The following is a 57,671-nucleotide window of genomic DNA, read 5'->3' as shown; positions in this document are numbered from 1 at the left end:
AATCCGCTGTCGTGGATGAACGACGACCTGCCGTCGCTGGGCGGCGAAACGCCGCTCGACCTCGCACTCACGGAGGGCCGCGAAATCGGCTATCAGGGGTTCGAGCTCGGCAACAAGTTTCCGCGCGAGCCCGAAGCGCTGAAGGCCTTGTTCAAACAGTACGACCTGTCGCTCGTATCGGGGTGGTATTCGGGACGGCTGGCGGATTTCAGTCGCAGCATCGAGGACGAGTGCAAGGCTGCCGATGCACATCTGGAGTTGCTCGCGAAAAATGGCGCGACGGTGATGGTGTATGGCGAAGTGCACAACACGATCCAGGGCTCGCCGAAGCCGCTCTACCAGCGCCCGCGTTTTTTCACCGACGAGCAATGGAACACGTACGCACAGCGCCTGAATGAGTTCGCACGCTACACGTTGAGCAAGGGCGTGCGGGTTGCGTATCACCACCATATGGGCGCGTATGTCGAAACACCGGCCGATGTCGATCGCCTGATGTCGATAACGAGCGACGACGTCGGCCTGCTGTTCGACGCGGGCCACATCACGTTCGCGGGCGGCGACGCGCTCAGTGTGTTGAACCGCCATATCGGCCGCGTGTGTCATGTGCATTGTAAGGACGTGCGCCCTGCCGTGATGAAGCTTGCGCGCAATCGCAACTGGAGTTTTCTTGATGCCGTGATTGCGGGCGCATTCACGGTGCCGGGCGACGGCTCGATCGATTTCGCCGCTATCATCGATACGCTCAAGCGTCACGGCTATCGCGGCTGGCTGGTGGTCGAAGCGGAGCAGGATCCTGCAGTCGCACCGTCGTATGCTTATGCGCAGAAGGGTTATCGGACGTTGCGCACGCTGGTCGATGCGCCGCTCGATGTCGCACAGGAGGCAGCATGAGTTTGCTTGTGAAAGCACAGCGTGAAGGCCAGACCATTGCGCGTGTGACGCCTGAATCGGCGGGCTGGCGGTATGTTGGCTTTGCTGCATACAGGATGGAGCCGAACGAGGTCGTGCATGTGCTGGAAGCGTCGCGCGAGGTGTGTATTGTCGTGATGGCGGGTGCCGTCGATATCGAGACCGATGCCCAGACGTGGTCGGGTCTCGGCTCGCGCGACAGTGTGTTCGAGGATAGCGCGCCTGTTGCTGTGTATTTGCCGCCTGGCACGCGGGCGACTGTGCGGGCGAACCGGTTTGCCGAGGTTGGTGTGGCGAGTGCGCCTGCCAAAGGCGAGCTTCCTGCGCGCTTGATCGAGCCTTCGCAGATGAAGCGCTCTGTGCGCGGCAAGGGCGCAAATACGCGGTACGTGTGCGATATTCTTCCTCAGACCGAGGCGGCTGAGTCGTTGCTCGTTGTCGAGGTACGGACGCCGAGTGGGCATTCTTCCAGCTATCCACCGCATAAGCATGACACTGACAATGTTCCTGCCGAGAGCTTTCTCGAAGAGACTTATTATCATCGGCTGAATCCGCCGCAAGGGTTTGCGTTTCAGCGCGTGTATACCGATACGCGGGATATCGATGAGTCTCTCGCTGTGGAGGATCACGATGTCGTGATGGTACCGCGTGGGTATCATCCTGTTGTTGTGCCCTATGGGTATGACTCTTATTACCTCAATGTTATGGCTGGGCCTACCAGGACGTGGCATTTCAAGAATGATCCTAAGCATGAGTGGATCGTTGAGAGGGACTCAAAGGGTTGAGAGTTTGGTTTGGTTTGGTTTGGTTTGGTTTGGTTTGGTTTGTCTTGCGACGCTGGGGTGGTTTGCTTTTGTTGTCGCTGGCATCCGCGATGTGACTTACCACTTCAAGCGTCGCCCCTGTGCGGGGCGGCACCTACTTTTCTTTGCCGCGGCAAAGAAAAGTAGGCAAAAGAAAGCCGCTCAACACCGCCAGTTCTTGTTCCCGCCTGAGGGTCCCCAACAGTTCCTCCGCTTCAGACGGCGTTCTCCCATTCAATGCCCGTTGCCAGCGCTTCGGCTAAGCGCCTCACCCGCTCCACACTCCCACGTCGCCACATGCATGATCAATTTGCCCACGTTCTATAGCGGCAAACTGTGTGTCGGCTGTCGCGGCCTATACACTCCACTCCAGACTGAAAACCAGGGTCGCGGCTCGAAAGCACGATCGGTGTCGTAGAAGCGCCGACGTGTGGAGCACTACGACCGACACACAGTTTGCCACCTGGGCGGCCGTAATCATTCGCTGCCGCTGGCTGCGCTACGGGTGATTGAAGTGGGTGAGGCGTCGATTCGAAGCGCCGGCAACGGGCGAGGACTGAGAAGTTGCCGTTTGAAGTGGAGGAACTGTTGGGGGCCCTCAGGCGGTGGTCAAGAACGGGCGGTGTTAGCCCGCTTTCTTTGCTTACTTTCTTTGCGGCGGCAAAGAAAGTAAGTGCCGCCCCGCACAGGGGCAACGCTTGAACCAGGCAAAACATCACGCGGATGCCAGCGAAAACAAAAGCAAACCAAACAACCCGTCGCAAGACAAACCAAATCCACTACCGCTTTGCGACATCAACCACCAACCCTCCATCCTCCCCCATCATCACTTTCCCTTTAGCCACATCACGCCGATAGGCATAAAGATCAAACCTCATCGACGCCGCGCCGACAACACCAGAATCGCGAATCAAAGTCCGGCCATTCACGACCAGTGAATCAAACATCTTCACATCGCCGGATTCGATCCAGACAAAGCTCGTCCCAGCCCCAGCCGGCGGCCGCGCCACAGGCATCGACGCATCGCGTTTAAACCTCAACACAAGGCCCTCATCAGTCACATCTGCACTCGCAAGCCGCCCCTGCAAAACCGGCGGTGGAAACACCGTGTACTGATCGAACACCAGCTCATTCCCCTGCAACGCAACGCCTTTGCGCACAAACGGTGTCAACGACGCGAGCGGCACATCGAGCGCCTTCAACATCCCCGCCTGCGGCACACCCAGCACTTTCACCGAATCAGGCCTATAAACAAGGTGCCGTTCATCACGCACATCAATCGATCCGCGCATCGTCGTCGGCAGCCACACGCCCGGAAAGCGATTCCACAACTTGATGCCGCCCGTCACCTGCAACGCGCCATCGACAGGCTTCAGTTGCATATCGTTCAGCGACCTCGGCGCATAGTCGAGCAGGTAATCGTTGAAGAGCGCCGCCATCGCGGGCCATGGTTCAACCACCTCGCCGCCGATAATGTGAATGTCGTATTGCGTCGGATCATCGAGATCGACAGGCTGACCAGCTCCGGCACCACGCGCATATTGCGCAACGGCGAGCCCTGATACTGAAACAGATAGCGGTCGAAAATCGCCGTGAGCTTGGCGCTGTCGAGCGTCACGTCGCCGCGATGCACGTTGATCGTCACACTATTCGGATCGTCGAATACGACAGGGTCACCCGCACGCGCGGGCGCCAGCGACGCCGCCATCGCGTGGATCTGAAAACCGATCTCGCCCGTCACACGAAAATCGACGTCGCGCGCGAACATCATCGAGCCGTCGATGCCCGAATCGCGCAAGGTCAACGCACGCACGCGCCTCATCTTCATGTCGCTCGCAGACGGCAGGCGATTCGCTACGGCCTGTTCGTTCGATAACTGCTTCTGCTTTGCCGTTTCGATCGAAGGCACGCCTGATGATGCAATCGTATCTGACGCTTCGTGCGCTTGAGGCGCAGCAGAATTGGCATCCGCACACGCCGATACGATCAGTGAGACGTACAGCATCGCCGCAGCCGCGACGAAGCGCGCGATATCCGTTCGCCACGAAACGCCACGCACGCGTATCCCGTCGTTCATGTCCCCTCCTCTTGCCGGCGCGTTCGATCACGCGCGCGGTCCGGCCATGCGCCTTCGATGATTGTCTTTGTTTGTCCGCGCGCTGCCGACAAGATTTCTGGAGGACGCTCACCAAACGCGGGAGCGTTCGAACCGCTTCAAATGATGCGCCGCAAACGCCCGTCGCAAGCCGCCCAGCGCAATCGCGTCGATTCGAGTCAAACGGTAAAGCGTCGTAGTGCGCCGCGCAATCAGCCGACGCCGAGCCATTCGCGCGTCACGTCAGGCCGTGCGCGGAACGATTCCAGCGAGCCATCGAAGACGATTTCGCCATGTCCCATCACGGCGATACGGCTCGCAATGCGGTCCGCGATCACGAGCCGCTGTTCGATCAGCAGCATCGCGACGCCACGCTCACGCAACAGTTGCAATGCCGCAGCAAGCTGCGTGACGACCTGCCCCGCGAGTCCTTCCGTCGGTTCGTCGATCACGACGAGATCGGGGTCGCCAAGCAGCGCACGCGCCACCGACAGCATCTGCTGCTCGCCGCCCGATAACGCGCCCGCCTTCGTGCGCGCGCGTTCGCGCAGCACGGGAAAAAGCGTGTGCGCGTCGTCGAGCGTGAAGCGCGCAGCCTGTTTGCCGGGACGCGGTTTGACGCCGAGAAGCAGGTTCTCGCGCACGCTGAGCGTCGGAAACACGTCGCGCTGCTCGGGCACATAACCAATGCCGAGCCGCGCAATTTCGAACGCACGCAGACCTTCGAGCGCTTGTCCCGCGAGAGCGATCTCGCCTTGCGTGCGCACGAAGCCCATGATCGCCTTCGCGAGCGTCGAACGGCCCGAACCATTGCGGCCCGCCAGCGCGACGGCTTCGCCCGCTTCGATCCGCAAGCTCACACCATGCAGCACCTGACTCGCGCCGTACCACGCGCGCAGGTCGCGAATCTCCAGCAACGCGTTCATCGCGCGGCTCCCTCTGCCGCGTTGCCGGGATCGCCCAGATAGGCCGCGCGCACGGCGGGATCGGCGCGGATTGCATCGGGCGTGCCCGTCGCGATCACCTCGCCCTGCACCAGCACGCTGATGCGATCCGCCAGACCGAATACGACGTCCATATCGTGTTCGACCATCAGCAGCGTGCGTCCCGCCGTTGCCGTGCGGATCAGTTCGACGGCACGCGCGGCTTCAGCGCGATTCATGCCCGCCGTCGGCTCGTCGAGCAGCAGCGTATGGGCGCCGCTTGCGAGCGCCAAACCGAGATCGAGCGCACGCTGATCGGCGTAACTCAGCGTGCCCGCAATCGCATCGCGCCGGTCGTTCAGGCCGACTGCGTCGAGCACGTCTTCTGCCTGCGCGTCGGCTTCACGCGTCTGCGAATAGCGCTGCCACCAGCGCATGCGATCGCGGTTCGCCATCTGCGCGGCGCAGCGCAGATTGTCGAATACGCTGAGCTTCGCGAACACGCTCGTCGTCTGGAAACTGCGCGCCAGTCCGCGCCTGCAGATCGCGGCCGGCGCGAGTCGCGTGATATCGGCGCCATACAGTTCGATGCGGCCCGCGCTCGGTCGTGCGGCACCGGCAATCAGATTGAAGAGCGTCGATTTGCCCGCGCCGTTCGGACCGATCAGCGCGTGACGTTCGTGCGGCTCGACCAGCAGATCGACGCCGCGCAGGATACGCGTCGCGCCGAAGCGCTTGTCGAGGCGCCGCACGGCAATAGCGGGGATCATTCGCGCGCCTCCGCATGTTGCTGAACGGCGAGCTTTCCATCGATACGCGCAGCCGCACGCATCGCCTGCCAGCCGGTTGCGGCGAGGCACAGCACGGCAGCCGTCAGCCATCGCGGATCGATCGACGTAAACAAGCTCGCGCGCTCTTCCGTGCCGAAGCGCTGCGCGTACGCCCACTGCACGCATAGCACGATGGCGAGCGACCACGCGCATGCACTCGCCGCGCGACAGGCAAGCCACGGCAGACAGACGCGCCAGCCATCGCGTGCAATGCGCGCCGTCTGACGCTGCATCCATCCCGCGATGCCATCGGGCGCGTACATGACGACCGCGACGAAAAACAGGCCGAGATACAGCAACCACGCGCGCGTCGCGCCCGCCACGACGACGCTGAAAAACGTCAGCACGACGGCGCCTGCAACCGGGCCGAAAAACACGCCCGTTCCGCCGATCACCGTCGCGATCAGCACCGAGCCCGAGCGCAGCATGCCGACGCTTTCCGTCGACACCAGTTCGACATTGATCAACCCGAGCGTGCCCGCGATACCCGCGAAGAACGACGACCACACGACGACCTCATAGCGCACGCGACGCGGAAAGCAGCCGATAGCGGCTGCGCGCGTGGGGTTGTCGCGCACGGCATGCGCGAGCCGCATGAACGGTGTGCGCGAGAGCAGATACATTGCGAGCACGGCGAGCGCGCACCACAGCGCGATCAATGCATACGCTTCGCGCGCCGGGCCGAACGTGAAGCCCGGGATCGCCGTGCCCGCCGTGCGGTCGATCGCGACACCCGCTTCGCCGCCGAACCAGTCGGGCAAAGTCCATGCAGCAGCCGCGACGAGTTCGCCGATGCCGAGTGTGATCATCGCGAACGCGGTGCCCGAGCGGCGTGTCGCGACGAGGCCATACAGCGCACCGAACAGCGCGCCGCCGATGCCGCCCAGCAACGGCAACAGCGGCAACGGCACGCCGACGTGATTGAACAGATGCGCGGCGATCAGCGCGCCGATGCCGGATGAAGCCGCATGCCCGAACGACAGCAGTCCCGCGCCACCGAGCAGCAGGTTGTACGACAGCGCGAACACGATCATCGCGGCCGTCTGCGCAAGCCACGCGACCAGCCAGCTTTGCGTCGATACGCATGGCGGCACGATCAGCAGCGCCGCGAGCGCGGCCCATGGCAGCATCGCGCGCCAGGGTGACGACGCACGCGACGCATCGTGTGCTTTGCCTGTGTCACGCATCGTCGTCGCGTTGTCCGAAGAAACCGCGCGAGCGCACCGCGAGCATCGCGACCAGCAGCACGTATGGCACGAGCGGCGCGAGTTGCGCGAGCGTCAACGCGCTCCACGCAGCAGGCAGTGCATTGTCGACATCGCCGAACAGTTCGCCGAGCGGAAGGTCGCTGGCGACCGCGAAGGTCTGCGCGCAGCCAATCACGAGCGATGCCACGAGCGCGCCGCCCAGCGACCCCAGTCCGCCGATCACGACCACCACGAACACGATCGATCCGACCGACTCGGCCATCGCCGGTTCGAGCACGAAAAGCGGCGCGCCGATCACACCCGCGAGCGCGGCGAGCGCCGTGCCCGCCGCGAACACGCCCGTGAACACGCGCGGCACGTTATGACCCAACGCTTCGACAGCTTGTGGATGCGTGAGCGCTGCGCGCACGATGAGCCCTGCTTTCGATATGCGCAGCACCGCGTGCAGCACGGCGAGCATCGCAATCGCAACGGCCATCATGAACGCGCGATAGCGCGGAAACGCAACGCCGTACACGTCGAGCAAAGGACCATCGAGCGCTTTGGGCACAGCGGCGCTCAGCGCCTGCAAGCCCCACACGAGCTTCACGCCTTCGCCGATCAGATAAGCCGCGCCGAAGGTCAGCAGCAGTTCAGCGAGATGCCCATGCGGCCGCACGCGCCGCAGCAGCCATCGTTCGAGCGCCGCGCCCATGGCTCCGACGGCGAGCGGCGCGATCACGAGCGCCCACCAGAAGCCCATGCGCGACGCGACGGAAAACCCGACATAAGCGCCGAGCATGTAAAAGCTCGCGTGTGCAAAGTTCAGCACGCCGAGCATGCTGAAAATCAGCGTCAAACCCGCCGACAGCATGAACAGCAGCAAGCCGTAGCTCACGCCGTTCAATACATCGATGACGAACGACTGCACGCGTCAGCCTGCCTGCGAATCTTGCGCGTCTTGCACGACGACAAGCGGCTCGAGCGCGGCGCGCAGATCGTCGGGCAGCGCAACGGGACGGCGCGTGTCGCGATCCACGTACACGTGCACGAAATGCCCTTGCGCGGCGGGCTCGGCATCACCCTCGCGGAACAACCCCACTTCGTAGCGCACGCTCGACGTACCCAGCCGCACGACACGCAAGCCCGCATCGATACGATCCGGAAACACGATCGGCGCGAAGTAGTTGCATTGCGTTTCGACGACGAGGCCGATCGTCGAACTGTGTTCGATGTGGAGCACGCCCGCGCGGATCAGATACTCGTTCACGACGGTATCGAAGTAGCTGTAATAGACGACGTTGTTCACGTGGCCGTAGACATCGTTGTCCATCCAGCGCGTGCCGATGGCGAGAAAATGCGGGTAAGCCGAGCGCGGCGCGGGAGCGGGTTTGTTCATGGCGTGTCCGGTTGGATGAGCAGGCGGCTTACATCGACTCGATCAGCATCCGACGGTAGTCGTCTGCCGTCGCCTCGCGCGGATTCGTCTTGTGGCAGTGATCGGCCAGCGCGCCTTTGATGACCTTGTCGAACGCGCTTTCGTCGACGCCCATCTGGCGCAGGCCCGTAGGCAATCCGAGACGCGCGGTCATGTCGTGCAGCGCCTCGGCGAGATCGGCATGGTCGGGCAGATTCATCACGCGGCGCATGCGCGCGTAGCGGCGATTCGCGACCACTGTCTCCGCGCTTTCGTTGAAGCGCAGCACGGCGGGCAGCACGACGGCGTTCAGCGTGCCGTGATGCAGCGACGTGCGTCCGTTCACCTTCACGCCGCCAAGCGGATGCGACAGCGAATGCACGCAGCCGAGCCCTTTCTGGAACGCCATCGCGCCTTGCATCGATGCGCTCATCATGTGCAGGCGCGCATCGCGGTTCTGGCCGTCGCGCGTCGCGAGTTCGATGTTCGCCCACGCGCGCTCGAGGCCGTCGAGCGCAATGCCGTCGGCGGGCGGATTGAACGACGGCGCGAGAAACGTTTCGATGCAGTGCGCAATCGCGTCCATGCCGGTGGCGGCCGTCAGCATCGAAGGTAATCCCAGCGTGAGGCCGGGATCGCAGATCGCCGCTTTCGGCAGCAGATGCCACGAATGGAAACCGACCTTGCGTCCGTCGTTCAGGATCACGATCGCGCCGCGCGCCACTTCGCTGCCCGTGCCCGCTGTGGTCGGCACGGCGATCAGCGGCGCGGCGCTGGCAGTAATCCTGTTGCTGCCGCCCTCTATCGTCGCGTACTCCGTCATCGTGCCCGGATGCGTCGCCATGATCGCGACACCCTTGGCCAGATCGATCGACGAACCGCCGCCTATCGCGATCAGGCCGTCGCAGCCTTCCTCCCGATAACGCTGCGCAGCGGCCAGCACCATGGCTTCCGTCGGGTTCGACGGCGTGTCGTCGAAGATCGGCACGCCGGGCAGCTTCAACGCGTCGACGGCCTGCTGCGCGACGCCCGCCGCCATCACACCCTTGTCCGTCACCACGAGCGGCCGTTTGATGCACGAGCGCTCGCACTCCGCAGGCAGTTGCGCGAGCGCGTCGTAACCGAGATGAATGTGCGTCAGATAGTAGATGTAGGCCATGTCGATGCGTCTCCGTTGTTATCCAGCGTTTTTATGCAACGTTGTTATCGAGGATAGCGCTCACGCAGTGGGAACCGGCGCAAGCGCCTGACTATGACATCACAGCGACGGGTTGCGCGTTGCCGCGCTCACTGCCCCGGCCGCTCGACGAACTCGAACGGCAAGCCGCGGCGGCGCATCCAGTCTCCGAGCGCGAAGCCGGTGCCCGCGCGCCACGGACGCAGCTTCGCGGGCTCGACCAGCCGGTATTCGAGCAGTTCCGGCGACAGCGCGATCTCGCCACGCGCCCGCACGTGATACGCGATGATCAGCTCGTTCTTGCGGATGAACTCGTACACGCCGACCAGTTCGACGGCATCGGCGACGAGCGACGTCTCTTCCTTCACTTCGCGCGCGATGCCCGCTTCCGGCGTCTCGCCATTCTCCAGAAAGCCGGTGATCAGCGCGAACATGCCTTCGGGCCACGCGGCATTGCGCGCGAGCAGGATCTTGCCTTCGTACTCGACGATCGCGGCGACGACGGGCAGCGGGTTGTTCCAGTGCACGTAGCCGCATGCGTCGTCGGGACAGCTCTGACGCACGCGGCCGCCTTCATGCGCGGGATCGGCGCGCTCGACGAGCGGCGTCGCGCAGCGCGGGCAGAATCGGTAGTCGGTCATGGTTTCTGGATGGCTTGTGCGCGTGGTTAAAGGCTCACGCAGCGCACAGTTCGCGGACTTCGGCGACGAAGCGCTCGACCGTTTCGGGTTGCGTGTCCCACGCGCACATCAGCCGGCAGCCGCCCGCGCCGATGAACTCGTAGAACTTCCAGCCGCGCGTGCGCATCGCCTTGGCCGCGTGCGGCGGCAATTGCGCGAACACCGCGTTCGATTCCGTCGGGAACATGATGCTCACGCCCGGAATCTCCGCGAGACGAGATTCCATCAGCTTCGCCATCGCGTTCGCGTGGCGCGCGTTGCGCAGCCACACGTCGTTGTCGAGCAGGCCGAGCCACGGCGCGGAGATGAAGCGCATCTTCGACGCGAGCTGGCCCGCCTGCTTCAGGCGATACGCGAAATCGTCGGCCAGCGCGCGGTCGAAGAACACCACCGCTTCGCCGACCGGCAAGCCGTTTTTTGTGCCGCCGAAGCACAGCACGTCGACGCCCGCGCGCCACGTGATTTCCGACGGATGCACGTCGAGCGCGGCGACGGCGTTCGCAAAGCGCGCGCCGTCCATATGCACCTTCAGATGACGGCGCTTCGCTATTGCCGCAATCGCGCGGATTTCCTCGACGCTGTACACCGTGCCGACTTCCGTCGACTGCGTGAGCGTGACGACCTTGGGCTTCGGATAGTGGATATCGGCGCGGCGCGTGACGACCGCTTCGATCGCGTCCGGCGTAAGTTTGCCGCCGACGCCGGGCGCCGTCAGCAGCTTCGAGCCGTTCGAGAAGAACTCGGGGCCGCCGCATTCATCCGTTTCGATATGCGCGAGTTCGTGACAGATCACCGAGTGATAGGACTGGCACAGCGACGCCAGCGCCAGCGAGTTCGCCGCCGTGCCGTTGAAGACGAAGAACACTTCGCAGTCGGTCTGGAACAGGTCGCGCAGACGGTCGCAGACTTGCTGCGTCCATGAGTCGTCGCCGTAGGCTGGTTCGTGGCCGCTGTTATTGGCGGCGATCAGCGCTTCGAGCGCCTCGGGGCAGATACCGGCGTAGTTGTCCGACGCAAAATGTTGCATGGCGGGCGGCGCGCCCGGCGATGGGCGCGCGAAGATGACGGGAAAGCGGACATTTTAGTGCGGCGGGTGCTGAATTTGTTTTTGCGCGTTCAATCCAGCGTGCCGTGCCGTTTCTCGCTTTTCCTCTGTCCTGCTTTCCCGCCTAGACGCGATGCGCCGGGCGCAGCATCGCCACCGCGATCAAACCCACGGCGCCAGCAATCAACGTGAGCGCCGCCAGCCACAGCGCCAGCGTGAACGAGCCGGTGTGCGCCGCGATCGGCGCGGCGACGAGCGGCCCGACGATCTGTCCGAGACCGTACGCCGCCGTCGCATAGCCCATCAGGCCCGCCGCATTGTCGCCGTGCAGACGGCGCGCTTCGCGCATCGCAAACAGCGTGATCGCCGTGAACGGCAAGCCGATCAACGCGCTGCCGAGCGAAAGACCGCCCGCCGTGGGCGATACGATGCCCGCGATGATGCCGAGCGCCTGTAGCACGTAGCAGCCGGCCAGCAGCGTGCGATTGTCCCAGTGCGACGGCAGACGCGCGCCCGCCAACGCGCCGACGACGAGTGCGGCGCCGAACATCGGCCAGAACAGGTCGGGCCATGGTGAGTCGGCGGGCAACGCGGCGCGCGCGATCACGGGCAGGAAGGTCGCGGTGATGATGTAGCCGAAGCCGGGCACGCCATACAGGACGGTCAGCCAGAAGGCGTCTGCGCGATGCAGGTGTGCATGACGCCGTTGCGCGTCGGTTTGCAGTTCGGCGGGTTTGCCGGGTGAAGCCTTCGCGCCGACGTTCGCCTTCGATACGGGTTCGAACGTGCGCCACACGAGCACCGTCAGCACGGCCGACACCAGCCCGAACCCGATCCAGCCCGCCGACGCGCCATATCCGCCCGCGGCGCTGACCAGCAGCCCCGTCGCAGCGATGCCGATGCCCGGGCCGGTGTAGATCACGCCGCCCCACTCGTTCGCGCCGAGTTCAGCGAGCCGGCGCAGACCCCACTGCGATGCAAACACGAAGGTCCACGCGCTGACCGCACCCGCGACGAATCGCACCGCGGCCCAGACCCAGAACTGATGCGTGACGCCCATCGCGAGCACGAGCAGCACCGTCGTCGCAAGACCGGCTTTCACCACGCGGGCCGCGTCGATGCGCAGTGCCACGCAGGTGATCGCGCCGAGGAAATAGCCCGCGTAGTTGAGCGACGCGAGCCAGCCGCCGTGCCTGATGTCGAGTTCGCCGCCATGAAGCATCAGCGGCAACAACGGCGTAAAGGCGAAGCGCCCGACGCCGAGCGCGACGGCCAGCGCCGCCATGCAGGCGAGCGCGGTGCGGCGGGCGGCATCGGGAGATTGGCGCGGGAAAGTGCGGGAGGCGAGATCGTTCATCGATGACATGGCGGAGGCTGGCCACGCCGATATGGGGCGGCACGGCAATCTGTGTTTTCGATTGCATCGTAGCTTGACCCTTCAATCTCTTAAAATGAATAATACGGATAGATTGAATCTCCCGGAGAGATTGATGGATCTTGCCGCTCTCACCATCTTCCGCGCGGTCGTGCGGGAAAACGGCGTCACGCGCGCCGCCGCGAAGCTCAACCGCGTGCAATCGAATGTGACCACGCGTATCAGGCAGCTCGAAGAGCAACTGGGCACGGAGCTGTTTATCCGCGATGGACGTCGGCTCGTGCTGACACCTGCCGGCGAAACGCTGCTGCCTTACGCCGAACGGCTACTGGCACTCGCCGACGAAGCACGCCATGCGGTCAAGGACGCGCGTCCGAGCGGCCGCCTGCGGCTCGGCACGATGGAAAGCGTCGCCGCGACGCGGCTACCCGGATTGCTCGCCGAGTATCACCAGACATGGCCCGACGTCGCGCTCGAACTGGAGACAGGGACGACGGGCAAGCTGATCGACCGCGTGCGCGAATTCGAGGTCGACGCGGCGATCGTCGCGACGCCGCTCGATCCCGGCTGGATCGGCGATCTGTTCGAGGCCGTGCCCGTGTTCCGGGAGGAACTGGTGATGGTGACGCCGCGCGGCCATCCGCCCATCCGTCACGCGGGCGACATCTCGCTGTCGACGCTGATCGCATTCGAGGCGGGCTGCGCGTATCGCGTGTATGTGGAGAAGTGGTACATGGAGCGTGGCATCCGGCCGGCGCGGGTGCTGGAGCTGGGCTCCTATCACGCGATCGTCGCGTGCGTGGCGGCGGGCGCGGGCGTGGCTGTCGCGCCGCGCTCGGTGCTGGCGCTGCTGCCCGAATCGAACGATATCGCCGTTCATTCGCTCGCCGAACTCGGCACCATCGACACGCTGCTGGTCTGGCGCCGCGGCCATTTCTCGTCGGCTCTGAATGCGTTGCGCGGGATGCTGGTTGCGAGCGGAAATGTGCAGGAAGCCGTTGCCGAAGCGCACGCCGCGTGAACGATCGCAGCGAATAAAAAAGCCGCGAGTCTCATCGACTCGCGGCTTTTTGTTGATACGAAACGTACGCGCTTGGCGCGCGGCGCGGCTGCTTAGAGCTGCGCTTCGACCCAGCCCTTCACGCCTGCCAGCGCGGCCGGCAGATTAGCCGGCTCGGTGCCGCCTGCCTGCGCCATGTCCGGACGGCCACCACCCTTGCCGCCGACCTGCTGCGCAACGAAGTTCACCAGTTCGCCCGCCTTGACCTTCTTGCTGGCATCGGCCGTGACACCCGCGATCAGGCTGACCTTGCCGCCTTCGACGGAGGCCAGCACGATGGCCGCGCTCTTGAGCTTGTCCTTGAGCTTGTCGACGGTTTCGCGCAGCGTCTTGACGTCCGCGCCTTCCAGCGTCGCCGCCAGCACCTGCACGCCGGCGACTTCGATAGCCTGACCGGCCAGTTCGTCGCCCTGGCTCGCTGCGAGCTTCGACTTCAGCGCGCCCAGTTCCTTTTCCAGCGACTTCACCTGGTCCTGAACCAGCGAGATGCGTTGCGTCAGTTCCGACGGCTGCGCCTTGAGCGCCGCGGCTGCCGCGTTGATGCGCGCATCGAGTTCCTGCACATAGCGCACCGCGTTGTCGCCCGTGATCGCTTCGACGCGACGGATGCCCGCCGCAACGCCGCCTTCCATCACGATCTTGAAGAAGCCGATGTCACCCGTGCGATTCACGTGCGTGCCGCCGCACAGCTCACGCGAGAAGCCCAGATCGAGCACGCGCACTTCGTCGCCGTACTTTTCGCCGAACAGCGCCATCGCGCCGCCCTTCACCGCTTCGTCGTACGGCATCACCTGCACGATGCCCGGCGCGTTGGCCAGCACTTCCGCGTTGACGATTTCTTCGACGCGGCGGATCTGGTCGTCCGTCATCGGTGCGTTGTGCGCGAAGTCAAAGCGGGTCTTGTCCGCGTCGACGAGCGAGCCCTTCTGCTGCACGTGGCCGCCGAGCACTTCGCGCAGCGCCCTGTGCATCAGGTGGGTGGCCGAGTGGTTGCGGGCCGTGCGCGCGCGACGGATCGCGTCGATTTCCGCCTTCACGACGTCGCCGACCTTCAGCGAGCCTTGTTCCAGCGTGCCGTGGTGACCCACGACGTCCGCCTGCACCTTCAGCGTATCCGCGACGGCAAAGCGCACGCTCGCATTCGCCAGCACGCCCTGATCGCCAACCTGGCCGCCCGACTCCGCGTAGAACGGCGTGTGATCGAGCACGACGACGGCCTGCTGGCCCTTCGTGACTTCGTTGACGGACGCGCCGTCGACATACAGCGCCGTCACCTTCGCGTCGTCGAAGACGATTTCTTCGTAGCCGTGGAACGTGGTCTTCGCGCCCGAGTATTCGAGGCCCTGCGCCATCTTGAACTTGCCGGCCGCGCGAGCCTGTTCGCGCTGACGGGCCATTGCTTCGTCGAATGCCGGTTCGTCGACGGTCACTTCACGCTCGCGGCAGACGTCTGCCGTGAGGTCGAGCGGGAAGCCGTACGTGTCGTGCAGCTTGAACGCGACTTCGCCGTCGAGCGTCTTGCCGCCCTTCGCTTCCAGATCGGCCAGCGCGCTTTCGAGGATCGACATGCCGTGCTCGATCGTTTCGAAGAAGCGCTCTTCCTCCTGGCGCAGCACGTCCGTGACGCGCTGCTCGGCGTCCTTCAGTTCCGGATACGCGTCGCCCATCTGCGCGACGAGGTCCGCGACCAGCTTGTGGAAGAACGAACCCTTGCGGCCCAGCTTGTAGCCGTGGCGGATCGCGCGGCGCACGATACGGCGCAGCACGTAGCCGCGGCCTTCGTTGCCGGGAATCACGCCGTCGACGATCAGGAACGAGCACGCGCGGATGTGATCGGCGATCACCTTCAGCGAGTTGTTCGACAGGTCTTCGATGCCCGTTTCGCGGCCAGCGGCCTTGATCAGCGCCTGGAACAGATCGATTTCGTAGTTGCTGTGCACGTGCTGGAGCACGGCAGCGATACGCTCGAGGCCCATGCCCGTGTCCACGCACTGCTTGGGCAGCGGCGTCATGTTGCCCTGCGCGTCGCGGCTGAACTGCATGAACACGAGATTCCAGATTTCGATGTAGCGGTCGCCATCTTCTTCAGGCGATCCCGGCGGGCCGCCCCATACTTCCGGACCGTGGTCGTAGAAGATTTCCGAGCACGGACCGCAGGGGCCGACGTCGGCCATCTGCCAGAAGTTGTCCGACGCGTAGCGCGCGCCCTTGTTGTCGCCGATGCGGATGATCCGCTCGGCCGGCACGCCGACTTCCTTTTCCCAGATGCCGAAGGCTTCGTCGTCTTCCTGATAGACGGTGACCCAGAGCTTGTCCTTCGGCAAACCGTACACGCCCGTCAGCAGTTCCCACGCGTAGTGGATCGCGTCGCGCTTGAAATAGTCGCCGAACGAGAAGTTGCCCAGCATTTCGAAGAACGTGTGGTGACGCGCGGTGTAGCCGACGTTTTCCAGGTCGTTGTGCTTGCCGCCCGCGCGCACGCTGCGCTGCGCCGTCGTGGCCCGCGAGTACGGACGCGATTCGGCGCCGAGAAACACATCTTTGAACTGCACCATGCCCGAATTGGTGAAGAGCAGCGTCGGGTCGTTGCCGGGCACGAGGCTCGACGAACGGACGATCGTATGGCCCTTCGATTCGAAGAACTTGAGGAATTTCTCGCGGATTTCGGCGGCTTTCATAGCGTGCTTTGGGGACGGTCCTGGCTTGAGCCGACGGACGCGGAACACTGACCGGCCGTCGCAATAGATTGTTTCCTGAACGGTCGATTATACGGGATCAGCGCTGTCACGCGGCGCCGTGGCGCGGGCGTTGCGGCGCGCTGGCCAATCGGCCAGGTGCACGCCCGTTTTTCGTCCCGAAAATGGCCACGGGCCCTGCACGTCATCCGTCCTATGCCGCCGGGCTGGATAGGCCCGCCCCGGACGATCGCTTAAGATGCACCACATCGATCGAAAAGGCAGCGCCCGCATGGCGCGCCTCATCACATGGGAGACGTAGACAGAACATGGGTGCACTCAGCCATATCCGCGTACTGGACCTGACCCGCGTGCTTGCCGGTCCGTGGTGCGCACAGACGCTCTCCGACTTCGGCGCCGACGTGATCAAGGTCGAGCGGCCGGGCGCCGGCGACGACACGCGCCACTGGGGGCCGCCGTACCTGAAAACACCGGACGGCGCGGATACCCGCGAAGCCGCCTATTACCTCGCGGCGAACCGCAACAAGCGCTCCGTGACGGTCGATATCGCCACGCCCGAAGGGCAGCAGATCGTGCGCGAACTGGCAGCGCAGAGCGACGTCGTGCTGGAAAACTATAAGGTCGGGCAGTTGAAGAAGTACGGGCTCGACTATGAGTCGCTGAAGGCTGTGAAACCGGACATCGTCTACTGCTCGGTGACGGGCTTCGGGCAGACGGGGCCGTACGCGCAGCGCGCGGGCTACGACTTCATCGTGCAGGGTATCGGCGGTTTCATGAGCATCACGGGCGAGCGGGACGGCCAGCCGGGCGGCGGCCCGCAAAAGGCGGGCGTCGCGATCGCCGATCTGATGACGGGCATGTACTCCACCGTCGCCGTGCTGACGGCGCTTGCGCACCGCGATCGCACGGGCGAAGGCCAGTACATCGATATGGCGCTGCTCGACGTGCAGGTCGCGATGCTTGCCAACATGAACTCGAATTTCCTCGCGAGCGGCAAGGCGCCTGCGCGCTGGGGCAATGCGCATCCGAACATCGTCCCGTATCAGACCTTCCAGACGAGCGATAGCTGGATCATCGTCGCAGTGGGCAACGACGGCCAGTTCCGCAAGTTCGTCGAAGCGGGCAACCGCCCGGAGCTCGCCGACGACGACCGTTTCGCGACCAACCCCGCGCGGGTGCGCAACCGCGAGATCCTCGTGCCGATCCTGGCTGAGATGGTGCGTACGCGCAGCAAGCATGCCTGGATCGATGCGCTCGAAGCGGCAGGTGTGCCGTGCGGGCCGATCAACGATCTGGAAGAAGTGTTCGAGAACGAACAGGTGGTTGCCCGCGGCTTGCAGGTGCAGTTGCCGCATCCGTCGGGCGGCACGGTAAAGCTGGTGCGCAATCCCATCCGCATGAGCGCGACGCCGCCGCAGGCGCAGGCGCATCCGCCGACGCTCGGCGAGCATACCGAGGCGATCCTGCGCGACGTGCTGGGTTACGACGATGCGCAGATCGATGCGTTGCGTGGCCGTTCGGTGATCTGACGGGCAGCTGCGCGCGGTGCGCTGCCGTTATGCGTTCAGGCGCATGGCGGCGCATCGCGCGATTAAACCGTCAACGCGGACTGGCGGGCGTCGTCGAATTTACCCACCCGACGCCCCGCGAGTCACGCCATCGATGCCAGCCAGCCCTGCCCTTCGTCCCAGTCGGCAAGACCGCTGTCCGCGTTGATATGGCCGCGCGGACCGATGCTCTCCCAGCGGCTGCCCCAGGCCGCCGCGCAAGCTTGCGAGAACGGCACGCCGCCGTACGGATCATCGGTGCTCGCGACGACGATCGACGGGAAAGGCAGCTTCTCCATCGGCACGGCATCGAAGCCTTGTGCATCACGTGGAAATTCAGGCCCGGCGGGATCAGGCACCGCGACGAGCAGCGCACCCTTCACTTTCGCGAGCGTGTCCTTCGATGCATGCCGCGCCGCCCAGAAGGCTACCGTCAGGCAGCCAAGACTATGCGCGGCAAGCAGAACGGGCGCATCTGAAGCGGCAATCGTCGCGTCGAGCGTGTCGCACCACCCGGTACACACGGGATGATCCCAGTCGCGCATCGACACACGTGAGAAGGCCGGATAACGCGCTTCCCAGCGCGTCTGCCAGTGCCCTTCGCCGGAATTCATATAACCCGGCAACACGATCACGCCTTGCTGCTCCAACGCCATGTTTCTACCCCGTCCGTTATCAGTTATCGAAGAAATGCGGCGCGCGCGCCGCCAGCGCTATTGAATCACACGCCCCACGCCTACGCCGCGCGGGTCTGCAGCCGGTTGTGGCGTCGTGCCGTCGACGCGGATCATCTGCACGTCGCCGTTGAATGTCTGGCCCTGCAGTTCATAGCCGCGCGTCTTCAGCTGCTCGGCCAGCTCGCCGTCGATCGGATGGTACGGCTCGAAGTAAATCGTCTTCTGCGGCAGCAACTGATGGTGAAAGCGCATCGCGGCGAGCGCATCGGCGGGCGGCATGTTGAAGTCGTACAGGTTCGTCATCACCTGGAAAATCGAGGTGAAGATGCGCGAGCCGCCCGGCGTGCCGATCACGAGCGACACCTTGCCGTCCTTCGTCAGAATGGTCGGCGTCATGGAGGACAACGGCCGGCGGCCCGGTGCAATCGTGTTCACATCGCCGCTCGTCACGCCAAACTGGTTCGGCACGCCCGCCTTGATCTCGAAGTCGTCCATCTCGTCGTTCAGCACGAAGCCGGCACCGTCGACCACCACGCCCGAACCGAACGGCCCGTTCAGCGTATAGGTGTTCGACACCGCGTTGCCCCACTTGTCGACCACCGAGAAATGCGTGGTCTGCGCCTTTTCCGGCATCGAATCGCCGAGGCCCGGCTTCACGGGCGAAGCGCCCGGCACTTCGTCCGGCGTGATGTCCTCGACGCGCTTGCCAAGATAGGCGTCGTCGATCAGCTTGTCGACGGGCACACGATACGAGTCGGGGTCGCCCATGTACTGCTGGCGGTCTGCGAAAACGCGGTCCTCGATCTGCGCGACCAGATGGATGTACGGCTCGGAATTGAGCGCGACACCGTCGAATTGCGGCTTCAGGTCGGCCTTCATCTTCAGCATCTGGATCAGCCCGACGCCGCCCGAGCTAGGCGGCGGTGCAGTGATGATCTGATAGCCGTTCCAGTTCGCCGTCACGGGCTGGCGCCACACGGCCTTGTACTGCAGCAGGTCGGTTTTCGTCAGCAGGCCGTGGCCGTACATCTGCCGGGCGATCAGATCGGCCGTCTGGCCTTCGTAGAACTCGCGGCCGCCATCGGACGCGATCCGCGTCAAGGTCTGCGCCAGCTCGGGCTGGCGGAACACGGCGCCCGCTTTCAGATTCGAAAAATACGCATCGAAATTGGTCTTGCCTCCGAAGTTCTTCGACGCGAATTCGCGGCGCTGCTGCAGCCACGGCTGGACGGCGAAGCCGTCGGTCGCGTACTTGATGGCGGGCGCGAGCACCTGCTTCCATTTGAGCTTGCCGAAGCGCTTCTGCGCTTCCCACATGCCGTCGACGGTGCCCGGCACGCCCACCGCGCGATGCCCGACCAGGCTCATGCCCTTGATCACGTTGCCCTTGTCGTCGAGATACATGTCGCGCGTCGCGCTTTGCGGCGCCTTTTCGCGGTAGTCGAGGAAGTACGGCTTGCCGTCCATGTACACCGTCATGAACCCGCCGCCGCCGATGTTGCCCGCATCCGGGTACGTGACGGCGAGCGTGAAGGCGATCGCGACGGCGGCATCGACGGCATTGCCGCCCGCCGCGAAAATCTGCTGCGCGGCGTCGGCGGCATAGCGATCGGGCGTGGCGACCGCCGACGCATCGAGCACGGGCTTCGGCTGGGACGTTTTGGCATCGACGGCGGGCGCCGCGACCAGGCTCGCGAGCAGCGCGCCCGTGAACGCAAGCGTCGTGGCAAAGCGCGTCACCGCGCGACGAGGCGCGGCGCGGTTCGCGTCCGCGCAGGCATCGGTACTGGCGCCCGCATGGGATTCGACATGCGTGTCGGCGCCGGAAAGCGCGCGAGGCGCGCGCAACATCGGAAGGGACATCCGAGGAACTCCGGGAAAGATGGACTGGCTCGCGCGAGCGCTGCGGCATCGTGCGTCCGGCTCGCAGAAAGGACAGCTCGCGTGAAGCGGCGGGACGGGCAACGGCGGCCCGGGCCCACGACAGAATAACGGAAATGCAGCGTCTGCCGAAAAACGGCGCGCCAGCTGGTGGGCGAGCAGCGCTCGTCTGGGGCGCAGACGCCAACGGCCACACTGGGCCGCAATCGGCGTCAACCGAAGACAACCGGCCACGGCGGAACCGTGCGCGACGCATGCTAAGCGTCCGCGCGACGCCCGGCCAACGCAATTTACCTCCTGTTACAGCGCCCGATTGCGCCCCCGAAAACGGGGCGATGACGACCATTCGAGGCTGCGCGCCGCATGACATAAGCCTAAAGACTGTCGTGGAATGTGTCGTCAGGTAGAATTGACAGACTAACGGACGCATATAGTGTCCAGGACCGACTTTCTCCTTCTCGCATGAACAACGATCGCAAAGACGCCGAGCGCAATGACGCGCCCGTTTCGAATTTCATCCGCAACATCATCGACGACGACAACCGCTCCGGAAAGTGGGGCCAGCGGGTGGAAACGCGCTTCCCGCCCGAGCCGAACGGCTACCTGCACATCGGCCATGCGAAGAGCATCTGCCTGAACTTCGGCATCGCGCAAAGCTATGGCGGCATCTGCCATCTGCGTTTCGACGACACGAATCCGGAAAAGGAAAGCTTCGAATACGTCGACTCGATCGTCGACGCGGTGAAGTGGCTAGGCTTCGAATGGAACGTCGAGAACAAGGAACACCTGTACTTCGCAAGCGACTACTACGACAAGCTGTATGAATTCGCCGAGCTGCTGATCACGCGCGGCAAGGCGTATGTCGATAGCCAGACGGCTGAGGAAATGCGTGCGAACCGTGGCTCGGCCACGGAAGTCGGCACGCCGTCGCCGTTCCGCGAGCGCAGCGTCGAAGAAAACCTCGACCTGTTCCGCCGCATGAAGGCGGGCGAATTCAAGGAAGGCGAGCACGTGCTGCGCGCGAAGATCGACATGTCGTCGCCGAACTTCAACATGCGCGACCCGGTCATCTACCGCATCCGCTTCGCCCACCACTACCGGACGGGCGACACGTGGTGCGTGTACCCGATGTACGACTACACGCACTGCATCTCGGACGCGCTGGAAAACATCACGCATTCGCTGTGCACGCTGGAGTTCGAAGATCACCGGCCGCTCTACGACTGGATCCTCAACGAACTCGCCGACGCCGGCATCTTCACGCGTCCGCTGCCGCAACAGATCGAATTCTCGCGCCTGAACCTGACGTACGCGATCACCAGCAAGCGCAAGCTGCTGCAACTCGTGACGGAAAACCACGTGGATGGCTGGGACGATCCGCGTATGCCGACCATCGTCGGCGTGCGCCGGCGCGGCTTCACGCCGGACGCGATCAAGCTGTTCTGCGAGCGCATCGGCATCACCAAGGTCGATTCGTGGATCGACATGAGCGTGTTCGAAGGCGCACTGCGCGACGACCTCGACGACAAGGCGCCGCGCGCGACCTGCGTGCTCGATCCGCTCAAACTTGTGATCGACAACTATCCGGACGGCAAGACGGAAGAATGCAATGCACCCGTCCATCCGCATCACCCGGATCGCGGCGTGCGCACGTTCCCGTTCTCGCGTGAACTGTGGATCGAGCGCGAAGACTTCATGGAAGTCGCGCCGAAGGGCTATTTCCGTCTGTTCCCGGGCAACAAGGTGCGTCTGAAGTACGGCTACGTGGTCGAATGCACGGGTTTCGACAAGGACGAGAACGGCAAGATCACGGCCGTGCATTGCAACTACTTCGAAGACAGCCGCTCGGGCACGGAAGGCGCGAACAACTACAAGGTGAAGGGCACGATCCACTGGATCAGCGCGACCCAGGCGGTGCCCGTCGAAGTGCGCGTGTACGACCGCCTCTTCAAGGAAGCCCAGCCCGACGCGGGCGGCCGCGATTTCCTCGAGGCGCTCAACCCTGATTCGAAGCGCATCATGCAGGCCTTCGTCGAGCCCGGCCTGCGCGATATCGAGCCGGAGCAACGCTACCAGTTCGAGCGTCACGGCTACTTCGTCGCCGATCGTTACGACACGAAACCGGGCAAACCCGTATTTAACCGGATCGTCAGTCTGCGCGACAGTTGGGGAAAGCCGGCGTAAGCTGATTGTCTGGTTTGTCACGCGCGGCATGCGGCGCTTCGGCGCGCATGCCGCCGCGGATCGCGACGGACATCGCCACGCGACGGCCCGACAAGGCAGCCGGAGTGATCGCTGCCGGCCCAGGGGGAACGATGAAGGTTGCAATCAAATACAAGCTGGTGGCCGTCGCAGTCATCGCGGCCGGGGCGCTTACTGCGCCTGCGCATGCCCAGGAGTTGACGGGCACGCTCAAGAAAGTTCACGACGACGGCGTCATCACGCTTGGCGTACGTGAAGCGTCGATCCCATTCTCCTATTCCAGCGGCGACCGTACCGTCGGCTATTCGCAGACGATCGCGCTCGCCATCGTCGAAGAAATCCGAAAGTCGCTCGCGATGCCGAACCTGAAGGTGCGCGAAGTCCCCATCACGTCGGCAAACCGCTTCCTGATGCTGGTCAACAACCAGATCGACCTGGAATGCGGCTCGACCACGCACACACGCGAGCGCGAAAGCGTCGCTGCGTTTTCAAACAGCTTCTTCCAGTATGCGGTGCGCATGATCGCGCGCAAGAATGCCGGCATCACTGACTTCGCCGATCTCGCGGGCAAGCCGGTGGTCACCACGGCGGGCACGTCCGACGAACGGCTCGTGCGCCAGTTGAACAGCGAGAAGCAGTTGAACATGCGCATTGCGAGCGCGAAAGATCATTCCGATGCGTTCGCGGCCGTGAAGGCGGACCGCGCCGTCGCGTTCGTCATGGACGAGCCGATTCTCTACGGCTTTCGCGCCACCGACCCGCGCCCCGACGACTTCATCGTCACAGGCACGCCGCTCGGTTACGAGACTTACGCATGCATGTTCCGCAAGGGCGATGCGCCGCTCCGCGAACTGGTGAACCGCGTGATCTCGAAGATGCAGACTTCGGGTGAGGCGGAGCGCCTCTACAACGTCTGGTTCACGCAGCCAATCCCGCCGCATGGGATCAACCTGAACTATCCGCTGTCGTCGGAAATGCGCACGCTGTTCGCGCATCCCAACGACAAGGCGCTCGACTGAACGCACGCGTTATGGGGCGTTCGCGTCCAGCGTGCGGTGCAGGTCTGTGAGCGATAGCGTCGTCTCAAAGAGCCGCGTGAGACTGCGGCTCGCGTAATGCTCGACTTCGCCGGGCGCCGCCCAGCGGAATGCGTCCATCTCGGGAATCATCGTGCCGTCGGAACGGCGCGGAAACATCGACGTGCAGACGCAGCGCGTGAGGTCGAGCTCATCGGCCTGCGCGCGCGCGGCGAACAGATGCAGATCCTTGTCCCGCCGATAGACAAACAGACCGAGGTCCGTCAGACGGCCTGCGTCGACGGTAATTCCCGTTTCCTCTTCCATCTCGCGCAGCGCCGTCACGTGCGGCGCTTCACCTTCCTCGCCCTGCCCTTTTGGAATGTCCCAGTGAGTGGTTTCCGTCGCGTGCGCGAGCAGCACCCGCCCGTCGGGATCGAGCAGAACGACGCCGCAAGAGACCGTACGCGCGCTCAACGCTTCTTCTGCATCACCCACTGGCCCGTGCCTTCGCGGCAGAACTGCGGGTTCAGATTCATCGCCTGGCCTTTTGCGCTCAACACGACATGCATTTGCCGGCACGTGCGGTCGCCCGACTTCGACGTGGCGTCAGGCGTCAGTTGCGCCTCGATGCGCGTGCTGTTGCGCAGGCCTTCGTTGTTCCATGTCGCGGACTCGCCGTCCTTCTTGGTATTGAGCGTCTCGAACGCGGCCTGCCTCAGCGAATCGTTGTCCGCCTGCTTCATGTACGCGATGGGAGTGTCGTTCAGGAAGTTGAGATTGGCGGCATGCGCGCCCATTGCGCCCGCGAGCAGCAACCCGCCCACGGAAAGTTGAAACACGGCCCGGATGTTCATCGACATGAAGTGCTCCGCAGAAGTCGGTTTCGGAAGGATCGGCGCGGCCTCCGATGGCCCGCGATCTGGACCTCAAAAGCATAGCACGCCGCCTCGCAGCGCGGCTTCGCTGGGGCGCCCACTGGCCGTTCCAGCGCGCGCGGCGGCAACCATTCATCGAGATAACCCCTCGCGTTGCAAGCCCGCTGCGAAGCCTGTTTGAGTAATTTTAGGACGCGTCTCATAGGCGCTCCAGATACCGGCCCCTAACATGACGCAAGTCGATTTCGACGGCTATTCAAACACTTACGCGCTGCCCCTCACGTTCATGGACCTCTCGTTCACTCTCCAGTTTTTTGCCGCGATGCTGACACTGATCTGCGTCGTGCTCGGCACGATCGTCGTGCGCATCGATCCTGCGCCCGTGCCGACCATCGTGCGCATTCATGGCCTGCGCCAGCGCCGCAGCCGCTGGCCTTGCATGCTGACGCGAGCGGGCCTCGTGTGCCTGCTCGCGTCGTTCGTCGTGTTGATCGCCGGCTGTTATCTGTTGCTGACGATGTGAGCGTCGGCGTGTTGCTGAGGCGCTTCGGGCCGGTACCCATCCGTCAGCGTCTTAAGGAACGCGACCACATCCTTGATCTCTGATTCATCCAGCGCGGGCTTGTCGCCCAGCTTGCGATCAAACGGCGGGTCGGTATTCAGATTCGTCCAGTACTTCTTCGGCAGATCGTCGAACTTCTGCACTTTGCCCTTCACGACTGGGTAGAACTTCTCCGGATTCGTATCGCGCTCCGCATAGAAGCGGACCACCTCTTCCAGCGAGTGATAAATCCCGTTGTGGAAAAACGTCTGGCGCAGCGCGACGTTGCGCAGCGACGGCGTACGGAAAATGCCGCAATACTCGTCTTGTCCCTTCAGATCGGTACGCTCCGGGCCACATGCGCCCAGGTCGTAGAATTGCGGATCGCGATTCACAGTCAGCGCGCGATTGCGCGGCACGCCGAGCGCGATCAGACCGAAGTCGGTGAATGCGGGTGCCGAGCCGTCGAGCGCGCGCTGGCTGATGTGGCAGCTCGCGCAGTTGCCTTTAGTTTCGTCGTTGAAGAGTTGCAGGCCATGCAGTTCGGCCTTCGTCAGCTGCGCCTTGCCGGCGAGAAACGCGTCGTACTTGCTGGTGTACGGATAGAACAGCTCGGGCGTTTCTTCGAATACTTCGAGCGCCTGCAGCACGGCCTTGAAGGTCCTGTCGTCGCTATCGAACACGTGCTCGCCGAACGCATCGCGGAACTGGTTCGCGTACGGCGCGGCCTTCACCGCCGCCGCCACTTTCTGCGGCGTGCTGCCCATTTCGAACGACGACGTCAGCGGCATCCGCGCCTGTTCGTGCGCGCTGTTCACGCGGCCGTCCCACATCAGGCCGCCCGTCGGACCCGCGTCGACGCTTTCGTCGCCTTCATCGTCGGAATCGTGATAGTGCAGCGCGAAGGACGGCACCTTTTGCAGATACTTGATGTTGGGCGCCGCGCGCATGCCCTGCTGATGCATATCCAGTCCGCCCAGCTGCACGGACAGCGCGTTCGGCGGGCCGAATCCATGTTGCGGGCTATGGCACGACGCACAGGCAAGCTTGCCCGAACCCGACAGCGACGCATCGAAGAAAAGCTGCTTGCCGACAGCCGTCATTTTCCTGACGGACTCGTAGACCTGGGCACGCGTCTGAGCGCCGGCGGGCGATGCCGGGGCGGCATCCGCAGATACTTTCTGAATCTGCGCGCCACTTATCGCCGCCGCCGGATGCGCGGCGTCGGCCGACGCGCCGCCCGCATCGCAACCCGCCAGCATCACCGAAACGCACAGCGTGCCAAGCCATCGCGCACGCCACCCCTGCCCTGTCCGAAGCCCCGCCACATCGCGCCGCATATCTTTCTTACCTGCTCGTGTTGATCGACTGCGGGAGGTTATTTCACGGATATTTCGTCCAAATGACATAAACCAAACGACACATTGACAAACACAAGCCAATTGGAAACGTGATGTAAGAAATTAATCGTTCTGTCAAAAAGCCTTGCGACACTCTCGCCGCCGGCGATCCCTACGCGGATTCGCTACGGTCCCCAACGCGAGAGAGATATAAATCATGAACAAGAAACTGATCTGGGCGACGCCTATCGCGATCGCCACAGCGATCGGGCTGTACGCATGTGGTGGCAATTCGAAGCCGACGCTGTCTTCCGTGAAGAACGTCGTGGTGATCTACGCTGAAAACCGCAGCTTCGACAACCTCTACGGCAACTTCCCGGGTGCGAATGGCCTGCAGAACGTGACGGCCGCGAATTCGCAGCAGCTCGACCGCGACGGTTCCGTGCTCGCGACGCTGCCGCCGATCTGGAATGGCCTGACGGCTGCGGGCGTGACGCCCGTCATCACGCAGGCGATGACGGCGAACCTGCCGAACACGCCTTTCGCGATCGACGATCCCGCTGGCTTCAACGCACCGCTCAGCGCGACGACGCGCGACCTGTATCACCGTTTCTACGAGAACCAGATGCAGATCCATGGCGGCAAGAACGACATGTTCGCCGCGTGGGCCGACTCGGGCGGTCTGGTCATGGGTCACTACACGCCGAACGCCGACAAGCTGCCGCTCTACAAGATCGCGCAGCAGTTCACGCTGGCGGACAATTTCTTCATGGGCGCATTCGGTGGGTCGTTCCTGAATCACCAGTGGCTGATCTGCGCGTGCACGCCGTTCTATGCGAACGCCAACACGAGCCCGGCGTCGGGCTCGGTGTCGACTGTCAATGCCGATGGCGTCTCGCTGACGCTCAAACCGACCTCGCCGGCATCTGCGCAGACGGGCGTCCCGAGCTACATGAACTCGGGCAACCTCACGCCTGACTTCTACGCGGTCAACACGATGCAGCCGCCGTACCAGCCGAGCGGCAACAAGCCGGCTGCGGGCGGTGACACGAACTTTGCGGATCCGACGGCAGCGACAACACTGCCGGCGCAGACGAACCAGCACATCGGCGACCTGCTCAACAACGCGGGCGTGACGTGGGCGTGGTACAGCGGCGCATGGTCAACCGCGGTCGCCGCCGTGCAGAACAACACGACCAACGTTGTCTACGGCGCGAACCTGAGCTCGCCGAACTTCCAGCCGCATCACCAGCCGTTCAACTATTTCGCCGATCTCGCGCCGGGCACCGACAACCGCGCAAAGCATCTGCTCGACGGCGGCCTGAACGGTTCGGAGTTCATCAAGGCCATCGACGCGGGCTCGCTGCCGCAAGTCGCGTTCTACAAGCCGCAAGGCAACCTGAACGAGCACGCGGGTTATACGGACGTGGCGCAGGGCGACCAGCACATCGCGGATGTGATCACGCATCTGCAGAACAGCCCGCAGTGGAAGAACATGGTCGTGATCGTGACGTACGACGAGAACGGCGGCTTCTGGGATCACGTCGCGCCGCCGAAGGGCGACCGCTGGGGTCCGGGCACGCGCATTCCGGCGATTATCGTGTCGCCGTACGCGAAGAAGGGTTTCGTCGATCATACGCAGTACGACACGACTTCTATCCTGCGGTTTATCACGCATCGGTTTAATCTGCCGACGCTGGCAGGGCTCTCGGCGCGTGACAGTGCGCTCGTTGCCAACGGCGGTCAGGCGATGGGCGATCTGACGAACGCGCTCGATATCAATAAGTAATCGAGTGGGAATGGGTGGGCCCGTCGCCTGTCATTGCGACTAAGTACGGGCGTTTTTTGGTTCTTTTTGGTTCGTTTCGGTTTTTTTTCGGCATCCGCGTTGTGTTAATGGTGCTTCAGGCGTTGCCCCTGTGCGGGGCGGCACTTACTTTCTTTGCCGCCGCAAAGAAAGTAAGCAAAGAAAGCGGGCTAACACCGCCCGTTCTTGACCTCCGCCTGAGGGCCCCCAACGGGTCCTCCACTTCAAACGGCAATCTGCCATTCATTGCCCGTTGCCAGCGCCTTGAACAGGCGCCTCACCCACTTCAAGCACCCGTAACACAGCCAGCGGCAGCGCATGATTACGGCCGCCCAGGTGGCAAACTATGTGTAGGTCGTAGTGCTTCACACGTCGGCGCTCTTACGACACCGATCCCGCTTTTCAGTCCGAAGTGGTGCGTGTATGCCGCGAAACCCGCCACACAGTTTGCCGCTAAAGAACGCGGGCGATTTGATCGCGCAGGCGGCGACGCGGGAGTGTGAAGCGGGTGATGAGCCAATTCGAAGCGTTGGCAGCGGGCATCGAGAAGGGAGATACCGCGGACGGGACGGGGCTGTTGAGGGCCCGTGGGTAGATGTCAAGAATTGGCGGTGTGAGCGGCTTTCTTTGCTTACTTTCTTTGCCGCGGCAAAGAAAGTAAGTGCCGCCCCGCACAGGGGCAACGCCTGAACAACGAAGGCAAACCGCGGATGCCAGCGACAACACGAGCAAACCAAACCAGCGTCGCAAGACAAACAAAACCAAAAACAAAAACAAAAACCTGATGGCCCCCCCACGAGGAATCGAACCTCGATTTCAGGTTTAGAAGACCCGTGTTCTATCCGTTGAACTATGGGGAGGCGAAACCGGAATTTTAACCTGGCTTATCCACGCTCAAGCTCTCGCCAGAGCAGCCAGGGCATGAGCAGCAAACCAAACCATGCAGCGCAAACAAAAAGGCCCGGCAGCAACGCCAGGCCCGCGATTATAACCGATCAATCTGTGCAATCAGACCGGTTGCGGATGCGTAATGAACCAGCCGAGAAACACCACGCCTGCGATCACGCAATACACGCCGAACGACGCCAGACGGCCGCGTCCTTCGAAATAGCGCATCAGGAACCGCACGCTCAGATACGCAGCAATCGCCGTCAGCACGCCACCCAGCAGCGCGTCAGCGAGTTGACCAGGCGCATGAAACAGCTTCGGCAATTCGAGAATGCCCGCCGCGAAAATAATCGGCGTGCCGAGCAGGAACGAGAATTCGGCAGCCTTTTCGGCCGTGAGTCCCGCGCCGTTGCCCGCGATCATCGTCAGGCCGCTGCGCGAGAATCCCGGGATCAGCGCGCCGATCTGTGCAAGGCCGACCAGGAACGCCTGCTTGAACGTCAGCTTCTCCGGCGCCTGGTGCGCGCGCGCACGCTGCAGCCGGTCGCCGAACCACAGCAGGATACCGTTGACGATCAGCGCGATCGCGACGATACGCAAATCGTGAAATACACGCTCGAGGCGCTTTTCGAGCACGAGTCCCACCAGACCCGCCGGAATCGTCCCGATGATGAGCGCCCACATCATGTGGCCATCGTCATTGCGGCGCCCCGACAGCGACGCGAAAAAGCCGCTGATCAGCGCGACCCAGCGCTCGCGGAAGTACCACAGCAGCGCGAATGCCGTACCCAGATGCAGCGCGACGAGAAACGGCAGCAGCTGCGGCGCATGCTTGTCGATATGCATGCCGAACAGGGCGGGAACGAGCAGCGTGTGACCAAGACTGCTCACCGGAAACAGTTCCGTGACGCCCTGCAGCACGCTCAAAAAGATCAAAAACGACAGGCTCACGCGTCGGTCCTTTTGAAAAGTGGGGAGGTTGAACAGCTTGCCGGAGCATGATGTCCGGCTTCTGAAGGCGGGTCGATTATGAAGGGCCGACCCGGCAGCGCCAAGGACAAAAATTCGCTTTTAACAGAATCTTTCCGCATCGCAAAAAGATCGAAAGACTCATTACGGCGATGAAAGCAAAAAGGCCCGCCTGAAAGGCGGGCCTGCGTGCGGAGGCTGCGTGGACCGTCGGTACGTGCCGACGGTTCAACGTGGATTCTCGTCGCCCCGTGTCAGCGTGCAAATTTATAAAAGAAATAAATCGTACTGCCCGTAAACATACCGAACAGTGCCACGCTCATTGCCATTGCGAGATCCATCGCCCCTCCAGAAAACCGAGTGATCGGGCCCGGCCGCAGCCGGTGTTCGAGCACATTATCGTTGGCGCTGACTGTGCGGTAACACCCGCAATTTCCCCAGAAGGGTTTCCCCGTAGCACAATAGGCGTCGCCGCACTTTTCGCGCCACAATCGTGCACGCCGGCCCTCTCAACCGCTTTCTATCGCCATCGCCATGCCTCAATTCCAGCAACAGGACATCATCGAGATCGCACGCGACGCCTCGCTCCTTCGCTTCGCGCCTCAGGCGGGCGGCCGCCTGCTGTCGTGGGACATCGACGGCCAGTCGGTGATCTTCTGGCCCGAGAACGCCAACTGGAGCCAGCCCGCGCGCGTGCGCGGCGGCAATCCGCTGCTGTTTCCGTTTCTCGGCCGCCATTTCGTCGACGGACAGATCGGACGCTGGAAGGACGCACAAGGCACCGTGCGCGAGCTGCCCATGCACGGCTTCGCACGCGACCTCCCGTTCGAAGCGAGCGTCGACGAAACCGCCCGCTCGATCACCATGACGCTGACCGACAGCGACGCGACCCGCGCCGGCTATCCGTTCAGCTTCCGGTTCGAGGCGAAGTACACGCTCGTCGATGCGCACACGCTCGACGTCGACTTCATCACGACCAACACGGGCGACGCCGGCAGCGCGCCGCTGCCCTACTACGCGGGTCACCACTTCTACTTCACGCTGCCGCACGAACAGCGCGGCGAAACCGTGCTCGAACTGCCGCGCACGCTGCGCCGCCACCAGTTGCCCGACGGCTCGCTCAGCGCGGCGGTCGCGGGCGAACCGGACTACCGGCTCGACGATGCGGGCATTCAGGACCGCTTCCACTGCCTCGACGGCGCGCCGGATCACGTCGTGCGCCTCGTTGCGCTCGGCCTGAACCGCAGCATCACGATCGATCTGCAGCGACCCGGCTCGGTGCCCTGGTTCGCCGTCACGACGTGGACCGAAAAGCCCGAATCGGACTTCTTCTGCGTCGAGCCCTGGCTCGGCCTGCCCGATGCGATCCACAACGGCCAGGGCCTGCGCTGGCTCGAAGCGGGCGATACCGAAACAGCGTCGCTGCGTATCAGCGTCGGCACGCTGCCCTGAGTCGTTGAATGGCACGCGGCTGCGCGCCGCCTGGGCCCGAAAACGGGTGGCACCTTGCAAAACCGTTAAAATCTGACGTTTTGCAACTGCCGCGTGATCGGGATCGGCGCGCGGCGGCGTCTTGCGAGGTCCAATGTTGACAACAAAAATCAGACGGCTGGTCTGCGCGGCCTTGGTCGCAGCACTGGCCGCGTGCGGCTCGGCGCCCGTAGGTCCGGGCTTCTACCGCGTCGAACGGGGCGACACGCTGTACAAGATCGCGCGTAGCAATCGCACGTCGGTGCAGAGCCTCGCGCGCTGGAACAATCTGTCGAACCCCGATTCGCTCGAGGTCGGCCAGGTGCTGCGCGTCGCGCCACCGGCCGGCACCGCGACGGCGGGCACGAGTGCGGCGCGTAGCAGTGCGGGCACGTCGGCCAGCACATCGGCGAGCGCTTCGTCTGCGCCCCGCGGCACGGCTGCCGATGCGCCATCATCGCCCGCGTCGTCGATCTCGCTGATCTGGCCGGCGACGGGCAACGTGGTGCGAGGCTTCGACGGCAACAATTCGAAGGGCATCGATATCGCCAACGCCGCAGGCACACCCGTCTTCGCTGCGGCGGGCGGCACGGTCGTCTATGCGAGCAACGGCCTGCGCGGCTACGGCAACCTGCTGATCATCAAGCACAACGCCGATTACCTGACGGCCTACGCGCACAATCGCACGTTGCTCGTGAAGGAAGGCGAGACGGTCCAGCAAGGTCAGAAGATCGCCGAGATGGGCGACTCCGACAACGACCGCGTGATGCTGCATTTCGAGCTGCGTTACGCGGGCCGTTCGATCGACCCGGCGCGCTCGCTGCCGCCGCGCTGACGCTTTGCGCCGGCGCCGAGACGGGAACCGCGAAGGAACTCAGGCGGCCGCACGCGGCTCCATCACATGGGCAGGCGGGCACGCTCCGTGCCACGCCTGTCGACACCGCGTTCATCCGCGCAACGACACAGAGAGGACACTCCGATGAAAAACGCCCTTGCGGCAGTACATGCGACGGCGGCAAGCCTCGCGATCGTCGCTCTGGCGAGCCTTGCAGGCTGCGCCAGTTCGGGATCGACGACACTCACCTATCTGCCGAACGGCGACACAGGCTTTGCAATCAATTGCAGCGGCAGCGACGCGAGCCAGAACTGGGGCGAATGCTACAAGCGCGCGGGCGAAGCATGCGGCGCCTATGGCTACGACGTGGTCTCGAAGGATGTCGACAATGGCGGGACTGCGGGCGGCACCCTGGGCGGCGTGCTCGGCGCCAACGTGAAGAACCGTTCGATGGTGGTCCGCTGCAAGCAGTAGTCGCAACCCGTCGTCTGCACGCCGGTCCGCGCGGGCAAAAAAATGCCCGGCACGAGGCCGGGCAAACGGGGGTTCGGCGCATATCGGCAAAGGACCGGTTCACCATGCGCCGAGACGAAATCTAGCAACGCCCCTATACCCACGCAATCGATTAATTGTGCAAATAGTGTGAGTCGGCGCACGGTTGGATGTCGAAGTGAATGACGCACCTGTCATTCTGCAAACCGAATCAACGCACTGCTTCTCGAAAAATGCGCAATTCGCGCAATACCCGGTTGCTCTCAAACCCACGTCGGACGGGCCTTTCGGAGCAACGTGATAATGTAAGGCGCGAATTGATCTGGACTGCGATATTCGTCGAAATCACGCGTTTTAGTTCAATCGCGGCAATAGCGGAACTTGGTGCGCCAACGCACCTTTCGGTTGCAATACCTCTCCGGCAATTCATCAGATTTAACGAATTTCCGAGTTTCCGTATAGCGCGCCTTTAAACTCCATCACGCGATTCGATGAGCGGCATGTCTCGCGAAATACGCATCCCGCGAGCGAAGTGGCCCGCCGTCGCCTATGGTTTATAGTTACGCCCGCCCGTGCCGGCGCATGCCGCCGACGCGTCCGATGTGCACCAAATGCACGATAAGCACGACATGCCCTGCTGGTTGCCAACGTCATGACATCCCCCGACACCCCACAAAGCCCGCTGTACCACAAACTGCTCGGTGAAACCGCGAAGATCGACTGGGTCGATCTCGAACGCTTCTTTGCGCGCGGCATGCTGCTGCGCGTCGCGCGCGATCTCGATCTGGTGAGCGTCGCCGAAGCTATCGCCAGCGACGATACGACCCAGGTCACGCAATGGCTGTCGGCGGGACTGGTCGAACGCGTGCAGGCAGAGACGGCGGCCGACTTCGCCGCGCGCGAGCCCGAGCTGTGGGCCGTCGTCGTGTCGCCGTGGGTCTGCGTGCAGGAACGCGGTTGAGCGATCGCGCCGACGACGGCGCCGCGATCGACCCCGCGGCCGCTGTGCCCACGCGCTGGCACCGGCGCGTGCTGACGCTCGCCTTCCCTATCGTCCTCGCCAATCTGACGCAACCGATCCTCGGCGCCGTCGATACCGCCGTCGCCGGCCATCTCGACAGCGCGGCATACCTCGGCGGCGTGGCGCTCGGCGGGCTGTTCTTCAATTTCGTGTTCTGGGGCTTCGGCTTCTTGCGCATGGGCACGACGGGGCTCGTCGCGCAGTCATTCGGTGCCAACGATCAGGCCGGCTTGCGCATGAACATCGTGCGCGCGATGCTGCTCGCGTTCGCGATCGGCGCCGTCATCCTTGCCGTGCAAACGCCGCTGATCGAATTCGCCGTACGCGCGATCGGCGGCAGCGACGACGTGCAGCGGCACGCCCGCGCCTACTGCCACGCGCGCATCTGGGCCGCGCCGCTCGCGCTCGGCAACTATGTGGTGCTCGGCTGGCTGCTGGGCACGCAGCGCGTGCGGGTCGCGCTCGCGACGCAGGTGTTCATCAACACGGTGAACATCGTTGCCGTGCTGCTCTATGTCTATGCGTTCAACTGGGGCGTGGCGGGCATCGGCGCGGCCACAGCGACAGCCGATGCACTCGGCTTCGTGTTCGGCGCCCTGCTGCTCTGGCAGATGCGCGTGCGCGGCCTGCCTCCGCTGAAGCGCGCTGCGCTGTTCGATCGCGCGGCGCTCAGGCGCATGGTAGCCATCAATCGCGACATCTTCGTGCGGACCCTGTGCCTGCTCGGCGCGTTCGGCTGGTTCGCGCATCTGGGCGCAAGGCAAGGCGACGCGACGCTGGCCGCCAACGCGTTGCTGCTGAACTTCCAGACCTTCATGGGTTACGGGCTCGACGGCTTCGCGCATGCGGCGGAAGCGCTCGTCGGCGCGGCCATCGGCGCACGCGATCGCGACGCTTTCCGGCAGGCCGTCAAGGTCACGCTGTTATGGTCGGCGCTGGGCGCGCTCGCGTTCTCAGTCGTCTACTGGATGGCGGGTGTGTGGATCATCGAGCGACTTACCGATCAGGCCGTGGTACGCGCGACGGCGGAAGCCTTCCTGCCGTGGACCGCGCTTTCGCCGATCGTGTCCGTATGGGGCTTTCTGCTCGACGGCGTGTTCATCGGCGCGACGCGCACGCGCGATCTGATGACGTCGATGGTGGTGTCGCTCGGCGTGTTTCTCGCCGCTTCGTGGGCGCTCGCCGGCACGCACGGCAATCACGGGTTATGGGCCGCGCTGATGATCTTCATGGCTGCGCGCGGCCTTACGCTGTTGCGCCTGCTGCCGCGTCTGGCCCGCGATGTCGGGCCCGCTGTGTTGCCGGGCAATACCACATAGGCTGGCGCCGTCGAACGGCGCAGCGCGCGTTTACTGAGGCGCAGCGGGCGCGTCGATCATCGAGGGCGGACGGGTGTCGGTCGGCACGCCGTGGTAATCGGCGGGATCCTTCGGCGGCACGTGATGGTGGACGGTCGGATCGTCGGCACACGCCGACAGGGCGAACATCGAAAACAGCGAGGCAGCGAGCAGGAAGCGCTTCATGGACTTTTTGAACCAAGTTTGAGCATCGACGGATGACGTCGCGGGGCACGAGTTTACCCGCAAAGCGCAATGTGCGCCGCCGAACCTGGGCGTCGCCCGCCTTGCGCCATCTTGCTGTGGCTGTTCTACTATGTACGCAGCAGGGTCGCGTTTGTCGAAGGAGGCCGCCATGGATGCCGAATCGATCGCAGGTCTGGTTGGACTGGGTGTGGGTTTGCTGGTGCTCGTCGTGCTCTCGGTGTTCGAGTCGCGCACCTATCGCCGCGAACATCAGGGCGAAGGGATGATGCATCACTGGCTCGCCGAGCATCACGTCTTCGACAGGATGCGCCGCAGACACTGACTGCACATGCGCCGCGCTTGCGGCGCGCCGTTTTTGATTGCCTGAACATTTCTCCGACTCGCGCGCCGGCCTGGTAGCCGCGCGCGATTTCTTTTGCTGCGCCCATTCCCCGCCCCACTGCGTTCATAGCCCGCGATATGCCGGGCACATGGCTTGCTGCCGTGTAAGCCACGGAACGCGCATTCCGCGCGCTCGATACTCCGGCCGCCGGCGCGCCCACGGACGCTGTCCGTACGCGCCAGCGCGGTCTCCATTTGTGGCCCGGCCATATAAGGAGAGATAACATGACCCTCGGAACCATTCTGCTGATCGTGCTGATCCTGCTCTTGATCGGCGCCCTGCCAAGCTGGCCGTACAGCCGCGAATGGGGTTATCGCCCGACCGGGCTCCTCGGCGTGGTGCTGATCGTCGTGATCGTGTTGCTGTTGATGGGTCAGATATGACCTTCTGGACGGGGCGGATTGTGCGTCGCACTTTCGGGTTTGACTTTCCGATACCAATGCGGATAGAATCTCGGGCTCGCGTCGGAGCGTAGCGCAGCCTGGTAGCGCATCTGATTTGGGATCAGAGGGTCGTAGGTTCGAATCCTATCGCTCCGACCATCAATGCTGTACAAAAACCCGCGTCACTGTTTCTGGTGGCGCGGGTTTTTGCTTTTTGCAGCGCGAAATTCGCACTCAGGTCAGCGTCGCGGCCAAGACGCCGAAACGTACGCGCGCGAAAAACCGCAGTGGAAATAATCAAACTCGCCTCGCCCTGCGTTGTCCATACTTGTCGAACCTGACCGCCGATAGAGCAAATGGAGACACCGCCATGAACCTGATCCTCTGGCGTCACGCCGAAGCCGAAGACATCGCCGCGAGCGATCTTGCGCGCCAGCTGACCACGCGCGGCCGCAAACAGGCGCAGGCGTCCGCGAAATGGCTGCGTGCGCGCCTTCCCGACGACGCCGTGATCCTTGCGAGCCCTGCCACGCGCACCGTGCAGACGGCCGAATCGTTGACCGACCAGTACCGCGTGGTGCGCGAGATCGCGCCGGATGCGAGCGCCGCCGCCGTCCTCGAAGCGGCGGGTTGGCCCGACGGCATTGCGCCCACCGTCGTCATCGTCGGCCATCAGCCGACGCTCGGCCATGTCGCCGCGCGGCTGCTCGCCGATAGCGGCGCGAGCTGGTCAATCAAGAAATCGGCGATCTGGTGGATCGAGAGCCGTGTGCGCGGCAGCGACGGACAGGCGATCCTGCGCGCGGTCATCACCCCGGATCTGATCTGATCCGTACCGCATAGTGGTAATGAACGGAGCAGGCATCGAAGGCAAGGCGAAAGCGTCGGGCTTACGACACGTCATCGAATCGTCACGACGTTGCCACGTGAGCGTCACCCGCCGTTACTACATTGGCGTCGAAGCGAATTTCACACTTTCGACCAGGAACGCCACATGCGAGAACTGCCGACGCCTACCCTGCCCTTCGCATCGATCCTCGAGCCGCGCCGCCGCCTGCCGCGCTCGGAAGAAACGGTCACCGCCCAGCATCGTCTGCAAGTGTCGTGGGCGCGCACCGACGAGGAGCTTCGCGAAGCGCAGCGTCTGCGTTACCGGGTCTTCGCCGAGGAAATGGGCGCACGCCTGTCCGGCCCTGCCGGCCTCGACGTCGATTCGTTCGACGCTTACTGCGATCACCTGATCGTGCGCGATCTCGACACGCTGAAGGTGGTGGGCACGTATCGCGTGCTGCCGCCGCACCAGGCGGCACGTATTGGCCGTCTTTATGCCGAGGGCGAGTTCGATGTATCGCGTCTGACGCACTTGCGCTCGAAGATGGTTGAGGTGGGCCGCTCGTGCGTGCATCCCGACTATCGCAGCGGTTCGGTGATCATGTCGCTGTGGGCCGGTCTTGGCTCTTACATGCAGCACAACGGTTACGAGACGATGCTGGGTTGCGCGAGTGTCGCCATGGCGGATGGCGGGCACTATGCGGCGAATCTTTATGCCTCCCTGCAGGAGGATGCGCTGACGACGCCGGAGTATCGGGCGTTTCCGCATACGGCGCTGCCTGTCGATGAACTGAAGACTGGCGCCAAGGTCGCGCCGCCGCCGCTTATCAAGGGGTACCTGCGGCTTGGCGCTAAAATTTGCGGCGCACCCGCGTGGGATCCTGATTTTAATACTGCTGATTTTTTGACTCTCTTCAGGCTCTCGGAGATTAATGCGCGGTATGCGCGGCATTTTCTTGGAGATGCATTGGGCCGGTGAGCTTTTTTTGTCTTGCGACGCCTGGTTTGGTTTGCTTTTGTTTTCGCTGGCATCCGCGTGATGTATCTGGTTTGCTAGCGTTGCCCCTGTGCGGGGCGGCACCTACTTTTCTTTGCCGCGGCAAAGAAAAGTAGGCAAAAGAAAGCCGCTGAACACCGCCAATCCTTGTTTCTGCCTGAGGGCCCCCAGCAGTTCCTCCACTTCACACGGCAACCTGCCTTTCACTGCCCGTTGCCAACGCTCCTATTGAGCGCCTCACCCGCTTCACACTCCCGCGTCACCACACGCGCGACCGAATCTCCCACGTTCTATAGCGGCAAACTGTGTGTCGGCTGTCGCGCCGTATGCGCTTCACTCCGGACTGAAAAGCACGATCGGTGTCGTAAGAACGCAGAGGTGTGAAGCACTACGACCTACACACAGTTTGCCACCTGGGCGGCCGTAACCAATCGCTGCCGTTCGCTGCGCTACGGGTGATTGAAGTGGGTGAGGCGCTTAGCTGAAGCGCTGGCAACGGGCAGTGAAAGCAGGTTGCCGTGTGAAGGAGAGGACCCGTTGGGGGCCCTCAGGCGGTGGTAGGAACGGGCGGTGTTAGCCCGCTTTCTTTGCTTACTTTCTTTGCGGCGGCAAAGAAAGTAAGTGCCGCCCCGCACAGGGGCAACGCTAGCAGACCAGAGACAAAACGCGGATGCCAGCGACAACAAAAGCAAACCAAACCGCAAACGCCGCTAACAACAAAACCAAACCAAGCGTCGCAGACAAAAGAGCTCACTCTTCGGTATACACAACCCGATACGGCGTCCGAATCTTCTCCCACTCAGCCGCCTCCTGAATGAGGCTATAGTCGGTGAGCGGATTATTGACAACCCAAGAGTTAGGAAGCCGCACTTCATACCCGCCGTTGGCTTCGGCAACAGTAATCTCAGGCAACCCCGCATCTGCCCGCCGACGAGAGAACAGCGCCGCCAGCCGCAAACAAAACAGCAACTTCCATTCGAGATCCCGCGTCTGTGCCAGCTTGCCAAGCTTCCCGGCATGCCCCACAACGAGCGCCGCCAGCCGCGCCTGATCCGTGCGCGAAAAACCCGGCATATCCGCATTGCTCGCGATATAAGCCGAATGCTTGTGATACGCGCTATGCGATATCGAAAGACCGATTTCATGCAGCGCCGCTGCCCAGCCAAGGAACATGCGATTCTCTTCCCGCACCTCGGCATCGGGCTCGTCGAGCTGATCGTAAAAACGCACCGCAAGCTCGCCAATACGCGCTGCCTGCGCGCGATCGACGCCATAACGCCGCATGAAGCCTTCGACCGTGATCGTACGCATGTCCTGATGCTGCGAACGCCCCAGCAGGTCATACAGCACGCCCAGACGCAGCGCGCCATCGGTCGTGTCGACATAGTCGACGCCCAGTTCGTCGAACACGGCAATCATGATCGACAGGCCGCCTGCCAGCACCGGCACACGGTCCGGCTTCAGCGCGACGAGCTTCAGCCGGTTCACGTTCTCCGCCTTGATCAGCGCGCGCTTCAGACGCTCCAGGCCGCCGCGCGAAATGCCATGCGTAATGCCCGCATCATTGAAGCCGTTCGCCTCGATGAGTTCCGCCAGTGCGCGCGCCGTGCCCGACGATCCGATGCCCTGCTCCCAGCCCTCCGCCTTGTAGTCGGCGGAGATGATCTGAATTTCGCGCGAGGCGGCAAGCTCGGCCTGGCGCATCGTAAACTCGTCGACGTTGCCTGCGGGAAAAAACTGGCGGCTGTGGCTCACGCAGCCGATGTACAGACTCTCCATCCTGATCGGCGTGTAGTGCGATCCGATGATGAATTCCGTCGAGCCGCCGCCGATATCGACGACGAGCCGCTTGCCCGCGCTCGCAGGCACCGAGTGCGCAGCGCCTGCATAAATCAGGCGCGCTTCTTCGCGGCCTGCGATCACTTCAATCGGGAAGCCGAGCGCGGCTTCTGCTTCGCCAAGAAATTCCTGTGCGTTCTTCGCGACGCGCAACGTGTTGGTCGCGACAGCGCGTACATGATCCGGATGGAAATCGCGCAGACGTTCGCCGAAGCGTTTCAATGCATCCCAGCCGCGTTCCTGCGACGAACGGTCGAGCATTTTTTCGCGCGACAGGCCCGCACCGAGCCGCACCGGCTCACGCAGCGCGTCGACCTGATAGATCTGGCTGCCCGCTTCGGTTTCCTCGACGCGGCCCACGATCAGACGGAAGCTGTTCGAGCCGAGATCGACGGCGGCAAGCAGTGGCGGAGTGTTGACCATCGGGTGTGAGGACCTCATGCGCGCAGTTGAAGCACCCAGGTTGGGCGCGTTCGTTAGCGCGTTGTTCAAAGTCGCCATTTTAAGCGTACTCGTCATTACGCTGTCACCTCCGCCATTGTCGAGCGATATCGTCACACATGCTTGCGTCATATTTACGACATGGGGCGGCAAAAGCGTAAAATCATGACAAAAGTCATTTCACGCACCTGTCATCATACTGTGAGAATTTCCGAGCGTCCTTTCGAGTCAACTCCCGACATTTCATTCTCACCACCGATGTCCAACCGCTATCCTCTTCTGAACCGCGAGCTGGGCATTCTGGGGTTCAACGAGCGCGTGCTCGCTCAGGCCGCGGACCCTGCCGTACCTCTCCTGGAACGCCTGCGTTTCATCTGCATCACCAGTAGCAATCTCGACGAATTCTTCGAAGTCCGCATGGCCGGTCTTCAGGAACAGATGCGCGACAACCCGGGCGCGTTGTCCCCCGACGGCATGTCGCTGCAGCATTGCTATGACCTCGTGGTCGAACGCGCACAGAAGCTCGTGCATCGTCAGTACACGATGCTGCAGGACACCGTGCTGCCCGCGCTCGAAGACGAAGGCATCTACTTTCACGGCACGGAAGCGTGGAACGAAGCGCAGACGCAATGGGCGCGCGATTACTTCGTCAATGAACTGCTGCCCGTGCTGACGCCGATCGGCCTCGATCCCGCGCACCCTTTTCCGCGCGTGCTGAACAAAAGCCTGAATTTCGTCGTCGAGCTGGAAGGTAAGGACGCATTCGGGCGACAGGCCGTGATGGGCATCGTGCAGGCGCCGCGCGCGCTGCCGCGTCTCGTGCGCATGCCGCTGGAACTGTCCGGTTATCCGCATGGCTTCGTGCTGCTGAGTTCGCTGCTGCAGCGTTTTGTCGGCGAGCTGTTTCCGAGCCTCACCGTGCGCAGCTGCAACCAGTTCCGCATCACGCGCAACAGTGAGCTGTTCGTCGATGAAGACGAAATCACGAATCTGCGCGTCGCGCTGCAGGGCGAACTGCCCGCGCGGCATCTGGGCAATGCGGTGCGTCTGGAAGTATCGGCGGATACGCCTGCCGCGCTCGTACGACGCCTGCTCGACGAGAGCGGGTTGTCGCAGAAGGATTGCTACCACGTCGATGGCCCCGTGAATCTGGTGCGGCTGATGCAGTTGCCGGAGATGGTGGACCGCCCCGATCTGAAGTTCGTCCCGCACATCCCTGCAACGCCGCTGCAGATCGCCAACAGCGCGAGCCTGTTCGACGTGATCGATCAGGGCGACGTGCTGCTGCATCATCCGTACGAGAGCTTCCAGCCGGTGCTCGAACTGCTGTTGCAGGCTGCGAAAGATCCGAACGTGGTCGCGATCAAGCAGACCATCTACCGCACGGGCACCGATTCACCGCTGATGGACGCGCTGATGCAGGCCGCGCGCAACGGCAAGGAAGTGACCGTGGTGGTCGAACTGCTCGCCCGCTTCGATGAAGAGACGAACATCAACTGGGCGTCGCAGCTCGAAGCGGTCGGCGCGCATGTCGTGTACGGCGTGGTCGGCCACAAGTGTCACGCGAAGATGATGTTGATCGTGCGTCGCGTGTCGGAAGGTGGCAAGTCGATCCTGAAGCGCTACGCGCACCTGGGCACGGGCAACTATCACCCGCGCACGGCGCGTCTCTATACCGACTTTGGCCTCATGACGGCCGATCAGAAAATCTGCGAAGACGTGCATTACGTGTTTCAGCAACTGACGGGCATCGGCGGTGAGTTGGCGTTGCATGAGTTGTGGCAGTCGCCGTTCACGCTGCATCCGCGGCTCGTCGATTCGATTCGCGCCGAGGCTGAGCATGCGCGTGCGGGCAAGCGCGCGCGGATCGTTGCGAAGATGAATGCGCTGCTGGAGCCGACTGTGATTGCCGAGCTTTATGAAGCTTCGCAGGCGGGCGTGAAGATCGATCTGATCGTGCGGGGTGTGTGCGCTTTGCAGCCCGGTGTCGAGGGTTTGTCGGAGAACATTACCGTCCGCTCGATCGTGGGACGTTTCCTCGAGCATCACCGGATTTTCTACTTCTACGATAACGGTCGTGAGCAGGTTTATCTGTCTAGCGCTGACTGGATGGATCGGAACTTCTTCCGGCGGGTTGAGGTTGCGTTTCCGATCAACAACCGGCGGTTGAAGCGGCGGGTTATTGCTGAGGGCTTGTCCGCGTTTCTCGGTGATAACCAGGCTGCATGGCTCATGCAGAGTGATGGGCATTATCGGCGCCGCCGGCCAGGGAAGTCTTCGCGCAATGCGCAGATGAGTTTGTTGGCGAAGTTTTGTTCTTGAGGTTTTTTTGTCTTGCGACGCCTGGGTTGGTTTGCTGGTGCGTTCGCTGGCATCCGCGTTTTGCCTTCGTGCTTCACGCGTTGCCCCTGTGCGGGGCGGCACCTACTTTTCTTTGCCGCGGCAAAGAAAAGTAGGCAAAAGAAAGCCGCTGAACACCGCTAATCCTTGTTTCCGCCTGAGGGCCCCCAACAGTTCCTCCGCTTCACACGGCGTCGCTCTTCTCGACGCCCACTGCCAACGCTTCGAATCGGCTCATCACCTGCTTCACACTCCCGCGTCGTCGCATGCGCGATCAAATCGCCCACGTTCTATAGCGGCAAACTGTGTGTAGGCTTTCGCGGCGTATGCGCACCACTCCGGACTGGAAAACACGATCGGTGTCGTAGGAGCGCTGACGTATACAGCACTACGACCTACACACAGTTTGCCACCTGGGCGGCCGTAACCATTCGCTGTCGTTTGCTGCGTTACGGGTGATTGGAGTGGGTGAGGCGTCCGTACGGAGCGCTAGCAACGGGCGCGGACTGAGAGGTTGCCGTGTGGAGGATAAGAACGGTTGGGGACCCTCAGGCGGTGGTCAAGAACGGGCGGTGTTAGCCCGCTTTCTTTGCTTACTTTCTTTGCGGCGGCAAAGAAAGTAAGTGCCGCCCCGCACAGGGGCAACGCGTGAAGCACCAGTAACAAAACGCGGATGCCAGCGAACGCACTAGCAAACCAAACCAACCGTCGCAAGACAAACAAAAACCTCAAGCAGCATTCGACTGCAACCGCGCCGTCCGCGCGACCGGAAACCGCACGGTAAACACACTCCCTCGCCCTTCTTCGCTCTTCACATCGAGCTGGGCATCATGCCGCTGCAGCACATGCTTGACGATAGCGAGCCCGAGCCCGGTCCCACCCGTATCGCGCGAGCGACTCCTATCCACACGATAAAACCGCTCAGTCAACCGCGGAATATCCGCAGCAGGAATCCCGAGCCCACTATCGGTCACAGAAAAAACCGCCTGCCCACCTTGAGCACGCCAGCCCACGCCAATCGACCCGCCGTCAGGCGTATACCGGATCGCATTCGTCACGAGATTGCCAAACGCGCTGAGAATTTCCGTCTCGACACCCGTCACGGTCAAAGCCTCATCGGTATCGAACGCAATCCGATGCCGTCCGCCAGAAAGACTCTGCGCGTCGTCCTGCAAATGCCGCAGCACGGCCCGCATATCCACCACCTGACTGCTAGGCGGCTTGTTGTCGCCTTCGAGCGTCGCCAGCACGAGCAGATCGCTGACGATATGCTGCATCCGCTGCGCCTGCTGCATCATCAGATCGAGATACCGCACGCGCTCGCTCTCGTCGAGCGGCAACTCGCGCATTGTTTCGAGAAAACCGGCGAGCACCGTCAGCGGCGTCTTCAGTTCATGCGACACGTTGGCGACGAAATCGCGCCGCATCGCATCCGTGCGCTCCAGCTCCGTGATGTCCTGCGACAGCACCAGCTTGCGATTTTCACCGTACGGAAACACCTGCACGGAAATCACGTTCTGCCGCTTGTCGCCCATCCCGCGCATGATCAGCATCTCTTCATAGTGATGCGAATTCAGGTAGCGGACAAAGTCGGGATGACGCACGAGATGCGTGATGTGCTGGCGCAGATCGCGTTTCGCGTCGAGGCCAAAGTGCTCTTCGGAGATGGCGTTGCACCACTCGATCTGATCGTGATCGTCGAGCATCGCCACGCCGTTCGGCGACGCCTGGATCGCCTGGATGAAGCGCGAATGCTGCTGCTCGACCTGGCGCACCTGCGCGTGCCAGCGCTTCGCAAGCTTGTGCAGCCGGTAATAGATTTCACCCCAGATGCCAGGCGCGCTCGGCACCTCGCCATATACGGGCGCGTCGAGCAGACGCCACAGGCGCTGCTTGTGAAACGTGCTGAAGATGCCTTGCGCAAGCAGCGCGAGCACGGCGAGCGTCAACGCCGCCTTGGTGCTGACGAACACGCCGACGAGCGCGCACAGCACTGCGAGGAGCACAAGCGATACCAGGGAACGCGCCCAGATGATGTTCATGTGTTCCTGCGACCTAGAAGACAAACCTGTAGACGTCAGAGACAACAAAGCGCGCTGCGTTGAGGTGCCGCAGCGCGCTTCGTGGTTTTCGATCAGTTTACCTTATGCGCTCTTGGCCAGGCGATACCCGCTGCCACGCACCGTTTCGATCATCGCGTCGCAACCCGCCGGCTTGAGTGCGGCACGAAGACGCTTGATGTGCACGTCCACGGTACGCTCTTCGACGAACACGTGATCGCCCCACACCTGGTCGAGCAGTTGCGTGCGGCTATGCACGCGCTCCGGGTGCGTCATGAAAAAGTGCAGCAGACGGAATTCCGTCGGACCGAGATCGAGCTTGATCTCGCTGCCTTCCGCATGCGCGGCGACGCGGTGCGTGGCCGGATCGAGCTTCAGGCCGTTGATCGCGACGACGTCTTCCGTCAACTGCGGCGCGCGGCGGCGCAGCACCGCCTTGATGCGCGCCATCAGTTCCTTCGGCGAGAACGGCTTGGTGACGTAATCATCCGCGCCGATTTCGAGGCCGAGCACCTTGTCCTGCTCATCGCCTCGTGCCGTCAGCATGATGATAGGGATGTGCTTGGTGCGCTCGTTGTTGCGCAGATCGCGCGCGAACGCGATACCCGATTTGCCCGGCAGCATCCAGTCGAGCAGCACGAGATCGGGAAGCACGTCGCTGATCAGGTTCTGCGCCTGTTCGGCGTTGTACGCACGAATCGGACAATGGCCCGCGTGTTGCAAGTTGACCGAGATCAGCTCGGAAATAGCGGGTTCATCTTCGATAACGAGAATACTGCTGGGCATCGGCGCCTCTTGATAAACGGTATGCGGTGTAAAAGTCTGCTAGTACGCCAGCGGATCAGCTGAGCGCTTCACGTTCGAGCGCGTCGCGGCCCATGTGGCGCACGTCCGTGCCCTTCACCACGTAGATGATGAACTCGGCGATGTTCTTCGCGTGGTCGCCGATCCGCTCGATCGCCTTCGCGATGAACAGGAAATCGAGGCCCACGGAGATCAGGCGCGGATCTTCCGTCATGTACGAAATCAGCTTGCGCACGAACGCGCGGAATTCCTCGTCGATCGCCTTGTCGTCGCGCACGATCTGCGCGGCGGCCACGGTGTCGAGACGCGCGAATGCGTCGAGCGCACGGCGCAGGATGCTCACTGCCATATCGCCCGACAGCTTGATTTCAGCGATATTGATCGTGCGCGATGCGCCGTCTTCCGACAGACGCTTGGTGCGCTTCGCGATCTTCTCGGCTTCGTCGCCGGCGCGTTCCAGGTTCGTGATGGTCTTCGAGATCGCCATCACGAGGCGCAGATCGCGTGCTGTCGGCTGACGTCGCGCGATGATGTTGCTGCACTCTTCGTCGATCTCGACTTCCATCTGGTTCAGACGGTCTTCGGCGGCGATCACCTGGTCGGCGATACCGATGTCGAATTCATTCAGCGCATTCATCGCGGCGACGATCTGCGCCTCGACGAGGCCGCCCATTTCGAGCACCTTCGAAGAAACCGCGTTCAGATCGGCGTCGAACTGGCTGGACAGGTGTTTGTCGGACATGTCGTACTCCCTAAGCTCGTTCGCTGTGCACTTAGCCGAAACGGCCCGTGATGTAGTCTTCCGTTTCCTTGCGGACCGGCTTGATGAAGATCTTTTCGGTGTCACCGAATTCGATCAGTTCGCCCAGGTACATATAGGCAGTGTAGTCCGAACAACGCGCCGCCTGCTGCATGTTGTGCGTGACGATCACCACCGTATAGTCGCTCTTGAGTTCAGCGATCAGCTCTTCGATACGGCCCGTCGAAATCGGGTCGAGCGCCGAGCACGGTTCGTCGAGCAGCAGCACTTCCGGACGGATCGCAATGCCGCGCGCGATACACAGACGCTGCTGCTGGCCGCCCGACAGACCGTAGCCGCTCTGGCCGAGCTTGTCTTTCACTTCGTTCCACAGCGCTGCTTTTGTCAGCGCCCACTCGACGCGATCGTCCATTTCCGAGCGCGACAGCGTTTCGAACATCTTCACGCCGAAGGCGATGTTGTCGTAGATCGACATCGGGAACGGCGTCGGCTTCTGGAACACCATGCCGATACGCGCGCGCAGCAGCGAAATATCGCGCTTGGTGGTCAGCAGGTTTTCGCCGTCCATCAGGATTTCGCCTTCGGCGCGCTGCTCCGGATAGAGCGCGTACATCTTGTTGAACGTGCGCAGCAACGTGGACTTGCCGCAGCCCGACGGGCCGATGAACGCCGTCACCTTGCCTTCGGGGATCTGCAGGTTGATGTTCTTCAGCGCGTGATACTTGTTGTAGAAGAAGTTCAGGTTGTTGACTTCGATCTTCGGGCGCGAAGGCGCTGCCGCTTGACCGCTCTGCGCCGGATCGAAGCCAGCGGGTGCCGCCGGGCGTTCGACGGGATTCAGGTGAGTTTCTGCCATGTTCATCGGATCGCTCCGCCCTTACTTTTTCGAGAAGATCGTACGCGCGAGGATGTTGAGTCCCAACACTCCGAGCGTAATCAGAAAGACGCCAGCCCACGCGAGCGACTGCCACTGCGCGAACGGACTCATCGCGAACTTGAAGATCGTGACCGGGAGGTTCGCAACCGGTTGATTCATGTCCAGCGTGAAGAATTGATTGGACAGCGCCGTGAAGAGCAGCGGTGCCGTTTCGCCGGCAATACGCGCAATCGCGAGGAGCACGCCCGTGACGATGCCTGCCACCGACGCCTTCAGCGTGATCGACAGCACCATCTTCCACTTCGGCGTGCCGAGCGCGAAAGCCGCTTCACGCAGCGCGTTCGGCACGAGCTTCAGCATGTTTTCCGTCGTGCGGATCACGATGGGAATCTGCAGCAGCGCGAGCGAGATCACACCCGCCCAACCGCTGAAGTGACCCATCTTCGCGACCACGAGCGCGTAGACGAACAGACCGACGACGATCGACGGCGCCGACAAAAGAATGTCGTTGATGAAGCGCGTGATGCTCGCGAGCCAGCCCTTCTGGCCGTACTCGGCGAGATACACGCCCGCCATGATGCCGATCGGCGTGCCGACAAAAGTCGCCAGCACGACCAGCATCAGACTGCCGACGATCGCGTTCGCGAGACCGCCGCCATCCGTGTTCGGCGGCGGCGTCGACTGCGTGAAGAGTTCGACGGACAGGCCGCCGATACCGAGGCGCAGCGTCGTATAGAGAATCCACACGAGCCACAGCAGGCCGAACGCCATCGCGGCCAGCGACATCGTCAGCGCGATTGCGTTGGTGACCTTGCGGCGCTTTTGCAGCTTCGTGCGCATCGCTTCGAGCGCTGCGACGTCGGTGCTGCCCGGCATGTTCAATGAGGACTGGCTCATTTCGCGCCCTCCCCTTTCTCGAGGCGAAGCAGCATGATTTTCGAAATCGCCAGCACGATGAAGGTAATCACAAACAGGATCAGGCCGAGTTCCATCAGCGCGGCCGTGTGCAAGCCAGGCGCAGCTTCCGCGAATTCGTTCGCGAGCGCCGACGTGATGCTGTTACCCGGCGAGAACAGCGACACGTTGTCGAGCAGATTCGTATTGCCGATCACGAACGTGACGGCCATCGTCTCGCCGAGTGCGCGGCCGAGACCTAGCATCACGCCGCCGATCACACCCGTCTTCGTGAACGGCAGGACGATTTTCCACATCACTTCCCACGTCGTGCAGCCGATGCCGTACGCCGACTCCTTCAGCAGCACGGGCGTGACTTCGAACACGTCGCGCATCACCGAGGCGATGTACGGAATGATCATGATCGCGAGAATCACACCCGCGCACAGAATGCCGATGCCGATCGGCGGGCCCTTGAACAGCGCGCCGATGATCGGCATGCCGCCGAGCAGCGTGCCGAGCGGCTTTTCGAAATACTGCGCGAAGATCGGCGCGAACACGAGCAGACCCCACATGCCGTACACGATCGACGGAATCGCGGCGAGCAGTTCGATCGCGATGCCGAGCGGCCGGCGCAGCCAGGCCGGCGAGAGTTCGGTCAGGAAGAGCGCGATGCCGAAGCTCACAGGCACCGCGATGATGAGCGCAATGATCGACGTCGCAATCGTGCCGTAGATAGGCACCAGCGCGCCGAACTGCTCGGACGGTGGATCCCAGTCCGCCGTCCACAGGAATGAGAGGCCGAATTTCTGGATCGTCGGCAGCGATGCGACGATCAGCGACACGATGATGCCGCCGAGCAGCAGCAACGTGACGATGGCGGAAAGCCGCGCGACGCCGCCGAAAATGATATCGCCCGCGCGGCTGGGCGCTTTCTGCGTCGTGCTACCGGGCGGAGTCGACCGGGCCGCGTCAGAAGTGAGAGGGAGGTCGGACATGGGAGCTGATAAACCTGTTTCCGGTTGCCGCATGGCGTATGCCACACGGCCAGAACTGAGGCCGCCGGGCCTCATCGAAGCCGGGCGGCCGGCCGCGCGCATCGTGTTGCTGTGATGCGCGCGGTGGGTGCTGCGTTGCGTCTACTGCTACGAATCGAGGCTTACTCGGCCAGTGCCTTGCCCGATGCGTCCTTGACCTTCGCCTTCCATTGCGTCTTGATTTCCGACACGACCGATTCCGGCAGCGTGATGTAGTCCAGATCGTTTGCAGCCTGGTTGCCGTTCTTGAACGCCCAGTCGAAGAACTTCAGCGTTTCGGCGCCTTGCGGGCCCTTTTCCTGCGTCGTGTGCAGCAGCACGAACGTTGCGCCGACGATCGGCCATGCGTTCTTGCCCGGCTCGTTCGTCAGGATCTGATAGAACGACTTCGACCAGTCTGCGCCTGCTGCCGCTGCCTTGAACGTTTCCGTCTTCGGCTCGACCACCGTGCCCGACGAGTTCTTCAGGTCGACGAACGTCATGTGGTTTTGCTTCGCGTACGCCCACTCGACGTAGCCGATTGCGCCCGGCAGACGCTGCACGAATGCTGCGACGCCGTCGTTGCCCTTGCCGCCCGTGCCCGTCGGCCAGTTGACCGTCGAACCTTCACCGACCTTCGACTTCCATTCCGTGTTGACCTTCGACAGGTAGTTCGTCCAGATGAACGACGTGCCCGAACCATCAGCGCGGCGAACCACGGCGATGTCCGTATCCGGCAGCTTGACCTTCGGGTTCAGCGCGACGATTGCCGGGTCATTCCACTTCTTGACCTTGCCAAGGTAGATGTCGCCGAGCACTTCGCCCGACAGCGTGATTTCGCCAGCCTTCACGCCCGGCACGTTGATCACGGGAACCACACCGCCGACCACCGTCGGGAACTGGAACAGGCCTTCCTTCGCGAGTTCGTCGTCCTTCAGCGGAGCGTCCGAGCCAGCGAAATCAACCGTCTTCGCGACGATCTGCTTGATACCGCCCGACGAGCCGATGCCTTGATAGTTGACCTTGCCGCCGCCCGTCTTCTGGTAAGCATCTGCCCACTTCGTGTAGATCGGTGCTGCAAAGGTGCTGCCCGCGCCGGTGATGTCGGCGGCTTGCGCTGCGATCGCAAAGAGAGCGCCAGCCATGCCAGCGAACGCGGTTTGCATCAGTTTCATGTTTTCTCCGTGGTTGTGAGCGTGTGCAACGACACCGCGAAGAATAGTGACCCATTGTGACAGTCATGTGACTAACCGTGAACTTCCCGTGACAGTTCTATTACGGCCATGAAAGGCGCTATGTCAGGGTTTCTACGGTCGGAGCAGATGCGGGATGGATAGGCGGATTTACGCGCGAAATTGGCGGGAAGCCAACGTTTGCGGGCTTTGCAGTACAACTACGGATGCTGCGGCGTTGCGACGCAGCTGTCAGAGGTAGGCCGGAAGTAAAAAAGGGCGGCATGCCGCCGCCCTTCTGTCGAATTCACCAGCTGCGGATCAGGTTGTTGCCTGCTTCACGACAGCCGCGATCGTCTCGGCGTGATGCAACGCGTCCTTTTCGCGCGCTGCTTCGACCATCACGCGCAGGACGGGCTCGGTGCCCGATGCGCGGATCAACACACGTCCGCTTCCGTCGAGAGCGCCTTCCGCCTCGCTGATCGCACGACGGATGGCATCGCTGCCCTTCCAGTCCGCGCCCGGCTGCATGCGAACGTTGATCAGCTTCTGCGGGAACAGGCTGACGCCTTCCAGCAGTTGTTCGAGCGATCGCCCGCTGCGTTTGATGGCCGCCAGCACCAGCAGCGCGGAAACGATGCCGTCACCCGTCGAATGCCGATCCAGCGACAGAATGTGGCCCGAGCCTTCCGCGCCGAGTTCCCAGCCGTGCTCGCGCAGCTGCTCGAGCACGTAGCGGTCGCCGACCGCGGCGCGCACGAACTTCACGCCCATCTTCTTCAGCGCAACTTCGACGGCCATGTTCGTCATCAGCGTGCCGACGGCGCCTTCGACCTTGCCTTGCGTCGCGATCCGATCCTGCACCAGCACGTACAGCAACTCGTCGCCGTTGTAGAGCCGCCCGTTCGCGTCGACCACCTGCAGGCGGTCGGCGTCACCGTCGAGCGCGATGCCCAAATCCGCCTTGTTCGCACGCACCGCGCGCACCAGCGCGTCGGGCGCCGTTGCACCGACGGCATCGTTGATGTTGAAGCCGTTAGGCGACACACCGATCGTGATCACGTCCGCGCCGAGTTCGTGGAACACGTGCGGCGCAACGTCATACGCGGCACCGTGCGCGCAGTCGACCACCAGTTTCATGCCACGCAGATCGAATGTCTGCGGGAACGTGCTCTTGCAAAACTCGATATAGCGGCCGGCCGCGTCGTCGAGGCGCCGCGCCTTGCCGAGGCGCTCTGACGGCGCGCAGTCGAGCGGCTTTTCCAGTTGCTCTTCAATCTGTGATTCGACTTCGTCCGGCAGCTTGTTGCCGTCGGCCGAGAAAAATTTGATGCCGTTGTCGTAGTACGGGTTGTGCGACGCGCTGATCACGACGCCCGCCGCAAGACGCAGTGCGCGCGTGAGATACGCGACGCCCGGCGTCGGCATCGGGCCGGCCAGCATCACGTCGACGCCCGCCGCCGAAAAGCCCGACTCCAGCGCGGCTTCGAGCATGTAGCCCGACACGCGCGTGTCCTTGCCGATCAGCACCGTCGGCCGGCTGCCCGTCTTCGCCCACGTGTCGGCGCCCGCGAGCACCTTGCCGGCTGCATAGCCGAGCCGCAGTACAAAGTCCGGCGTGATCGGACCTTCACCGACCTTGCCCCGAATCCCATCCGTTCCGAAATATCGACGTGCCATATTGGAATTTTCCTCCCAAGCGTGGAGATCAGGCGCGCCGCGCTGCGTCGCGCGTCGCCGCCCATACTTTTAGTGCATCCACCGTCTGCTCGACATCGTGTACGCGGATGATCGCCGCGCCCCGCTCCGCCGCGCACACGGCGGCAGCGACACTCGCTGCCACGCGTTCCCGCGGAGGCCGGTTCACCAGCGCGCCCAGCATCGACTTGCGCGACATGCCGGCCAGAACGGGCAGCGGCGAGCCGACAATCGGCGCAGTCTGAGGCAAGTGCGCGAGCAGCGCGTAATTATGCTCGACGGTCTTACCAAAGCCGAAGCCCGGATCGACGCTGATGCGATTTTTTGCAACACCGGCATTCATCATCGTGTTGACACGTTCATCAAGAAAGGCTCGGACTTCGGCAACGACGTCTTCGTAGGCCGGTTCGCCGACCTGCATCGTCTGCGGTTCGCCGAGCATATGCATAACGCACAGACCGCACTGGCTGTCCTTGACGGCGTCGATCGCGCCGGGCATCCGGAACCCCCAGATATCATTAATCAGATCAGCGCCGGCCGCCAGCGCATGGCGCATAACTTCAGGTTTATACGTGTCGACGGACACGGGAATGCCCGCAGCGACCAGTTCCTTCACGAGCGGAATCACGCGATCCAGCTCATCTTCGAGCGGCACGGGCGGCGCACCGGGCCGCGTCGACTCACCGCCGATATCGATGATGTCGGCGCCATCGGCCAACATGCGCTCCGCCTGCTGACGCGCCTTGCTGGACTCGCCATACAGACCGCCATCGGAAAAGGAGTCAGGCGTGACGTTCAGGATGCCCATCACCAACGGGCGTTCGAACGAAAACGTGAACCGGCCGCATTGCATCGGTTCGGGAATGGGATAAAGCGGGGAATCGGCGTTTGACACGAGAGGAGACTTGCTACGAGACGTTGTGATTAGGAACGGCCGCGATATGACTGTATCGCGATCAGAGCAGCATTAGAAATGAAAACGGGCCGGTGTGAAAACACACCGGCCCGTAAAACACCGTTAACCGATTATCAGGTTGCCGGAGCCGTCGCGCTGCCCGGCTTGACTTCCGTGCCCGGGCTGCTGCCGCCCGATGCATCGCCCGGCGAAGGCGAACTCTTCGGCGAGCGCGGCGGGCGACCAGCCATGATGTCGTTGATCTGATCGGCGTCGATCGTTTCCCACTCCATCAGCGCGGCCGTCATGGCCTCGACCTTGTCGCGGTTCTCGTCGAGCAGACGTCTTGCGAGACTGTATTGCTCGTCCAGCACGCGGCGGATTTCGGCATCGACCTTCTGCTGCGTCGCTTCCGAGATCGTGCGCGTGAAACCTCGACCAAACGGCCCTTGATCGTTCTCGTCGTCGACGTAGACCATCGGTCCCAGCGCATCCGTCATACCGAAACGCGCGACCATTGCACGCGCGGTAGACGTCGCCTTATTGAAGTCGTCCGATGCACCCGTGCTGATCAGGTTCAGGAACAACTCTTCCGCGACACGGCCGCCGAACAGAATGGCCAGACGGTCCAGCAGATAATCCTTCGAGTACGTTTCGTTGTCGTGCTCCGGCAACTGCCACGTCACGCCCAGCGCACGACCGCGCGGGATGATCGTGACCTTGTGCACCGGGTCAGCCTTCGGCAACAGCTTCGCGATCACTGCGTGGCCCGACTCGTGGTAAGCCGTCGCGCGCTTCGCGTCTTCGCGGATCACGGCCGACTTGCGCTCCGGACCCATGAAGATCTTGTCCTTCGCGTCCTCGAAGTCCTGCATTTCGACGATGCGCTTGCCGCGACGCGCAGCGAACAGCGCCGCTTCGTTCACGAGGTTCGCGAGATCGGCACCCGAGAAGCCCGGCGTGCCACGCGCAATGACTGCCGCGTCGACGTCGTTCGCGATCGGCACCTTGCGCAGGTGCACCTTCATGATGTGCTCGCGGCCACGGATATCCGGCAGACCGACATACACCTGACGGTCGAAACGGCCCGGACGCAGCAGCGCCTTGTCCAGCACGTCCGAACGGTTCGTCGCAGCGATCACGATCACGCCCGAGTTCGCCTCGAAACCGTCCATTTCGACGAGCATCTGGTTCAGCGTCTGTTCGCGCTCGTCGTTGCCGCCGCCCATGCCGGCGCCACGATGACGACCGACCGCATCGATTTCGTCGATGAACACGATGCACGGCGCATGCTTCTTGGCTTGCTCGAACATGTCGCGCACACGTGCCGCACCAACACCGACGAACATTTCGACGAAGTCCGAACCCGAGATGCTGAAGAACGGCACCTTGGCTTCACCAGCGATAGCGCGTGCCAGCAGCGTCTTACCGGTTCCCGGTGGGCCGACCAGCAGCACGCCGCGCGGGATGCGACCACCCAGCTTCTGGAACTTCTGCGGATCGCGCAGGAAGTCGACCAGTTCGGACACTTCTTCCTTCGCCTCGTCGCAGCCAGCGACATCCGAGAAATTGATGGCGTTATTGTTCTCATCGATCAGACGCGCACGGGATTTACCGAACGAGAAAGCACCGCCTTTCCCGCCTCCCTGCATCTGTCTCATCATGTAGAACCAGAATCCGATGATCAGGATGGTTGGCCCGAGGTAATACAGCGCGGACACCAGCGCATTCGGCTCGTCATCAGCCTTGCCGCTGACCTGCACGCCATACTTCATCAGGTCGCCGACCATCCAGATGTCGCCCGGCGACACGATCTGATACTTCTGACCGTCGGCCGGCGTCACCGTGAGGTTGCGCCCCTGAACGATCACGCTCTTGACCTTGCCGCTTTTCGCGTCGTCCATGAACTGCGAATACGAAACGCCTTCCTGGACACGGGGCTTGTCGAACTGCTTGAACACCGTAAACAGCACCAGTGCGATCACCAGCCACACTGCTGCTTTCGAAAACATGTTGTTGTTCAAAGCACCACTCCTTCACTCATAGACAAGCGCCTACATTTGCCTTGCGGCACCACTCAGGCATTCTAATCCAGTCCGAAGACCCCTGCCATAAGCATTCACTACCGCATAAATAGCGTACCGCGCAACCTCAGCGCTCTTATTTTCCGGCTCCCCGGAGACGCGGGCTCAAATTACTGCACCCTGTTCAACGGGGCCGCTTCAGGTGCTTGCCGAGGATGAACGTCTCGGACGACTTGTCCCGGGACGCCTTCGGCTTGCGCGCAGCCACCGTTTTGAACTGATGCTTGAACTTTTCGACAATCTGGCTATAACCGCTGCCGTGAAAACATTTGACTAAAAGGGCACCATCGGGTTTCAGGTGGTTTTGCGCAAATTCCAGCGCCAGATCGCATACATGCTCGATCCGCGCGGCATCTGCCACCGCCACGCCCGACAGGTTGGGCGCCATATCGGAAATTACAAGGTCGACATCGCGTTCTCCGACAACTTCTTCGAGTTGTTCGAGCACGCTGTCATCACGGAAGTCGCCCTGGATGAAGTGAACGTCGGCGATTGGCTCCATTGGCAACAGATCGAGCGCAATCACTGCGCCGTCGATCCCGCCCTCGCGCTGCGAGTCGCGGTTCTTGCCTTGCGCGAGCCTGTTACGGGCGTACTGGCTCCAGCTGCCAGGCGCCGCACCCAGATCGACGATCACCTGACCGGGACGGATCAGCTTGTCCTGTTCGTCGATTTCCTTGAGCTTGTAGGCTGCGCGGGCGCGATAGCCCTCCCGCTGCGCCATTTTCACGTACGGATCGTTGATGTGGTCGTGCAGCCACGACGTGTTGAACTTGTTTTTTGCCATTAAACGTTGAACTCTTGCTACGTAATGCCGCGCTTTTAGCGGATAATACGCGTTTAATTCGCGCGGCTGCAGCCAAAGGCCGTCTTCCGCGCTCGTGGTTCTGCTTGCAGTCCGCGCCGCCGTCGCCTGTCGCGCCGTGCCTGGCGCCGTATTCATCGCAGTTTTCTATTTTCTCGCGCGCCGCCTGCTGTTTCGCCGGATCGACAGATCTCTTCTGCTCGCGGGCGCCGCCATTTTAGTCGAGTCTTTCACTTCTCATGCCAGCCCTCAAAGTTTCTTCCGAACAACGCGCCGATTTGCGCTCCCAGGCTCACGCGCTCAAGCCGGTCGTGATCGTCGGCGCCGAAGGGCTGACCGACGCCGTGCTGACCGAAATCAAGGTCCACCTGAAAGCGCACCAGCTGATCAAGATCCGCGTGTTCGGCGACGAGCGCGAAGAGCGCATTGCCATCTACGACGACATCTGCGATCGCCTGAACGCGGCGCCGATCCAGCATATCGGCAAGCTGCTAGTGATCTGGAAGCCCGAAAAGGTGGCCACCGAACGCGCTCCCGCTGCAAAGACGAAGCGAGGCACGCTGCCGAGCGCGCGCGAAGCGATGGGCGACGAGCCATCGAACAAAGGACGCGCACCGCGCGTCGTGAAGGTCGTCAAGCCGTCGGAAAATCCGATGCGCAAGCCCAAAGCGCAGAAGATGGTGGTTCGCGGCAATGAGCGCGTCACCGCGGGCGGCAACATCAAGCGGGCGAAGAAGCGCCAGACCAGCGCGAAGCGCATGCACCAGACGTCGAAGTAACCGGAACCGGCGCGAAACGCCGGTTTGCCATATGGCTGGCTGTTGAGCCGGGGCGACTCAGGAGAAATCGCTGCACGCCGCTTTATGCGGCGATTCACCGCGTCCCGGAAGATCAGTGGGCGAAACCCGTTGACAGGACACCATCCCGCTCGACGCTCTACCCCGCCGTCCGCCCTGCGACACGCGCCGCACCGGACTCCACGGCAACACCCGTTCCCGCCGGCAATTTCCACGCGAGAACGATGCCCAACAGGCTCTCGATCAGATAGAACACGCTCGACACGCCGTGCAGCATGCCGAAGCGGCTCGCATACACGGAATGCCCGACATCCGTGCCCGCTTCCTGTGCCGCGATGCGCAACGCATTCATGAACGGCTGCAACGCGAAATAGCCGACCAGCACGCACACCAGCATGCCGGCGACCAGCCAGCGCAGACGCCGGTACGCGTCACCGCCGCGCCGGATCATCACGTTGCACAGCGCCAGCAACATCACGCCGCATACAACACCAATCACGCCTTCGATGCGAAACAGCTGCGCCGCGACGGCGCCGGCCGTCATCCGGTCAAGCGAGGTGAACAACACGGGCGCGACAGCGTAGCCGATGGTCAGCAGGCTGCCGACCCACACGACCGTGAGCAGGCGGAACAGACGATGCGGCATCGAAGACACGGCAGCCGCCTCAGATGTAGCGAACCGCGATGATTTCGTACTCGCGCACGCCGCTTGGTGCCTGCACGGCCGCAACGTCGCCTTCCGACTTACCGATCAGCGCACGCGCGATCGGCGAGCTGACGGAAATCAGACCGTGCTCGAGATCGGCTTCGTCGTCGCCGACGATTTGATAGGTAACCGAATCACCCGAATCGAGATCTTCCAGGTCGACCGTCGCGGCGAACACGACGCGGCCTTCGGCGTCGAGCGCGGACGGATCGATGATCTGCGCAGCCGCCAGCTTCGATTCGATCTCGGCGATACGGCCTTCGATAAAGCCCTGCTTCTCTTTCGCAGCGTCGTACTCGGCGTTTTCCGACAGGTCGCCCTGCGCGCGCGCTTCCGAGATGGAGTTGATGACGGCAGGACGTTCAACCGATTTCAAACGCTGCAATTCGTCGCGCAACTGATCTGCGCCGCGCTTCGTCAATGGAATAGTGCTCATAAACAACTCTTTGGCAAAAGACAGCCACAAAAAAAATCACCGCGGTTAAGTGCATCCCGTACAGGTTCGGAAGCGTGGCGTGAAGCCCGATCTGACACCTTAGGGACGCCGCTTAACCGCGGCACTTACGTCTTTGACAGAAATCTGAA

50 protein-coding genes, 2 tRNA genes and 1 pseudogene (1 of these 53 only partly in view) are annotated in these 57,671 nt (G+C 62.7%); 20 read left to right on the top strand and 33 right to left on the bottom strand.

The window, feature by feature from the left end; genetic code table 11:
- Both iolE and iolB read left to right on the top strand, forming a co-directional pair.
- Positions 1-891, top strand: partial view of a myo-inosose-2 dehydratase gene (gene iolE, locus G3O01_RS32470; protein ID WP_205811069.1) — the 3' portion only. It extends 30 nt beyond the left edge of the window; the window shows 891 of its 921 coding nt (coding positions 31-921); its start codon lies beyond the left edge, outside the window; it ends in the stop codon at positions 889-891.
- Positions 888-1,694 carry a 5-deoxy-glucuronate isomerase gene (gene iolB, locus G3O01_RS32465; protein ID WP_205811068.1) on the top strand — a complete coding sequence of 269 codons (807 nt, stop codon included), beginning with the start codon at positions 888-890 and terminating at the stop codon, positions 1,692-1,694. Before iolE ends, iolB begins: the two co-directional genes overlap by 4 nt.
- Before the next feature lie 797 nt (positions 1,695-2,491).
- Here the strand turns inward: iolB and G3O01_RS32460 are convergent.
- From G3O01_RS32460 to G3O01_RS32415, 10 genes and pseudogenes are all read right to left on the bottom strand, one after another.
- Positions 2,492-3,717 (bottom strand): annotated as a pseudogene (locus G3O01_RS32460) (hypothetical protein).
- A gap of 302 nt (positions 3,718-4,019) precedes the next feature.
- Positions 4,020-4,733 (bottom strand): ABC transporter ATP-binding protein, encoded by a 714-nt coding sequence (locus G3O01_RS32455; protein WP_205811067.1) that lies wholly within the window; start codon positions 4,731-4,733, stop codon positions 4,020-4,022.
- Positions 4,730-5,500 (bottom strand): ABC transporter ATP-binding protein, encoded by a 771-nt coding sequence (locus tag G3O01_RS32450; protein WP_205811066.1) that lies wholly within the window; start codon positions 5,498-5,500, stop codon positions 4,730-4,732. Before G3O01_RS32450 ends, G3O01_RS32455 begins: the two co-directional genes overlap by 4 nt.
- Positions 5,497-6,747, bottom strand: a complete 1,251-nt coding sequence (locus G3O01_RS32445) for a branched-chain amino acid ABC transporter permease (RefSeq protein WP_205811065.1) — start codon at positions 6,745-6,747, stop codon at positions 5,497-5,499. The genes G3O01_RS32450 and G3O01_RS32445 overlap by 4 nt, the downstream gene beginning before the upstream one ends.
- Positions 6,740-7,678, bottom strand: coding sequence for a branched-chain amino acid ABC transporter permease (locus G3O01_RS32440; protein ID WP_205811064.1), 939 nt, complete (start codon positions 7,676-7,678; stop codon positions 6,740-6,742). The genes G3O01_RS32445 and G3O01_RS32440 overlap by 8 nt, the downstream gene beginning before the upstream one ends.
- 3 nt (positions 7,679-7,681) lie before the next feature.
- Positions 7,682-8,146 (bottom strand): thioesterase family protein, encoded by a 465-nt coding sequence (locus tag G3O01_RS32435; protein WP_205811063.1) that lies wholly within the window; start codon positions 8,144-8,146, stop codon positions 7,682-7,684.
- Positions 8,147-8,174: 28 nt separating this feature from the next.
- A complete protein-coding gene (locus G3O01_RS32430; RefSeq protein WP_205811062.1) occupies positions 8,175-9,323 on the bottom strand; it encodes an iron-containing alcohol dehydrogenase in 1,149 nt (382 codons plus the stop codon).
- Between the two features lie 128 nt (positions 9,324-9,451).
- Complete coding sequence (locus G3O01_RS32425; protein WP_205811061.1) at positions 9,452-9,982, bottom strand: NUDIX domain-containing protein; 531 nt, start codon at positions 9,980-9,982, stop codon at positions 9,452-9,454.
- 34 nt (positions 9,983-10,016) lie between these two features.
- On the bottom strand, positions 10,017-11,048 hold the full coding sequence (locus tag G3O01_RS32420) for a low specificity L-threonine aldolase (RefSeq protein ID WP_205811060.1): 1,032 nt from the start codon (positions 11,046-11,048) through the stop codon (positions 10,017-10,019).
- A 142-nt stretch (positions 11,049-11,190) separates the two neighbouring features.
- Positions 11,191-12,423, bottom strand: coding sequence for a YbfB/YjiJ family MFS transporter (locus G3O01_RS32415; protein ID WP_205811089.1), 1,233 nt, complete (start codon positions 12,421-12,423; stop codon positions 11,191-11,193).
- Positions 12,424-12,556: 133 nt separating this feature from the next.
- On the opposite strand from G3O01_RS32415, the gene G3O01_RS32410 reads away from it, so the two are divergent.
- On the top strand, positions 12,557-13,462 hold the full coding sequence (locus G3O01_RS32410; RefSeq protein WP_205811059.1) for a LysR substrate-binding domain-containing protein: 906 nt from the start codon (positions 12,557-12,559) through the stop codon (positions 13,460-13,462).
- 92 nt (positions 13,463-13,554) lie between these two features.
- Here G3O01_RS32410 and alaS read toward each other — a convergent pair whose 3' ends face one another.
- Entirely contained in the window at positions 13,555-16,179 is a 2,625-nt protein-coding gene (gene alaS / locus G3O01_RS32405; protein WP_205811058.1) for an alanine--tRNA ligase, read from the bottom strand.
- A gap of 326 nt (positions 16,180-16,505) precedes the next feature.
- On the opposite strand from alaS, the gene G3O01_RS32400 reads away from it, so the two are divergent.
- Positions 16,506-17,726 (top strand): CaiB/BaiF CoA-transferase family protein, encoded by a 1,221-nt coding sequence (locus G3O01_RS32400; RefSeq protein ID WP_205811057.1) that lies wholly within the window; start codon positions 16,506-16,508, stop codon positions 17,724-17,726.
- Positions 17,727-17,848: 122 nt separating this feature from the next.
- Here G3O01_RS32400 and G3O01_RS32395 read toward each other — a convergent pair whose 3' ends face one another.
- Both G3O01_RS32395 and ggt read right to left on the bottom strand, forming a co-directional pair.
- Positions 17,849-18,400, bottom strand: a complete 552-nt coding sequence (locus G3O01_RS32395; protein ID WP_205811056.1) for an alpha/beta hydrolase — start codon at positions 18,398-18,400, stop codon at positions 17,849-17,851.
- Positions 18,401-18,457: 57 nt separating this feature from the next.
- Positions 18,458-20,284 carry a gamma-glutamyltransferase gene (ggt, locus tag G3O01_RS32390; RefSeq protein ID WP_205811055.1) on the bottom strand — a complete coding sequence of 609 codons (1,827 nt, stop codon included), beginning with the start codon at positions 20,282-20,284 and terminating at the stop codon, positions 18,458-18,460.
- A gap of 480 nt (positions 20,285-20,764) precedes the next feature.
- Between ggt and G3O01_RS32385 the strand changes: the two genes are divergently transcribed.
- Positions 20,765-22,486, top strand: coding sequence for a glutamine--tRNA ligase/YqeY domain fusion protein (locus tag G3O01_RS32385; RefSeq protein ID WP_205811054.1), 1,722 nt, complete (start codon positions 20,765-20,767; stop codon positions 22,484-22,486).
- A 131-nt stretch (positions 22,487-22,617) separates the two neighbouring features.
- Positions 22,618-23,523 carry a transporter substrate-binding domain-containing protein gene (locus tag G3O01_RS32380; RefSeq protein WP_205811053.1) on the top strand — a complete coding sequence of 302 codons (906 nt, stop codon included), beginning with the start codon at positions 22,618-22,620 and terminating at the stop codon, positions 23,521-23,523.
- A gap of 9 nt (positions 23,524-23,532) precedes the next feature.
- On the opposite strand, the gene G3O01_RS32375 is transcribed toward G3O01_RS32380, so the two are convergent.
- Both G3O01_RS32375 and G3O01_RS32370 read right to left on the bottom strand, forming a co-directional pair.
- Positions 23,533-23,997 carry an NUDIX hydrolase gene (locus tag G3O01_RS32375; RefSeq protein ID WP_205811052.1) on the bottom strand — a complete coding sequence of 155 codons (465 nt, stop codon included), beginning with the start codon at positions 23,995-23,997 and terminating at the stop codon, positions 23,533-23,535.
- Positions 23,994-24,383: a hypothetical protein gene (locus tag G3O01_RS32370; protein WP_205811051.1), complete on the bottom strand. Its 390-nt coding sequence runs from the start codon at positions 24,381-24,383 to the stop codon at positions 23,994-23,996. The genes G3O01_RS32375 and G3O01_RS32370 overlap by 4 nt, the downstream gene beginning before the upstream one ends.
- Positions 24,384-24,627: 244 nt before the next feature.
- On the opposite strand from G3O01_RS32370, the gene G3O01_RS32365 reads away from it, so the two are divergent.
- Positions 24,628-24,921 carry a hypothetical protein gene (locus G3O01_RS32365; protein WP_241024434.1) on the top strand — a complete coding sequence of 98 codons (294 nt, stop codon included), beginning with the start codon at positions 24,628-24,630 and terminating at the stop codon, positions 24,919-24,921.
- Here G3O01_RS32365 and G3O01_RS32360 read toward each other — a convergent pair.
- Positions 24,900-26,279, bottom strand: a complete 1,380-nt coding sequence (locus G3O01_RS32360) for a cytochrome c peroxidase (protein WP_205811050.1) — start codon at positions 26,277-26,279, stop codon at positions 24,900-24,902. The two genes, G3O01_RS32365 and G3O01_RS32360, sit on opposite strands and share 22 nt — an antisense overlap.
- 217 nt (positions 26,280-26,496) lie before the next feature.
- On the opposite strand from G3O01_RS32360, the gene G3O01_RS32355 reads away from it, so the two are divergent.
- A complete protein-coding gene (locus G3O01_RS32355) occupies positions 26,497-28,068 on the top strand; it encodes an acid phosphatase (RefSeq protein WP_205811049.1) in 1,572 nt (523 codons plus the stop codon).
- 803 nt (positions 28,069-28,871) lie between these two features.
- Here G3O01_RS32355 and G3O01_RS32350 read toward each other — a convergent pair.
- Positions 28,872-28,946, bottom strand: a tRNA-Arg gene (locus G3O01_RS32350).
- Between the two features lie 148 nt (positions 28,947-29,094).
- Complete coding sequence (locus tag G3O01_RS32345) at positions 29,095-29,925, bottom strand: undecaprenyl-diphosphate phosphatase (RefSeq protein WP_205811048.1); 831 nt, start codon at positions 29,923-29,925, stop codon at positions 29,095-29,097.
- A gap of 552 nt (positions 29,926-30,477) precedes the next feature.
- Here G3O01_RS32345 and G3O01_RS32340 point away from each other — a divergent pair.
- From G3O01_RS32340 to G3O01_RS32320, 5 genes are all read left to right on the top strand, one after another.
- Positions 30,478-31,395 (top strand): aldose epimerase, encoded by a 918-nt coding sequence (locus G3O01_RS32340; protein WP_205811047.1) that lies wholly within the window; start codon positions 30,478-30,480, stop codon positions 31,393-31,395.
- Between the two features lie 133 nt (positions 31,396-31,528).
- Positions 31,529-32,248, top strand: a complete 720-nt coding sequence (locus G3O01_RS32335) for a peptidoglycan DD-metalloendopeptidase family protein (RefSeq protein ID WP_205811046.1) — start codon at positions 31,529-31,531, stop codon at positions 32,246-32,248.
- A gap of 144 nt (positions 32,249-32,392) precedes the next feature.
- Positions 32,393-32,722, top strand: coding sequence for a hypothetical protein (locus G3O01_RS32330; RefSeq protein WP_205811045.1), 330 nt, complete (start codon positions 32,393-32,395; stop codon positions 32,720-32,722).
- 670 nt (positions 32,723-33,392) lie between these two features.
- On the top strand, positions 33,393-33,701 hold the full coding sequence (locus tag G3O01_RS32325) for a DUF2288 domain-containing protein (protein WP_205811044.1): 309 nt from the start codon (positions 33,393-33,395) through the stop codon (positions 33,699-33,701).
- Positions 33,698-35,080, top strand: coding sequence for an MATE family efflux transporter (locus G3O01_RS32320; RefSeq protein ID WP_205811043.1), 1,383 nt, complete (start codon positions 33,698-33,700; stop codon positions 35,078-35,080). The genes G3O01_RS32325 and G3O01_RS32320 overlap by 4 nt, the downstream gene beginning before the upstream one ends.
- A 30-nt stretch (positions 35,081-35,110) precedes the next feature.
- Here G3O01_RS32320 and G3O01_RS32315 read toward each other — a convergent pair whose 3' ends face one another.
- Complete coding sequence (locus tag G3O01_RS32315) at positions 35,111-35,284, bottom strand: hypothetical protein (protein ID WP_205811042.1); 174 nt, start codon at positions 35,282-35,284, stop codon at positions 35,111-35,113.
- A 169-nt stretch (positions 35,285-35,453) separates the two neighbouring features.
- Between G3O01_RS32315 and G3O01_RS32310 the strand changes: the two genes are divergently transcribed.
- The 5 genes from G3O01_RS32310 (at position 35,454) to G3O01_RS32290 (ending at position 37,880) form a co-directional block, all read left to right on the top strand.
- Positions 35,454-35,627 carry a hypothetical protein gene (locus tag G3O01_RS32310; RefSeq protein ID WP_205811041.1) on the top strand — a complete coding sequence of 58 codons (174 nt, stop codon included), beginning with the start codon at positions 35,454-35,456 and terminating at the stop codon, positions 35,625-35,627.
- A 284-nt stretch (positions 35,628-35,911) separates the two neighbouring features.
- Positions 35,912-36,070, top strand: coding sequence for a DUF3309 family protein (locus tag G3O01_RS32305; RefSeq protein ID WP_205811040.1), 159 nt, complete (start codon positions 35,912-35,914; stop codon positions 36,068-36,070).
- Between the two features lie 82 nt (positions 36,071-36,152).
- A tRNA-Pro gene (locus G3O01_RS32300) sits at positions 36,153-36,229 on the top strand.
- A 211-nt stretch (positions 36,230-36,440) separates the two neighbouring features.
- Positions 36,441-36,899 carry a histidine phosphatase family protein gene (locus G3O01_RS32295; RefSeq protein WP_205811039.1) on the top strand — a complete coding sequence of 153 codons (459 nt, stop codon included), beginning with the start codon at positions 36,441-36,443 and terminating at the stop codon, positions 36,897-36,899.
- 165 nt (positions 36,900-37,064) lie between these two features.
- Entirely contained in the window at positions 37,065-37,880 is an 816-nt protein-coding gene (locus G3O01_RS32290; protein WP_205811038.1) for a GNAT family N-acyltransferase, read from the top strand.
- 768 nt (positions 37,881-38,648) lie between these two features.
- Here G3O01_RS32290 and ppx read toward each other — a convergent pair.
- Positions 38,649-40,238 carry an exopolyphosphatase gene (gene ppx, locus G3O01_RS32285; protein ID WP_241024433.1) on the bottom strand — a complete coding sequence of 530 codons (1,590 nt, stop codon included), beginning with the start codon at positions 40,236-40,238 and terminating at the stop codon, positions 38,649-38,651.
- 198 nt (positions 40,239-40,436) lie between these two features.
- Here ppx and ppk1 point away from each other — a divergent pair, with 198 nt between their 5' ends.
- Entirely contained in the window at positions 40,437-42,500 is a 2,064-nt protein-coding gene (ppk1, locus tag G3O01_RS32280; protein ID WP_205811036.1) for a polyphosphate kinase 1, read from the top strand.
- A gap of 746 nt (positions 42,501-43,246) precedes the next feature.
- Here the strand turns inward: ppk1 and phoR are convergent.
- The 11 genes from phoR to G3O01_RS32225 all read right to left on the bottom strand — a co-directional run bounded on the left by phoR (position 43,247) and on the right by G3O01_RS32225 (position 55,565).
- Entirely contained in the window at positions 43,247-44,560 is a 1,314-nt protein-coding gene (gene phoR / locus G3O01_RS32275) for a phosphate regulon sensor histidine kinase PhoR (RefSeq protein ID WP_205811035.1), read from the bottom strand.
- Positions 44,561-44,662: 102 nt separating this feature from the next.
- The gene (gene phoB / locus G3O01_RS32270; RefSeq protein WP_006051991.1) at positions 44,663-45,364 is read right to left on the bottom strand and encodes a phosphate regulon transcriptional regulator PhoB; all 702 of its coding nucleotides are present in this window, start codon (positions 45,362-45,364) and stop codon (positions 44,663-44,665) included.
- Positions 45,365-45,419: 55 nt separating this feature from the next.
- Positions 45,420-46,124, bottom strand: coding sequence for a phosphate signaling complex protein PhoU (gene phoU, locus G3O01_RS32265; RefSeq protein ID WP_109478117.1), 705 nt, complete (start codon positions 46,122-46,124; stop codon positions 45,420-45,422).
- Positions 46,125-46,155: 31 nt separating this feature from the next.
- On the bottom strand, positions 46,156-47,004 hold the full coding sequence (pstB, locus tag G3O01_RS32260; protein ID WP_109478116.1) for a phosphate ABC transporter ATP-binding protein PstB: 849 nt from the start codon (positions 47,002-47,004) through the stop codon (positions 46,156-46,158).
- Between the two features lie 15 nt (positions 47,005-47,019).
- Entirely contained in the window at positions 47,020-47,916 is an 897-nt protein-coding gene (pstA, locus tag G3O01_RS32255) for a phosphate ABC transporter permease PstA (protein ID WP_205811034.1), read from the bottom strand.
- Positions 47,913-48,911, bottom strand: coding sequence for a phosphate ABC transporter permease PstC (gene pstC / locus G3O01_RS32250; RefSeq protein ID WP_205811033.1), 999 nt, complete (start codon positions 48,909-48,911; stop codon positions 47,913-47,915). The genes pstA and pstC overlap by 4 nt, the downstream gene beginning before the upstream one ends.
- A 161-nt stretch (positions 48,912-49,072) precedes the next feature.
- Positions 49,073-50,104: a phosphate ABC transporter substrate-binding protein PstS gene (gene pstS, locus G3O01_RS32245; RefSeq protein ID WP_205811032.1), complete on the bottom strand. Its 1,032-nt coding sequence runs from the start codon at positions 50,102-50,104 to the stop codon at positions 49,073-49,075.
- Positions 50,105-50,422: 318 nt separating this feature from the next.
- Entirely contained in the window at positions 50,423-51,781 is a 1,359-nt protein-coding gene (gene glmM / locus G3O01_RS32240) for a phosphoglucosamine mutase (RefSeq protein ID WP_205811031.1), read from the bottom strand.
- Between the two features lie 28 nt (positions 51,782-51,809).
- Complete coding sequence (gene folP, locus G3O01_RS32235; RefSeq protein WP_205811030.1) at positions 51,810-52,694, bottom strand: dihydropteroate synthase; 885 nt, start codon at positions 52,692-52,694, stop codon at positions 51,810-51,812.
- A gap of 134 nt (positions 52,695-52,828) precedes the next feature.
- Positions 52,829-54,718: an ATP-dependent zinc metalloprotease FtsH gene (gene ftsH, locus G3O01_RS32230; protein WP_205811029.1), complete on the bottom strand. Its 1,890-nt coding sequence runs from the start codon at positions 54,716-54,718 to the stop codon at positions 52,829-52,831.
- Positions 54,719-54,902: 184 nt separating this feature from the next.
- Entirely contained in the window at positions 54,903-55,565 is a 663-nt protein-coding gene (locus G3O01_RS32225; RefSeq protein WP_205811028.1) for an RlmE family RNA methyltransferase, read from the bottom strand.
- 257 nt (positions 55,566-55,822) lie between these two features.
- Between G3O01_RS32225 and G3O01_RS32220 the strand changes: the two genes are divergently transcribed.
- The gene (locus G3O01_RS32220) at positions 55,823-56,362 is read left to right on the top strand and encodes a YhbY family RNA-binding protein (protein WP_205811027.1); all 540 of its coding nucleotides are present in this window, start codon (positions 55,823-55,825) and stop codon (positions 56,360-56,362) included.
- 157 nt (positions 56,363-56,519) lie between these two features.
- On the opposite strand, the gene G3O01_RS32215 is transcribed toward G3O01_RS32220, so the two are convergent.
- Entirely contained in the window at positions 56,520-57,026 is a 507-nt protein-coding gene (locus G3O01_RS32215) for a DUF4149 domain-containing protein (RefSeq protein WP_205811087.1), read from the bottom strand.
- A gap of 19 nt (positions 57,027-57,045) precedes the next feature.
- Positions 57,046-57,522 carry a transcription elongation factor GreA gene (greA, locus tag G3O01_RS32210; protein WP_205811026.1) on the bottom strand — a complete coding sequence of 159 codons (477 nt, stop codon included), beginning with the start codon at positions 57,520-57,522 and terminating at the stop codon, positions 57,046-57,048.
- Between the last annotated feature and the right edge of the window lie 149 nt (positions 57,523-57,671).

Origin of the sequence: Burkholderia sp. Ac-20365 (assembly GCF_017104715.1) — a bacterium.
Lineage (GTDB): Bacteria > Pseudomonadota > Gammaproteobacteria > Burkholderiales > Burkholderiaceae > Paraburkholderia.
This window is presented reverse-complemented; position numbering and strand designations above follow the sequence as displayed.

Coding starts and splice junctions, on each gene's coding strand:
- phoR (WP_205811035.1), bottom strand. CDS start 44,560: ATGAACATCATCTGGGCGCGTTCCCTGGTATCGCTTGTGCTCCTCGCA.
- ppk1 (WP_205811036.1), top strand. CDS start 40,437: ATGTCCAACCGCTATCCTCTTCTGAACCGCGAGCTGGGCATTCTGGGG.
- G3O01_RS32365 (WP_241024434.1), top strand. CDS start 24,628: ATGACGCAAGTCGATTTCGACGGCTATTCAAACACTTACGCGCTGCCC.
- G3O01_RS32420 (WP_205811060.1), bottom strand. CDS start 11,048: ATGCAACATTTTGCGTCGGACAACTACGCCGGTATCTGCCCCGAGGCG.
- G3O01_RS32395 (WP_205811056.1), bottom strand. CDS start 18,400: ATGGCGTTGGAGCAGCAAGGCGTGATCGTGTTGCCGGGTTATATGAAT.
- G3O01_RS32415 (WP_205811089.1), bottom strand. CDS start 12,423: ATGAACGATCTCGCCTCCCGCACTTTCCCGCGCCAATCTCCCGATGCC.
- pstC (WP_205811033.1), bottom strand. CDS start 48,911: ATGTCCGACCTCCCTCTCACTTCTGACGCGGCCCGGTCGACTCCGCCC.
- ggt (WP_205811055.1), bottom strand. CDS start 20,284: ATGTCCCTTCCGATGTTGCGCGCGCCTCGCGCGCTTTCCGGCGCCGAC.
- G3O01_RS32305 (WP_205811040.1), top strand. CDS start 35,912: ATGACCCTCGGAACCATTCTGCTGATCGTGCTGATCCTGCTCTTGATC.
- greA (WP_205811026.1), bottom strand. CDS start 57,522: ATGAGCACTATTCCATTGACGAAGCGCGGCGCAGATCAGTTGCGCGAC.
- G3O01_RS32220 (WP_205811027.1), top strand. CDS start 55,823: ATGCCAGCCCTCAAAGTTTCTTCCGAACAACGCGCCGATTTGCGCTCC.
- G3O01_RS32355 (WP_205811049.1), top strand. CDS start 26,497: ATGAACAAGAAACTGATCTGGGCGACGCCTATCGCGATCGCCACAGCG.
- pstB (WP_109478116.1), bottom strand. CDS start 47,004: ATGAACATGGCAGAAACTCACCTGAATCCCGTCGAACGCCCGGCGGCA.
- G3O01_RS32410 (WP_205811059.1), top strand. CDS start 12,557: ATGGATCTTGCCGCTCTCACCATCTTCCGCGCGGTCGTGCGGGAAAAC.
- phoB (WP_006051991.1), bottom strand. CDS start 45,364: ATGCCCAGCAGTATTCTCGTTATCGAAGATGAACCCGCTATTTCCGAG.
- G3O01_RS32435 (WP_205811063.1), bottom strand. CDS start 8,146: ATGAACAAACCCGCTCCCGCGCCGCGCTCGGCTTACCCGCATTTTCTC.
- G3O01_RS32225 (WP_205811028.1), bottom strand. CDS start 55,565: ATGGCAAAAAACAAGTTCAACACGTCGTGGCTGCACGACCACATCAAC.
- G3O01_RS32425 (WP_205811061.1), bottom strand. CDS start 9,982: ATGACCGACTACCGATTCTGCCCGCGCTGCGCGACGCCGCTCGTCGAG.
- G3O01_RS32315 (WP_205811042.1), bottom strand. CDS start 35,284: ATGAAGCGCTTCCTGCTCGCTGCCTCGCTGTTTTCGATGTTCGCCCTG.
- G3O01_RS32455 (WP_205811067.1), bottom strand. CDS start 4,733: ATGAACGCGTTGCTGGAGATTCGCGACCTGCGCGCGTGGTACGGCGCG.
- G3O01_RS32325 (WP_205811044.1), top strand. CDS start 33,393: ATGACATCCCCCGACACCCCACAAAGCCCGCTGTACCACAAACTGCTC.
- G3O01_RS32340 (WP_205811047.1), top strand. CDS start 30,478: ATGCCTCAATTCCAGCAACAGGACATCATCGAGATCGCACGCGACGCC.
- G3O01_RS32370 (WP_205811051.1), bottom strand. CDS start 24,383: ATGTCGATGAACATCCGGGCCGTGTTTCAACTTTCCGTGGGCGGGTTG.
- pstA (WP_205811034.1), bottom strand. CDS start 47,916: ATGAGCCAGTCCTCATTGAACATGCCGGGCAGCACCGACGTCGCAGCG.
- G3O01_RS32385 (WP_205811054.1), top strand. CDS start 20,765: ATGAACAACGATCGCAAAGACGCCGAGCGCAATGACGCGCCCGTTTCG.
- G3O01_RS32445 (WP_205811065.1), bottom strand. CDS start 6,747: ATGCGTGACACAGGCAAAGCACACGATGCGTCGCGTGCGTCGTCACCC.
- pstS (WP_205811032.1), bottom strand. CDS start 50,104: ATGAAACTGATGCAAACCGCGTTCGCTGGCATGGCTGGCGCTCTCTTT.
- glmM (WP_205811031.1), bottom strand. CDS start 51,781: ATGGCACGTCGATATTTCGGAACGGATGGGATTCGGGGCAAGGTCGGT.
- G3O01_RS32290 (WP_205811038.1), top strand. CDS start 37,065: ATGCGAGAACTGCCGACGCCTACCCTGCCCTTCGCATCGATCCTCGAG.
- G3O01_RS32400 (WP_205811057.1), top strand. CDS start 16,506: ATGGGTGCACTCAGCCATATCCGCGTACTGGACCTGACCCGCGTGCTT.
- G3O01_RS32430 (WP_205811062.1), bottom strand. CDS start 9,323: ATGGCCTACATCTACTATCTGACGCACATTCATCTCGGTTACGACGCG.
- G3O01_RS32360 (WP_205811050.1), bottom strand. CDS start 26,279: ATGCGGCGCGATGTGGCGGGGCTTCGGACAGGGCAGGGGTGGCGTGCG.
- G3O01_RS32330 (WP_205811045.1), top strand. CDS start 32,393: ATGAAAAACGCCCTTGCGGCAGTACATGCGACGGCGGCAAGCCTCGCG.
- ppx (WP_241024433.1), bottom strand. CDS start 40,238: ATGGCGACTTTGAACAACGCGCTAACGAACGCGCCCAACCTGGGTGCT.
- G3O01_RS32380 (WP_205811053.1), top strand. CDS start 22,618: ATGAAGGTTGCAATCAAATACAAGCTGGTGGCCGTCGCAGTCATCGCG.
- G3O01_RS32215 (WP_205811087.1), bottom strand. CDS start 57,026: ATGCCGCATCGTCTGTTCCGCCTGCTCACGGTCGTGTGGGTCGGCAGC.
- G3O01_RS32450 (WP_205811066.1), bottom strand. CDS start 5,500: ATGATCCCCGCTATTGCCGTGCGGCGCCTCGACAAGCGCTTCGGCGCG.
- alaS (WP_205811058.1), bottom strand. CDS start 16,179: ATGAAAGCCGCCGAAATCCGCGAGAAATTCCTCAAGTTCTTCGAATCG.
- iolB (WP_205811068.1), top strand. CDS start 888: ATGAGTTTGCTTGTGAAAGCACAGCGTGAAGGCCAGACCATTGCGCGT.
- phoU (WP_109478117.1), bottom strand. CDS start 46,124: ATGTCCGACAAACACCTGTCCAGCCAGTTCGACGCCGATCTGAACGCG.
- G3O01_RS32310 (WP_205811041.1), top strand. CDS start 35,454: ATGGATGCCGAATCGATCGCAGGTCTGGTTGGACTGGGTGTGGGTTTG.
- G3O01_RS32295 (WP_205811039.1), top strand. CDS start 36,441: ATGAACCTGATCCTCTGGCGTCACGCCGAAGCCGAAGACATCGCCGCG.
- G3O01_RS32335 (WP_205811046.1), top strand. CDS start 31,529: ATGTTGACAACAAAAATCAGACGGCTGGTCTGCGCGGCCTTGGTCGCA.